The sequence below is a fragment of the bacterium genome, from assembly GCA_035691305.1.
Lineage (GTDB): Bacteria > Sysuimicrobiota > Sysuimicrobiia > Sysuimicrobiales > Segetimicrobiaceae > DASSJF01.
Genome location: DASSJF010000035.1, coordinates 1 through 55,210 on the forward strand (window position 1 = coordinate 1; position 55,210 = coordinate 55,210).

Genomic DNA, 55,210 nt, shown 5'->3' on the forward strand with positions numbered 1-55,210 from the left:
TCTTGCCTTTCGAAGTGGACACTTGTTCGGCAGGCGATATGAGGCAACGCTGGAATACACCCATGCAAACATCCCACCGGGAAGGAGGCTGGTTTCATGCACTATGTCTTGCTGGCAACCCATGGGCCTGAAATCTGCCCCACGTCAAATGCTAAGACCCGTGAAATGATGCAAAGCCGCGCGGCGGAAATCCCAGCATTAGCAAAGAGGCTAGGGGTCAATTTAGTCGCGGGTCCATTTGTAAGCCACGAACATCTTAGCGTGGTCGTCGTGGAATCAGCGAAGGCCGAATCTGTTAATCAGTTCGTCTTGGAAAGCGGGTTGGCGCAATGGAATAGCGTCAGAATTGTACCCTCGATGACGATGGAAGAGGGCATGAAGGATATGAACGCGTTAAAGCCGATTTTCTAGACCCCACAATTTTCCTGATGGGAGGGTACGCAGTCGTGCCCTCCCTCTCTGGCTAGTAGTTACTACGTTGCCGGCCCGGCCTTCGATGGGTCAGATGCGGCGGGTGCCGTTCGCTTGCGCACCTTTTGCTGGCCCTTGGCCACCGCCGAAGAGAAGATCTACTCGGATTTGGCCGCGAGGCGGGCGTCTATTTTCCGAGAGTGAAACTGAGCCGCGTCCAATGGCATCCAACGACAGTTGCGGTCTCAATAGCGCATAGTCCGGTGAGTCTGGATCTTCGGCTGCTCTTAATGCCGTTTCAATTGCTCGATGAGTCGGTTAGCGGCCTCATAGGTCAGCCAGACTCCCGTTTGCCTGTGAACGAGGGTCCGATAGTATCCGACGATGGACATGTATTGGGTGTCTGCGGTGTATGGGTGAAGGTTCGCGACATTGAGTGAGATGACAATCACAGCCGCTTGCGCATTCGCTGCTGAATGCCACGCTGACAGAAGAACGCTGGAGACGATGAACACGGTAAGAAATAGCCGCATCGGGACGCCTCCCATTGCCAGAACCGTCTATCTAACATTCTAGACCTCAGGACAGCGAACGCTTATGGCCTACTCCCTTTCAACACCGCGTGCCTCAGCCGTCCTTGGGCCGGCGCTTAGAGTGTGCGCCATGTGTCGTCCGCGGGTTTTTACGCGGGCCGCCGGCTCATTAGCGAAGCGAAGGCGAGTTGTGCGATTGCGCGGGTGACGTGTCCTGAGCATATGCCGTGCGCCGCGCATCACGGTCCTTCTTGGTGAGCGTCAAAGCACATGGCGGCGATCGTTCCGACCTTTCGCCGCATATTCGACGCAACGAGACATGAAGCCTCAGAGCCTTCGACGGCAAACGCCGGCCCGGACTCCGGGCCGGCGCTATCTGCAATTCAAACAAGAAAACGCAGTGGTGCCGGACCGAACGGTCAGGAAGGCTTCTGCGTCCCCAGCCCCGCCCCAAACGACCGGCGAAGTTCCCTGTTGGTCGGCTTTCTGACATTCGGCATGGACAAGTCCCAGGGCAATGGCCCCGGCTGCACCCGTCCGCGTGTCGCCCAAACGGACTCCATCTTGGTTGGCTTTGCACTACGGGCACTACCAGTTTGGCGCTGGTCTCGGCGGCGCATCGCATGACTCCTCTCGTTTATGAACCGCTAACGATGCATCAACCCTGCGGTTCGTCTTGGTTGGCGGTTGTCGAGCGTCAGAGCCCCGCTTCCCGGGAGCGTGTGGTGTAGGTCCGGACATGATCAAGAAGCCCCCGTTCGTCCCGCTGACTAAAGCGCAATTCAGCGCGAGGGGGTCGGCACGTCACCACCCCGGGGGCGATCCGCCAACCACGGTAGATCATCGCGTTGATGCCCGCGAGGACGGCCTCTGTTCCATAGAGCACGAGGCGATGTGACCGTGACCGTGGGACACCGGGTGTAGTCCAATTGCCGTCAAGGTATCCCCGGAGGAAGGGGGCGATGAATTCCACCGGCAGATCGTTTAAGACCGTGGGATCGTCGCCATGGACCTCCGAGGAAATGCCCCAGCGCAGGAGGACCTCACAGAGGTATCGGTCCCGAACATAGAATTGCCACCCAACCAGGTTGCTGCGGCACAGTTCGTGTCGAACCTGCGGCGTTGCGAGGTCCGACATGAAGGTTTGCATGTATTCTCGAACCCGATGACCGAGCGTTACGATGAGCGCGGAGGACGCGCCAATCCCACAGATCCGCCCCGCAGCGCTGAGGAATCCCACCCAATACAGCTGAATATCGGTGGGGGGCAACCCCGGCGCTACGCTGACGTGGTTGAGCAGGTGGGCGGGGTCTGACAACCGCGCATCGGCAACGGGAGCGAGCATCTGCTCCACCATTTTCAGCGGGGCGCCGCAAATCTCCGCGATTTCCGCCGGAGTCTTGCCTTTGCGGGCTGCGGAGCGAATCTGGACGGTGCGCTGTTGGACTTCGAGCAGGACGGGGGTCAGCCGCCTGTGGGGACCCATGGAGTCCCCCCTACGCCCTTAGGGGGTTCAACTGGCTACGGTCCGGTTGATGATTGACGGGGAGCACGGTCGCTTCGGCGATCGTTTCAACCGACATGCGGAAGTACGGTCGGAAGGAAGCATTACTGCTCTGCGCCATGATGCCGCTCCGGTGGTGGATGACGTGGACTAGAGCCACGTCTCCTTCTCCGCCAGGGACGGCTGTGTTGCTGGAAGAGCCGCCTACGTAAGAGAGGGGAAGGTTTTCAACAATACTACGGTTTATCTCGCCGTCTGTCAAATACTGAGGCGGTTCGTTCATGAAAGACATTGATCTTCGGGTGTGACTCCGGCTACGCTATGATGCGAAGCACCTCGTCGCGAGTCGGCCCGGACGGCACGGCGACCGGATGGGCAGCGACCACGTCCATGATCCGGTCGGATACGCCGGCGCGGGCCAGGACGTGCTGTGGCAAGGCAAGCAAGGAAAAGATTTCAGCGCCGGCGCGGAAGAGTTCAGCGTCGTGCATCATCGCGAACGGCAGCAGATCAGCGGGATCGTTCGTCGGCGGGGCAGTCCGACCTTCGATCACCATTCTGATTTGCGCAGTTCGCTTTCGATCGAATTCCACCGTGTTGCGGTACCAGGGCGTCACCCGCGCTTCGGTCATATCGTCGTGTGCCAGGGCGAGTGCGAGCGGATCGCTCAGATGTTCTTGGACCACCTCAACCGTGCCGGCCGCGTGCATCAAGCCCATGCTGATCCCTCGGCCACCGACAGGATTGGTGCATGCCCAAGAGTCGCCCACGCTTACGATACCGGTCGCCACCGGCCGGCCATCAACGATAAATCGCCGGTACCGGTCCGCGACTCCGCCCATTGGAAGTACGCTGCTAATCGGCTCCCCGTCCAGCCAGTGGGCGTGCAGCGGGCAGGCGGCGACGAGTGCCGTCCAGCGGTCCGCATCGCGCAGCGTTTTCATGACGGGGTCGCCGGAGAAGACAAAGACTGTCGTCGACCATGTGTGCGAATCGCCGGGTAGCGTGAGCAACGAAAACGAATGAAAATGGGTCAGCAGTCCCGACCGGCACTGCGGCAACGCTCCGGTCTCCGAACGAAAAAAGCGAGTGTAGTAGAGGAATCCAGATTCTTCCGCTTCGTCAATCGGGCGCCGGCCGCCGATGGCTTCAACCCAATCGGGGAGCTTCGAACGCCGCCCCATCGCGTCAATGACCAGATCGGCAGCAATCGTTTCTCCGTTTGTGGTCCGAACCCCGGTGATGTGGGGAACACCGTTCGCCGCTGAAGGCCCCCTCAGCAACTCCGCCACGGTGACGCCGCGCCTGATTGATATCACTCGTTCTGCGGCACGCGCAACGGCGAACTCAATCGTGACCCGACGGCCGGTAACCGTCACGAAACGCTCGTCGCCATCCCGCCGGGCGCGATCGGGTATCGACGGCGGCAGAAGCGCGCTCACATCGAACATGATACAGCCGGCGTCCAACAGTTCTTGCTTGACATCAGGCAAATGGCGATCGAGAAGGTGGCGTCCGGCGGCCTGGAGGAAATGCGGTTGCCGGAACTGGGCAACCCCTCGGCGCTCCCAGCTTTGCCACGCTTCGTTCGGTGAGTTCGGAAGCGGATCATCGTCGCGTTCCAAAACGATGACATCGTGGCCCTGTTCGGCGAGCATCATTGCGGTCGAAAGACCGATGACGCCGCCACCGAGGACAAGTATCCGCGCCATCCCGCCACCACCCTTTAACAGACGAGTGTGGGATTCTCCATGAACCGTGGCGCGCAAGTTTCGCGGAACACTTCGACGAGTCCTGGCATGAGGAAAAGGGAAAGAAGTTGTGGGGCATGAAAGGGGGTCACGTCTCGGGAGCCCGGGCATGACGTGCATCGGGACGAACTCGTCGTGATAAGAGGAACCATAGCGCGGCTCTCCACTCGATTCGCAGGGGGGATTGAATAGTGGAGAAACTCCGGACACCGCTCCAGATCACAGCCATCTACGTCTTGCTGATCGGCCTCTCCACGCTGTCACCCGGACTCGTCCGGGCCATTTTCGGTTACGATGTTAAAGACGCGGGAGTGCTCCTCGTCCAGTCGGCCTCATTCCTCGGCTTTGGGATCGTGCTGTGGGGTATCGCCGGTAATCCGGAAAAGTACGCAGGCTTGGCAACGCCCATTGTCATCGCGCTCGCCCTCTTCATCGTCTTTCTGCTGTGGGGCTGGATCGGAGGGCTGTTCACCGTCAGAAACGTTGTCGTGCCCGTGATCATTAACATTATCTTGGCGGCCTGGATCTGGTCCGCGAGGCGAACCTGATCCGACCTCCAGCGAGGTCGCCGGCTGTCCGCTGCTGCACGTATTGCGCGGGCGGGTCCCGAGGCCGCGCGAGAATAGTGGGTGGGCCGGATAATTCCGGCCCACCGTCGTTTCGGTCTGAATGCAAGGGCTTGTCGGCTCTAGAAGGTGACCACGCTCGACTCAGAAGCCATCGTCGCAAACTTGATGGGATCTATGAACGACGCGTTCAGTGTCTTGAGATCGTCTTCTGTCACCCCACGGGCGACTGAGCACGCGCCTCAGACGTATACCGGGACTTTTCCTTTTACCACCTTGTCAATCAGTTCGGGGAGCGCCGGGAATCCTACGCCGTGTATCGTCTTGGCGACCGCGGCTTTTGCGACATACACCGCTTCCCCGAGGAGCGCGATCGTGACTTCTTTTCCGCCGCCCATGGCACCGATCGCGACGATGAACGCCAGGGTGCACTTGGTCGGGTCGTCGGTCGCGTGCGTTGTAACGGATAGGATCTTGGCCATCACGACCTCCCCATCCTTAAATTTCTAGGCCTTTTGAATGATCACCCGAAAGACAGCCTGATCCACGTCTTTGAGTTCGCAAGGGTACCCCAGCTCCTGCATCAACGCTGGAATGGTTTGCTTGGCAGGATAGTAGTCTGTGACCACCTCAAGAATCTCCCCCGCCGCCATCTCATTGAGGGTCATACGGGTATCGTAGGTCGGACCGGGACAGACGGAGCCTCGAAGATCGAGGCGTCGAGTAGGCCTCTCAGTGCTCATCGCATCCCCCCCGCGCCGGGAGTCGTTGTCCGCGGACTTCGTGGCCGACATTCCTTCCCGTTGTTCCTGAACCCTTCCTGTCCATGCGCTCGCGATACGGGTGTGGTGGGCGAAATGGTCTGAGCCGCTGCCGGCTGCGACGAGCGGATACCGTGAATCGACGGCAACGCCTCGAGTCGTCACGTCATAGTTTCGAGGCTGCCGTGAGGAACAAAAAGATGCACAAGCCGGCCGCGACACCCAGATCAATCCCGAACCCCAGCGCGTCGCCCCCGTTGAAGGCCAGCACAGCCGACAAGGCCGCGATAGCAAGCAGGACACCGCTCACGATTTTTGCCTGCTCCACCTTGCCTTGCCTTAGCCCCTGAAACCCCGCGGCGTAGAGGACGACCGCGAGCCCGACATTGAACAAAAACCCCACGAAGCCGTATGGGTTGCCCTTTGAGACTTGAGAGAGTTCAACGAGGGCGGCAAAGCCGAACATGATCAGCGGTCCCACGAGGTAATTCGCGACCTTGGTAAGAGCCGCCGACCGGTTCTGCGCATCCGCTGGTGTCGGGCTCGCCGTCGCCGGGCGCGTGAGGGGCTGAGCGGCGACGGACTCGTTCGGCGCTGGGGGCGTGGCGCCCACGTCCGCGACAGGTGCGCCGCAGGCAGGGCAAAACTTGGCACCGGCCGGCATTCGCTTCCCGCATTGAGCACAGAACACGCGGTACCCCCCCTGATGGAGCGCATGTTCGTCTTAGGAAAGGAATCCAAGGGCGACCGACGAGCCATTGCACGCGCGACACGCGAATCCTCCAGGCGAGCCCCGGCCGGGGGAAGCGAAGAGCTGCAACCTGCGATTACGGCGACCGCACCTGATTGCGCTTGTCGGCAGGGAGGGTTCCCCGGAAGGGCATGACAAGCAGGGTTACCCGGTTCGCTTCTTGCCGGAGGCCGGTGTCCGCGGACTGGATGACGCTCGCGGTACCGATGAATTTTACGAGGTCGTGGAACTCGATCTGTTGGGTCCTGCCGAGTTCAATAACGGTGTCCGGCGTCACGTAGAATTCCTGCGTGCCCGCCTTCCCGGCGATCGTGACCGCCCCGGTGTCCGAGTCCACGGACACCAGTATCCCCTCCGCCTCGACGGTCTGGCCTCTGGGAAACGCCGCGGGTTCCTTGACCGGGGCCAACCAGGCGGCGGCCAGGATGATCACGACGATCACGACGCCGCCTGCTATTGAACTCGCGCGAACCATTCGCGGCTCTCTTTGTGGCAGCGAGTCTCGCTAGAACCCGAGGCTGCGCTTGGCATGACGGAACAAGATGAGATGCGCGGTGAGGGCCAGGCCTCCTCCGATGATCACGAGGAGTGTTCGAGTCATGCTGGCAGAGCGCCGCGGCCTGTTCACCGTACCGGTCACGCGACGTAGCGCTCGATCGAAAGGACCCAGCTCTTGCGACGCAATTCCTGCGGCAGCAGCGAATGCGCCACAGCCAGTTCGCCCACGTGCGCCTGCAGGACGGCGGCGGTTTCCCTCTTGTCCTCCGCGTCCATGTAAGCGGCATTCAGTCGTCGGATCCGGCTGCGGATCTGTGTGACGCTCGGGATCATGTTGTGAATCGCCGACTTCGGCATCGAAGGCCCTCCGTAACGCGTTCGTCGTGGTTGTGCCTTAATACGTAGACCACGGCCGTGCCGAGTGAAAGAGTGGGGACACCGAACGCCGGGTGTCAGCCCCTTTGAACTCCGGCGCGAGGTGCCATCTCTTTGCGGTGAAACTGCCCGCAAACTTTGGTTGTAGTACCGAACCCTCAGGAGTTCGTGCGGCCCAATTTATCGGAGGTTGGCGTCGCGCCAGGCCGGGCGATGCCGGAAGAATCCCGTTTCCCCGACCCGATACACGTGCTCGTCCTGGTAGGCCGGCAGGTGCTCGGCTTCCGGCGCCGAGATGCGCAAGGTGATCGCCTTCTCTGTGATGCGGGCGACCATCGACGCCCGCGCCATTCGGTTCGCGGTCCACAGGTGGTGGCGGAAGCCCACGCCGTCGAAGATGTCGAGCGCAGGATCACCGAGTACGTGGGTGACACGTCCCACCGGCGTTCCATCCGCCGCCAGCACGGCAACCCCCGGCTGGATGAGCCGCCACGACACCTCCTCGCCACCGTCGTCGCGCGGCCGGGCGTCTTCGCGTGGATCGTCCATGCGTGGCTCCTTATGACGCTTCCGCAGCGGCGCCGGTCACGTAGTGACAAGCGACGCTGTGGCCGTCTTCGATGTCGCGGGCCGGCGGATCGATGTCCCGGCACGGGCCGAACGCATGCGGGCAGCGCTCCCGAAAGGGGCAGCCCTTGGCGGGAAGCGAGGTGGCGAGATCGGCGTCGCGCTCGCGGCCCTGCGACAGCCATCCCGGCTCCAGCCGGGATCTCGACTCCAGGAGCGCTTGCGTATAGGGGTGCCGGGCCTGCTCGAGCGGCACACCGGGCGGCAGCACCTCGACGATCCGCCCGCCGAACATCACCGCGATCTTCGGCGCAATATACCGTACGACGTAGAGGTCGTGGCTGATGAAGATCATGCTCAGCGCGAGCTGCGCGCGCAGATCCGCGAGCAGGTTGAGGATCTGGGCCTGGATCGACACGTCCAGCGCGCTGACCGGTTCGTCCGCAATCAATACCTGGGGTTCGGCCGCCAGCGCGCGCGCGATGCAGATCCGCTGGCGCTGGCCGCCTGAGAAATCGGACGGATACCGATCCGCGGCGCGGGCCGGCATGCCCACCTGATCCAGTAGCGTGGCCACCCGCCGCACGACCCCTTCGCGTGAAACCAGACGGTGAACCAGCAGCACCTCGCTCAGCGCCGACCCGACCGTGAGCCGAGGGTTGAGGGACGAGTATGGATCCTGAAAGACGACCTGAATGCGCCGTCGCGACCGGCGAAGAGGAGTCGCGCGCAACCGCGTGAGGTCGACTCCCTCGAGCAACACCCGGCCGGCATCCGGCCGCTCCAGCAGCGCGACGCAGCGGGCGAACGTCGATTTCCCGGACCCGCTCTCGCCGACGATCCCGATCGACTCGCCTCGGTCCAGGGAGAGCGATGCGTCCGTGAGGGCTGGACGCACCGCGTCGCGTCCATCGCGGTTGTCGCGGCCGCCCGGGGCGGCCCAGCCGCGCCGGTGCGCGTAGGTTTTCGTCAGGCCCTCGGCGGCGAGCAGCATCTAGGAGCCCGGACTCCTTGCCGCCGCGAGACCGTCGTGGAGTTTGTCGACGTCGTCGGTCCGGATGCAGCGCGACGCGTGCCCGGCCGATGTCTCCGTCAGCGCGATCGGTGCGGCGCGACAGGCGTCGATCGCGAGCGCGCAGCGCGGGGCAAAGGCACAGCCTCTCGGCAGATGATTGGGGTCGGGCGGAGCTCCGGGAATCGCCCGCAACCGCTCGCCGGCCACCGCCTCGGGCAGGCTGTTCATCAGGCCGACGGTATAGGGATGCCCCGGCCGCCGGAGGACGGTACGCGTGGAGCCGACTTCGACGAGTTCGCCGGCGTACATTACCCCGATCCGGTCGCACAGGCCCGCGACGACGCGGAAGTCGTGGGAGACCAACAGGAGGCTCATCCCCTGCTCGCGGCGGAGGCCGTCGAGCAGGCGCAGGATCTCGGCCTGCACCACCACGTCGAGCGCGGTCGTAGGCTCGTCGGCGAGCAGCAGGGTGGGGCGCGCCGCGAGGGCCATGGCGATGTGGATGCGCTGGCGCATGCCGCCGCTGAACTCGTGAGGATAGGCGGCCGCGCGTCGGGCCGCGTCGCGGATTCCGACCCGCTCCATCATCTCGAGCGCGCGGGTGCGGGCCGCGCGCGTCCCCGCGCCTTCGTGCGATGAGATCACTTGGGCGATCGCATCTCCGACGCGCAACACCGGGTTGAGCGCGGTCATCGGGTCCTGGAAGATCATCGCGATCGTCGACCCGCGCAGCGCCTGCATCGTCGCGTCGTCGAGGTCGAGGAGCGGGCGGCCCCCGTAGACGACCCGGCCGCCCGCCGCCGCACCGCGCGGCAGCAACCTTAGGATCGCGCGACAGGTGAGACTCTTGCCCGATCCACTCTCCCCGACCAGGCCGAACGCCTCGCCGGGCCCGATTTCGAACGACACGCCCCGCACGACCGGGCGGCCCCCATCCCCAAAGGCGACCGTGAGATCCTCGACGCGAAGCGCGTCTTTAGGCACGGACGCGGCGTACGATGTCGGAGACGCTGTCGCCGACGAGGCTGACGAAAAAGCTCGTGACGATGATCGCCACGCCGGGGAAGATGACGACCCACGGCGCGGTGATGATGAAGTTCCGTCCCTCGGCGATCATCACGCCCCACTCGGGCGTCGGCGGCTGCACGCCCAGGCCGAAGAACCCGAGCGACGCGCCCGCGAGGATGTCGAGCACGAAGTCGCTCATCCCAAAGACGAGCGCCGGGACGATGACGTTGGGCAGCAGGTGGCGGAACATGATGCGCAGGTCGCTGTAGCCGAGGCTTTTCGCGGCGAGGATGTAGCCGCGTCCTCGAGTGCCGAGCGATTCCCCGCGCACGATGCGCGCGTAGGCGACCCAGCTGACCAGCGAGATCGCGATGTAGAAATTGCGCAGCCCGGGGCCCAGCATGGCCACGATCGCGAGGACGAGCACGAGGAACGGGAAGGCGGTGACGACATCGATCACCCGTCCGAGGACCGCGTCGGGCCAGCCCGCATAGTAGCCGGCGAACAACCCGATCACGACGCCCATGATGAGCGGAATGATCACGCCGATCGTCCCGATCTGCAGGTCGATCCGCCCGGCGTAGAGCACCCGCGTTAGGATGTCGCGGCCGAGCTGGTCCGTGCCGAACCAGTGCGCCGTGTTCGGGGGCGTGAGGGCCGCCGAGAGTCCGAGCGCCGTCGGATCGTACGGGGCGATGAGCGGCGCAAGCCACGCCAGCGCGCCGATCGCGGAGATCCCGACCAGCCCGATGCGGAGCGACCAGCTGCCCGGCGCGCGCCACCGGCGCCGCGGGGGAGCGGCCGGCGCGGCCGCGGAGACGGCGTTCATCGCTGGAACGACACCCGCGGGTCGAGGGCGGCGTACGCGAGGTCGGTCAGCAGGTTTACGAGGACGACCAGGAACGCGAGCACCAGCGTCACAAACTGGACGATCGAGTAGTCTCGGGTCAAGATCGACGTGATCAGGAGCGATCCCACGCCCGGAATGCCGAAGACCTGCTCGATGATGATCGTGCCGCCGATCAGCCAGCCGATGTTCAGGCCCAGCACGGAGATGAACGGCGTCAGCGCGTTGCGCAACAGGTAGCTGACCAGGAGCGTGACCGGACGCAGGCCCATCGCGAGTCCGGTCGTCACGTAGTCGGAATCCATCACTCCGATCAGGCTGCTCCTGAGCGCCCGGACGAGGATGGGCGAGATGTGCAGCGCGATCGTCAGCGCGGGCAGCGTCAGGTGCCACAGCGTGTCGAACCCGCCCGCCCCGGCCCCGCCGAGGGCGAACAGCCGCACCTTCACGCTGAGGAGCAGCGCCAGCACGATGCCGAGCCAGAACGACGGGATTCCAATCGTCGCCGTGAACGCGAGCCGGATGACGTGATCGACCGGGGTCTCCCGCCGCACGGCCGCGAGCGTGGCGAACGGGACGGCGATGATCAACCCGAGCAGGGCGGCGTAGCCGATCAGCGTCAGCGTGATCGGGATCCGTTCAAACGTCAGCGTGGAGGCGTTCTGGCCGTAGAAAAACGACAGGCCAAAGTCCCCGTGCCACGCGTTGCCGAGGAAATGCAGGTACTGACGCCAGAACGGGAGGTTGAGCCCGAGCTGGTTCTCGACGCGCGCGACCAGCTCCGGGGTCGCGCGCTCCCCCAGGATCGCCACCGCGGGGTTGCCGGGGATCAGGCGGATCAGCATGAACGCGACGATGCTGACGCCGAACAGCACGGGCAGGATCAGCAGCAGCCGACCCGCGATGTAGCGAATCATCCTGCGATCGCGGTCCCCGGGCCCCCGGCCCGCGGCTACACGTCGGCCTCCCGGCCGGGCGCGGCGCGGCTCACCGCTTGCTCACGTTCTCGAACGAGTACTTGCCCTGGGAATTGGGCTGGAACCCGATCACACTCGGCGAGCTGGCGTAGAGGCGCGGTACGTCCACAACGTAAATCTGCGGCGCGTCGCGGCTCTCGATCCGCTGCAGCTGAGTGTAGAGCGCCTGTCGCTTCTTGGGGTCCAGTTCCCGGCGGGCCATGGCGACGAGCCGCTGCGCCTCCGGGTTGTTGTAGAACGTGTGCGCGGCGTGCTGCGACTTGAAGTCCATGGCGACGCCCATCAGCTCGTCGGGATCCGGCGTGTCGTTCGTCCAGGCCGCGTTGTAGATGGTATAGTGTTCGGCGTTCCGCATTTGGATCAGCGTCGTCGTCTCGAGCCGGTCGATCTTCAAGGTGACGCCGATCTGCTTGAGGCCGCTGGCCCAGATGGTGGCGGCGTCGAGGTACGTCTGGTTGCCCGCGGGCAGCTGAACCGTGATGGTGGCGCCGTTGGGCACGGACGACTTGGCGAGAAATGCCTTCGCCTTGGCCAGGTCGAACGTCATCGGGCCGGCGTTCGGATCGTAGTACAGCGTCGTCTCGGGCAGCAGCGACCTGGCCACGGTGGCCAGGCCGAAGAACACGTTCTTCGCGACGGCCGCACGGTCGATCGCGTGCCCGAGCGCGGCGCGGAAGTTGACTTCGTCGAACGGCTTGATGGTTTCATTCAGCGTGTACCGCAGCACCGCCGTCCCGTTCACGGCGTAGACTTTGAGACCCGCGCCGCGGACCTGCTGCACTTGGTTAGGCGGCACGAAGTCGATGAGATCGACCTGGCCCGACTGCAGCTGCAAGACCCGCGTGTTGTCGTCGCCGACGACCCGCATGATGATCCGGTCGACCTTGGGCTTCCCGGACTGCCAGTAGTTCTGGTTCCTCACGAGCGTGAGCTGCGACCCTTTCTGCCAGCTGTCGAGCATGTACGCGCCGGTTCCGATCGGGTGCTGGCCCATATCGGGGCCGTACTTGTCGAACTGCGCCTTGGGGTAGATGTTCGCGGCGAACGTCGAGAGCGCCGCGAGGAGCGGCGCGAACGGCTCCGACATGTGCACGGCGACCGTCTTGTCGTCGACTTTGCTCACGGATTTCACGGGAGAGAAGAGGAAGCCCCAGTCTCCCTTCTGGTCGATCGCCCGCGTCAGGGAAAGCACGACGTCGTCCGCCGTCAGCGGCGATCCGTCCGAAAACTTCACGCCCGGCCGCAGCGTGAACGTGGCGGTCAGCCCGTCCGGCGACATCTTCCAGGACGTCGCCAATTCGGGCTCGACGTCCTTGTTCGAAGGGGCCAGCTTCACGAGGCGGTCGTAGACCGCCATCTGAGTGAAGATCGAGGGGTCATCCCCCGTGTGGTACGGGTCCCACGTCAGCATGTCCGCGTTCCGCGCCATCGTGAGCGTGACGGCGCCGGCGCCGGCGGACGGACGCGGCGCGATCACGGCTATCGGAACTGCCAGTGCCATCACGGCGAAGCAGCTGACCGCGCGGGACACCGTTTCGCGAATCCGCATCTTGCCGGGCCCCCTCTCGTGGGCGGCCGCGGGGCGCGGCCGCCGGCCTCTAACGGTTCCCCCCTACTTAGGGTGCTCTACGGCAAGTCCTGCTGCGATCGGCGGCCGAAGCGCGAGTCCTTCGAGGTCGATCTCGGGCGTGCGCTCGAGGACGAGGTCCGCCACGACGCGTCCCGAGCCGCACGCCATCGTCCACCCCATGTGTCCGTGCCCGGTGTTGAAGAACAGGTTGTCGTGGCGGCCCGCACCCAGGATCGGCGGGCCGGCCGGCGTCATCGGGCGAAGGCACGCTTTGTACTCGCCGCGGCTGAAGTCTACCGCGTCGGGGAAGAGGTCCCCCGCGAGCTGACGGATGTCCGCGAAGTTCTGCGGGGTCCAGTTCCAGTCGTACCCCGTGAACTCGGCCGTCGAGGTGAGGCGCAGCCGGTCGCCCATGCGCGACCACGCGACCAGCCACCGCTCGTCGACGCACGGGACCGTCGGCGCCGTCGCCCCGGGCCGCAGCGGAAACGTCGACGAGTATCCCTTGGCCGGATACACCGGGATGCTCACTCCAATCGTGCGCGCGACGATCGGGCTCTGCACGCCGAGCGCGAGCACGTAGCGGTCCGCGGTCAATTCGCCGCGGTCGGTCACGGCCGCGGTCACGCGGCCGCCCTCCGCGCGGAGCGCGCGTATCCGGACGCCGGTCCGCACGGCGGCGCCGTACTTCTCGCGGCAGATCCGGGCCAGTTCTTCCGTAAACAGCCGCGAGTCCCCGCTGAAGTCGCCGAGGTCGAGCACGCCGCCCGCGATCTTGTGTTTGACCGGCTCGAAGACCGGATCGAGCTTCGCGACGCCGTCCGGATCGAGGATCTCCTGGCGCTGTCCGTGCTCGGCGAGCAGCCGCATCTTCTTCACGCCGAGCTCCAGCTCCGCCGGATCGCGGTAGAGATACAGCGCGCCGCGCGTGCTCGCGTGGTAGGCGATGTTCTCGCCGCGCACGAGATCCGCCATCACCGCGAGGCTGTACTGGGAGAGGCGCAGCTTGACGAGGGTGTTCCGGCGCGCGCGGTCGGCCGTGCACTCGCGGAGAAACCGCAGTCCCCACGCGTAAAGGCGCGGGTCCGGCCGCAGCCGCAGCCGGATCGCGGTCTGCCGGCCGAGGAGCGACCTGAACAGCATCAGCGGCGCCCGCGGCGAGGCCCACGCGAACGCGTGTCCCGCGGCGAGTATGCCGGCATTGCTGCCGCTGGCTTCGCGGCCGACTCCGTCCGCCTGCTCGAGCAGCGTTACCTCGCAGCCGTCGCGCGCCAGGTAGTAGGCGGTCGTGACGCCGATGACGCCGCCGCCGAGGACGAGCACCTTCATGGGCCCTCCGATCTTCGCGCCCGCCACGCTATCGGATCGTCCACATCTCCTTGGGCGCGCGCGGGGTCAGGAGTTCGCATCCACCGGGCGTGATGACGACGTCTTCCTCGTGGACGATCATTTTCCCGGGCGCGTATTCCATCCCCGGCTCGATCGTCAGGACCATGCCGGGGTGCAGCACCGTCCGGTCGCCCGGCATGTTGGAGGGCGGCTCGGTCAACTGGAGGCCGAGGCCGTGCCCCAGCCGGCCGACGTTGTTTCCGATCGATCCGCCCGCGGACAGCACGGCGGCCATGCTGCGCCACACGTCCTCCGCCGTCGCCCCGGGCCGCGCGGCCCGAATGCCGGCCTCGGTCGCGTCCCACACCGTTTCGTGCGCCTTCACGGCGCGCGCCGAAATCTTCCCGACGGCGTAGTTGCGATCGAAGTCGCAGAAGTACCCGTCGCACGTCGCGCCGATATCGATGAACAGCACGTCGCCGTTCCGCAGGCGCCGATCGGTCGGGGCGCCGATGATCTCCGGGACGCCGCCCGGGCCGGACACGCCCGCGATGTACGGGATCGCGTCCGCGCCGCGCCCGACGAGATCCGCGCGCAGGCGCCGGCAGGCGTCGCGCTCCGAGTCGCCCGCGCGGCCGGCGGCCGGCAGCGCCGCGTAGGCCTCGCCGGCCATCCCGCAGATGCGCCGGATCCGCTCGACCTCCGCCTCCGTCTTGACCATGCGGCTCTCCCAGAGGCACGGCGACCCGTCGGCGAGTTCCACCGGGACACGCTCGCGCAGATCCAGGAACTGCGTCACCGGCATCCGCAGGGACATCTCACGGCCGAGTTCGGCGCCGGCCCGGCCGAACCGCCGTGTGAGCCCGGCGAGCGCCGCGGCGAGGAGCGTCGTGCCGTCGTCGTCCGGACGGGGCGCGGGCCACGTACGAATGTCCCGCGCCCACGTGCGCGCCATTACGGACGCGCCGACCTCGGGAACGACGGCGATTAGGTCCTCCACGAGCGGGACCACGACGAACCATGGACGCGTGGGACTCTCCCAGAACCGCGTGTCGAAGCCCGTGAAGTACCGGATGTTGGCCGGCGCGGTGCACAACAGCGCGTCGAACCGGTGCCGGATCATGAGTGCCCGCGCCCGCTCGAGCCGCCGCTCGAACTCGGCCCGCTCGAACGGTTCCGCGCCTGCCGCGCCTCGGTCCACTGTGGCCTCCTTCGGCGACTTACCGGTCGACGATCTCCAGCTGCAGCGGCGTGATGCGGTACCCGTTGCAGGCGTTCTGGTCCTGCGGGCAGGCGGTCATCGCGACGAGGCAGTCCACGTCCGCTTCGAACTCGATGTAGTCGCCCGGCTTCGACAACGGCGCGCGCACCTCGATGCGCCCGTCCGCCGAGATTTCCGTGTTCATGAATACGTTGAAGGGATCCGGAATCAAGTATTCCGGGACGCCGTGCGGCTCGAGGACGTCCGAGAGAATGGCCAGACAGCTGGGGTGATCCGTGACGCCGAAGCGGATCGGATAGTCGTAGGGGCTGCAGGCGGATGACTGCAGGTCGTGGCGCCCGACGGTGTCGGCCACGATCGTGAGCAGCGGGCGGCACTTGGTGCTGTAGAGCCGGTGGCCGGTCGTGAGCAGCCACGTGTTGTTGAGCTTCCGGGTGTTGCCCTGGGACAGGCGCTCGGTCGGATCGTCTTTCGAGAAGACGACGAGGTCGCTGACCTGCCGGCCTTCGAGGTCGGTGATGCGGAACCGCCCGCCGCGCCGCACGAAGAACGCCGCGCCGCCGCGCGGCGGAACCACCTGCCGGCTCTCCGCGCGCCGCTCCGTCACGACACCCCGGCGGCGGCCTCCACGTCCGCGTACAGCACGGCGTCCGGGTGGCGGCGCAGCACCGACGCCGGGCACCCCGGCGAGATCGGGCCGCGCAGCATCTCTCTGACGGCCGCGCGTTTGGACGGCCCCGGCACGACGCAGGCGATCGCCGCGGCCCGCATGATCGCCGGCACGGTCAGGGTGAGCGCCTGCGCCGGGACCGCGTCCGGCGTTTCGAAGCAGCCGTCGGTCACCTGCTGCCGCCGCGACCGGTCGTTCAGCGCCACGACGCGCAGGAGACGGGGGTCGTCGAAGTCGGTGTCGCCGGGCTCGTTGAACGCGATGTGGCCGTTCTCGCCGACGCCGATGCAGGCGAGGTCGATCGGGCCGGCTCGCAGCAGACCGGTGTAGCGCGCGGCCTCCGCCGGCGGGTCGGGGGCGTTTCCGTCGATGAAATGCACGGCGCCGGGATGCACGCGGTCGAAGATCCGCTCGCGCAGAAACTGCCCGAACGCCTGCGGCGCCCGGGCCGGGAAGCCCAGGTATTCGTCGACGTGGAACGCCGTGACCCGACCCCAGTCGATGCCCGGCGTTTCGGAGAGCGCGCGCAGAAATTCGATCTGCGACGGGGCGGACGCGAAGAGGGCGCGCGCCCCGCCGCGTTCGTCGAGCGCGGCGCGCAGCCGGGCCGCGGCGCGGGCGGCGGCCGCCCGTCCCATCTCGCCGCGCGTCGCGTGCACTTCCACAGCCAGCCGGTCCACGCGCAGGGTGCGCACGGCGGTCACGGCGCGGTCGCGCCGCGGAGTCCTTCGAGAACATCCACGGCGGCGTTCAGGGTCGCATCGATGTCACGGACACAAGAGTCGCCTCCTCCGCCGCGTTGCGGCTTCGGCGATGTCGAACTCGTTCCTCCGCCGAACGGCGCGCCACAGGGTTTTGGCCGGTCGGTGGAACAAGAGGGAGGCATGAGCCCAGCTTGCGCCGGCCCCGTCCGCGGCCCGGACTGGCTGCCGATCGTCCTCGTCCCCGGCCTGCTCTGTACGCCGCGGCTGTACGCCGATCAGCTGACGGCGCTCTGGCGCTTCGGCCAGGTGACCGTCGCCGACCATGCGCGCGACGACAGTGTTGCCGGCATCGCGCGCCGGCTCCTCGCCGCCGCGCCCCCGCGGTTCGCGCTCGTGGGCCTGTCCATGGGCGGCTACACGGCGTTCGAGGTGATGCGGCAGGAGCCGGACCGCGTCGTGCGGCTGGCGCTCCTCGACACGGCGGCCCGCGCGGACACGCCGGAGCAGAGCGAACGCCGCCGCGGCCTGATGGCGCTGGCCCGGGACGGGCGCTTCGCCGAAGTGCTGGAGCCGCTGTTCCTCTCGTGGGTCCACCGGGATCACCGCGCCGACGACGGCCTCCGCCGGATCGTGCGCCGGATGGCGGAGGACACCGGTCCCGACGCTTTCATCCGGCAGCAGACGGCGATCATGTCGCGTCCCGACTCACGCCCCGGCCTCGGCGCGATTCGCTGTCCGACCCTGGTGCTCGTCGGCGACGGAGATGAGTCGACGCCGCCTGACCGCGCGGTCGAGATCGCCGAGGGGATACCGGGCTCCCGGCTCGTGACGATCCCGGAGGCCGGTCATTTGACTACGCTGGAGCAGCCCGGGCGCGTCAACCAGGCGCTGCTCGGCTGGCTGCAATCCTGACGGGAGGCCAAGACTCAATGACCGGGATCGAACGGATCAGCCTCGAGGGGGTGCTGCCGCCGCCCGTCAGCCACTACTGCGACGCCGTGCGCGCGGGCGACATCGTTTACATCTCCGGGATGGTGGCGATGGATCGGGACGCCCGCGTGGTCGGCGCGGGCGACGCGGCCCGGCAGACGGAACAGATCTTCGAGAACATCGCGAAGGTGCTGGCGCGCGTCGGGGCCGACGCGTCGCGGATCACGAGCGTGCTGATCCATCTCACCAACATGGCGGACCGGACCCGGATCAACCCGGTGCGGATCCGGTTCTTCGGCGAGCACCGGCCGGCCAGCACGCTGGTTCAGGTTGGGGCGCTGATTCATCCCGACCTGCTGGTCGAGGTCACCTGCACGGCCTACCTTGGTCCGTAGGCCGAGGGAACCCCGCGCGCGCCCCGGCGCGTACCAACTCCCCGGACGGCAGGACGATGCTGTTGATCGCCGTGGACGGCCGCCAGCGACACCTCAGCGTCGGGCTGACGCAGCCGCAACTCGCCGGCTACATGCGGTGGCTGGGAGCGTACCAGGCGATGGAGTTCGACAGCGGGGGGTCGGTGACGATGGCTCTGCGCCTGCCGTGGCGTTCCGCGCCGGCCGTCGTGAATTCGCCGTCGGACGGCCACGAGCGTCCGGTGGCAAACGCCCTGCTGATCTTCAGCATGCCGGCGGCGAACTCGCGCTAGGGCTACCTCGACCGCACCGTCCGCCGCCCCGCGCCGCCTCCCGCGCCGCGCGCGGGCAGGCGCCGTTTGGCAGCCTTCGGCGGGATCGAGCGCGCGTAGTCGAGCGACCGCCGGATCCAGGGCGCAAGGGATTTGGGCCGCGTCAACAGGGCGGGAGGGGCGGTCACGTACTCGCGCATCGCGCGGCCGGGCATGGGCTCGAAGTGCGACGCTCCGTCGAGTTTCAGAAACACGGCGCGATCCTCGTCCCCGAGACGCAGCACCAGCGACTCTTGGAACAGCGACATGAACAGGTTCCCCGCGACGAACGCCGCAGGATAGCCGAACATCTTCCGGCGCTCGACGTCCGGGTCGCCCGGCACCATCGTGTTGAACGTTCGCACCAACGCCTCCGGCGATTTCTTCCATTTCATCGCCACCGCCGCCACCTCCGTTCTGTCCGTGCCGCGCCTTCCACTATAATGAACCTATCTCAACGGACAGGGAGGTCGCCGGGATGCCCGCGGTTCGACGCGCCGATGTGGTGTGGCAGGGGGATCTGTTCTCCGGATCCGGTGCAGTGTCCGCCGGATCGAGCGGAGTCTTCAAGGAGCTGCCGGTGAGCTGGGCCTCGCGGACCGAGGCGCCGGGCGGCCGCACCAGCCCCGAAGAGTTGCTCGCGGCGGCCCACGCCGGCTGCTTTGCGATGGCCCTGTCGTTTGGGCTGGCGAACGCGAAGACCCCGCCCACCCGGCTCGAAGTGAGCGCGTCGGTCACGTTCGACCGGGTCGGCGAGGGCTTCAAGGTCGTCTCGAGCGCGCTCACCGTGCGGGGACGAGTGTCCGGTCTGGATCAGGAGGGCTTTCGCAAGGCGGCGGAGGCGGCCAAGGACGGCTGCCCGATCTCGCAGGCGCTCAAGGGTAACGTGCAGTTGAGCGTCCAGGCCACGCTCGAGAAGTAGGAGCCGCCCTGGACCTGCCCGCGCGGGTCGGGATTGCGGGCTTCGGCGCGATCGGCCGCGCCGTCGCGGGGGGTCTCGACCGCGGCGTGCCGGGCGCGACCCTCGCCGCGGTCACGAGCCGCGATCTCGAGAAAACGCGCGACGCGGCGCAGGCGTTCTTGCGGCGCGTTCCGCCTGTGGTGCCGCTCGACGAGCTCGTCCGGCGTTCAGGCGTGATCGTGGAGGCGGCGCCGGCCGCGGCGTTCGACGAGATCGCCACCGCCGCGCTCGGCGCGGGGAAGGTCCTGCTCGTCGCGAGCGTCGGCGCCCTCGTGGCGGACCACGAACGTTACGCCGGCCTGGCGCGCCGCGGCGGCGGCACGCTCCACGTGGTGTCCGGCGCGATCGGCGGGCTCGACGCGATCTCGGCCGCGGCGGTGGGCTCCGTCGAGTCGGTCACGATGACGACCCGGAAGCCGCCCCGGGGCCTCGCCGGGGCGCCGTATCTCGAGGCGCACGGCATCGACGTCGCCGCGCTGACCGAGCCGCGGGTCGTCTTCGAGGGGAGCGCGCGCGAGGCGTGCCGTGGCTTTCCGGCCAACGTCAACGTGTCCGCCGCGGTGAGCCTGGCCGGCATCGGACCGGACAGGACGCGGGTGCGGATTATCGCGGATCCGTCGCTCGATCGCAACACGCACGACGTGGAGGTCGCGGGCGACTTCGGGCGCTTCACCGTCCATATCGAGAACCGCCCGAGCGCGAACCCGCGCACGGGCGTGCTGACCGCGATGTCGATCCTGGCGACGATCCGCAAGCTCACGTCTCCGTTCCGGGTCGGATCGTAACGCGGCGTGCACGTCGCGCCGGTGGCAGCAGGCCGTGACGCGGTGCTAAGGGGCGATGAGGATGCCGGTATTGGGAGACAGAGACCGCCAGGCACTGTCGGAGCTCTTCGCGAAGCAGCTGACGGGTTCGATCACGGTCGATCTATTTACGCAGCGTACCTCCCCGATTGTCCTGCCGTCCTCCGTACAGCCGTCTTACGACTGCCAGACTTGCCGTGAGACCGAGGAACTGATGCGCGAGGTGGCGGCCCTCTCGGACCGCGTCACCCTCCAAGTGCACGATTTCGTGGCCGAGGGGGAGACGGCGCGGCGCGCCGGCGTGGACCGGATTCCTGCGCTCGTGTTCCGCGGGAAGAACAAGGGGACGATGCGGTATTTCGGGGCGCCGGCCGGCTACGAGTTCGCCGTGCTGGTGGCGGGCCTGCTCGAGGCGGCCAGCGGCGCCACGTCGCTCGCGCAGGCGACCCGCGAACAGGCCGCCGCTCTATCGTCGCCGGTCCACATCAAGGTGCTCGTCACGCCGACCTGACCGCACTGTCCGGGTGCGGCCAGGCTGGCCCACGAGCTCGCGATCGAAAGCCCGCACGTGACCGCCGACGTGATCGAGGTTGCCGAATTTCCGGACGTGGCCCAGCGATACCAGGTGTACGGTGTTCCCAAGACGATCATCAACGAACAGGTGAACATCGAAGGCGCCGTGCCCGAGGCGCGGTTCCTGAGCCTCGTGCTCGATGCCGTCGGCCCGGGCACCCCGCCGGCCGCCCCGCGCCCGTAGCGGCGGGCTAGCACGCGATCGTCAGTACCGCGGTGCCCTTGACGCGACCGTGCCGCAGCGCGTCGAGCGCTTCGTTGGCGTCCTCGAGCGAAAACGTGTGAATATCGGCGCGGACCGGCACCCGCGGGGCGAGGTCGAGGAACTCGAGGCCGTCCTGCCGCGTCAGGTTCGCGACGGAGCGCACGACGCGCTCCTCCCACAGGAGGTCGTACGGAAACGCCGGGATGTCGCTCATGTGAATTCCGGCGCACACGACGCTCCCGCCCTTCGCGACGGCGCGCAGCGCCGCGGGCACGAGCGGCCCCACCGGCGCGAAGATGATCGCCGCGTCGAGCGGCTCCGGCGGCGCCTCCAGCGAGCCGCCGGCCCACGTGGCGCCGAGGCTCCGCGCGAACTGCTGCGCCGCCGCATCACCGGGGCTCGTGAACGCGTACACCCGCCGGTTCTGCCACCGGGCCACCTGGATGATCATGTGCGCGGCCGATCCGAAGCCGTAGAGGCCGAGGCGCTTCGCCCCGTCCGTCATCCGCAGCGCCCGGTACCCGATCAGCCCTCCGCACAGAAGCGGCGCCGCCGCGAGGTCGGGGTATCCGGCGGGGATAGGGAAGCAGTAACGGTGGTCGGCGGCCGTGTACTCCGCGTATCCCCCGTCGATCTGGTAGCCGGTGAACCGGGCGTTGTCGCAGAGATTCTCGCGGCCGCCGCGGCAGTAGGCACAGGTGCCGTCCGTCCATCCCAGCCACGGCACGCCAACGCGGTCGCCGGCCCTGAAAGGCGCGGCCTCGGCGCCGGCGCTGACGACCGTGCCGACGATTTGATGGCCGAGGATCAGCGGCAGCTTGGGGCGGGGGAGTTCGCCGTCGAGGATGTGCAGGTCGGTTCGGCACACGGCGCAGGCATGGACGCGGAGCAGTACCTGCGAGGCGGATGGCTCCGGCGGCGGGACGTCTGCCGGCCGCAGCCGAGTCTTCGGGGCATCGAGCAGCATGGCGCGCATCGGCCTGCCTCTATCGTGCGTGGGCGCTGGGCGGAAACACGGGGGGCAAAAACTCCGGGCGCTTCGGCCGCGCCGTGGATCCCGGCGGACCAAAACGCCCGGATAACTGCGGGTGCTTAGCGGCCCGCGCGCTTCGCCTTGACCGCTGTCAGCGAGACGATACGGCCGCGGCCGGTCGTCCCGTAGGACCGTCCGCTCGCGGTCCGTCCGGTGCTGCTTCCGTAATGCTGCCGAGCGCACTCGGTCGAGCAAAACTCATCGCGGTGCTGGATCGCGACGGGTGGAAGCGGCATTCCGCAGGCTTTGCAGCGATTCGACATAAGGTCACGCTCCATGTGCTGGTTCAAATTGGGAGAGCAACCGGTTGTCCGGCTGCTCTCCCGTGATTCTTGTCGGCGTCTGAAGACAGCGTTCTCGGTTAGTTAGCCGATGACGCGGACGTTGCTCGCTTGGGGGCCCTTCTGCCCCTGCGTGGCCTCGTACTCGACCTTTTGACCCTCGGTGAGGGTCTTGTAGCCGTCGGCCTGGATCGCGCTGAAATGCACGAACAGATCCTTGGCGCCGTTCTCGGGGGTAATAAATCCATACCCCTTCTCAGCATTGAACCATTTGACCGTGCCCGTTGCCATCCTGCACCTGCCTTGTACATCGTGCTACCAACCGACTTTGCAGTCTGCTGATGCGTCCATCATTATGACAGGTTTGAGGCCGCTTCGCAACGCGGATTCCGGCCTCCACACGCTCTCCACATCGCCTCCATGCGCGCTCCATGGCCCCGCCGCAGAGTGAAGACGAAGACAAACGACATGGAGGGTCGATCGATGCGAATCGTCGTTGGTGTGCTGCTCGTCCTCGCCGTCGCGGCGGCCGTGTTCGGGATCTACGGCTACTCGTACCACCTCGGTTTCGCGCAGGGCGCGGCCCAGAGCGGCCAGACGCCGGCACCGGGCGCGCCGTATCCGATGCATCCATACGGGTACGGCTGGTACGGACCGTACGGCTACGGTTTTCACCCGTTCGGTTTCTTCGGGTTCCTGTTCCCGCTGCTCTGGATCGCGCTCCTCGTGGTGCTGTTCCGCGCGCTCTGGCGGCGCGGGAGGTGTGGGCGCGGTCCGTGGGGCCCCGGTTCGAGCGGCGAAGGGGGCCCTCGCTGGCTCGAAGAATGGCACCGGCGTCAGCACGAGCCGAAGAGCCAGTCGAGCACGGTGTGAGCCCGCGCGGGCGGGCGCGCTAGCCAACCGGCGCCGCGTCCGCCCGCGTGTCCGCTTCCCGACTCCGATGCCAAAGATCCTCGTCGTCGACGATGAGCCGAAGATCGTCAAGATCGCGCGGGACTACCTCGAGCGCGCGGGTTTTCGCGTGGTGACCGCCTCCGACGGGCCCGCGGTGCTCCCGGCGGTCCGCGCCGAGAAGCCCGACCTCGTCGTCCTCGATCTCGCGCTGCCCGGGCAGGACGGACTCGACGTGACGCGGGCGCTCCGCCGCGAGTCGGACGTGCCGGTGATCATGCTGACCGCGCGCGCCGACGAAGCGGACCGGCTCATCGGACTCGAGCTCGGCGCCGACGACTACATCGTCAAGCCGTTCAGCCCGAAGGAGCTGGTCGCGCGGGTGCGCGCCGTGCTCCGCCGGTGGGACGGCGCCCGCGGCGGGCCCGCGGCGATCCGCGCCGGCGATCTCGTGCTCGACGTCGCGAAGATGGAGGCGACGCTCGCCGGCCGTGTGCTCGCGCTGACCCCCACGGAGTTTCAGCTCCTCGCGTACCTCGCGCGTCAGCCCGGCCGCGTTTTCACCCGCGGTCAGATGCTGGAAGCTGTCCGGGGCTTTGCGGTCGAGTCGTACGAGCGGGCGATCGACTCGCACGTCAAGAACATCCGCCGCAAAGTCGAAGCCGATCCGCACCGTCCCCGGTACGTCCTGACCGTTCCGGGCATCGGATACAAGTTCGCGGACCTGTGATGCGGCGCGGCTGTCCCGACCCGTCGTTCGGCTGGAGGCGCCCCTACCACGGCGGCCGGCCGCCGTGGTGGCCGGAAGGAGAGCCCTGGCCGCCAAGCGGCCGTCCCGCGACCGAGGCGTGGCGGCGGATGCGGGCGCGATTCCTCCGCCGCGCCGTCCTGTTCATCGCCGCGGTCGTCGTGTTTGCGACGGCCCTTTCGTTCTTCGTCCAGTGGACGATGCACGCCGCGTTGCATCTCGGGCCCGCGATGCCGGGAGGTCCGCCCGGGTGGATGTTTGTCCGCCCGCTGTTCGTCGCGCTCGTCATCTTCGTCCTCGCGGTGGCCTTCGGGGGACCCCGCGCCGTGCGCCGCATGGCGGGTCCGATCGAGGACGTGCTGGCGGCGTTCGGCCGCGCGGCGGACGGCGACTTCGCGGCCCGCGTGGCGGAGCAGGGTCCGCCCGAAGCCCGGATCCTCGCGCATGCTTTTAATTCAATGGCGGAGCGTCTGCAGCGGGAGGACGAACAGCGCCGCGACCTGCTGACCGACATCTCGCACGAGCTGCGCACGCCGCTCGCGGTCCTGCAGGGGACCCTCGAGGGCATGCTCGACGGCGTCTACCCGCGCGACAACGAACACCTCGCGATGAGCCTCGAGGAGACGCGGACGCTGGCGCGCCTCATCGAGGACCTGCGCGCCCTCGCCACCGCGGAGCGCGCGGCGCTTCAATTGACCAGGGCCCCTCTCGATCTCCGGGACCCCGCCCGGGACGCGGTCGCGTCGTTCGGCGACCAGGCGGCCGCGGACGGCGTGGCGCTGGCGCTCGCGGACGAAGCGGGACCGCCGCCGGTTGTCGACGCGGATGCCGAGCGCATCCGGCAGGTCTTGAACAACCTCATCGGCAACGCGCTGCGCTACACGCCGCGCGGAGGAGCCGTCACCGTTCGGGCCCGCGCGGCCGGCGACCGGGTGGAGCTGATCGTCGAGGACACCGGCACCGGGATCTCCCCCGAGGACCTGCCCCACGTGTTCGACCGCTTCTACAAGGCGAAGGATTCGCGCGGCAGCGGGCTCGGGCTCGCGATCGTCAAAAGCCTTGTCGACGCGCACGGCGGCACGGCCTCGGCGGAGCGCCGGCCCGGCGGGGGGACGTCGATCAAGATCGTCCTGCCGCGGCGCGGCGCGGCCTGATGGCGGCGGTCGGGTCCGCGGGGCCGTCCGGATTCGAGGGTCCGTCCGGCGCGGCCGAGAACAGACAGTTGTTGATGGCCGCGCTCCGCACCGACGGTCAACCGCCCCTCGCCGCCGACGTCGTCGTCGCCGGCGGCGGCAACGCCGCGCTCTGCGCCGCGATCGAGGCCTCGCTGCGCGGCGCCCGCGTGCTGCTGCTTGAGCGCGCGCCGGAGTACCTGCGCGGCGGCAACAGCCGGCACACCCGCAACATCCGCTACCTCCACGACGAGCGCACGGCGTACGTGACGGGCCCGTACCCGCGGGAGGAGTTCCTCGACGACCTGCTGCGGGTCGGCGGCAGCGCGACCAACACGCCGTTCGCCGAGACGACGATCGAGGAGTCGCGCCGCGTCCCGGAGTGGATGGCCCGCCAGGGTGTGCGCTGGCAGCAGCCGCTGCGCGGGACGCTGCACCTGTCGCGGACCAATCTGTTTTTTTTGGGCGGCGGGAAGGCGCTCGTCAACACCTATTACGACCGGGTGCTGCGGCTCGGCGTCCGCGTCTGCTACAACGCCGCGGTCACCGGTGTCGAGGACCGCGGCGGGGCGGGATGCGCGGCGCTCGCGGAGATCGCCGGCGTCCGGCGCACGATTCCGTGCCGGGCGCTGATCGCCGCGGCCGGCGGGTTCGAGGCCAACATCGGCTGGCTGACCCGCTACTGGGGCGAGGCGGCCCGCCGGTTTTTGATCCGCGGCACACCGTACAACGACGGCACGCTCCTCGCCGCGCTGCTCGAGCGCGGGGCGCAACCGGTGGGCGATCCGAAGGGGTTTCACGCGCTCGCGATCGACGCGCGGTCCCCGCAGTTCGACGGCGGCATCGTCACGCGGGTCGACTCGCTGCCGTTCGGCATCGTCGTGAACCGTGAGGGCCGGCGCTTCTACGACGAGGGCGAAGACATCTGGCCGAAACGCTACGCGATCTGGGGCGGGCTCGTCGCCGCGCAGCCGGACCAGACCGCCTACTCCGTGTTCGACGCGAAGGCGTGGGGCCGGTTCATCCCTCCCGCCTACCCGCCGTACCGCGCGGAAACGATCCCGGCCCTCGCCGCGCAGCTCGACCTCAACCGGGACCAGTTCCTAGCGACGGTGGAGGACTTCAACCGCGGCGCGCCGGCGGTGCGGCGGATTGACATGAGCAGGCTGGACGGCTCGGCCACGTCCGGCGTCGCGCCGCCGAAGACCAACTGGGCGTCGCGCCTCGACACGCCGCCGTTCTTCGCGTTTCCGGTGCGGCCGGGGATCACCTTTACCTACCTTGGTGTGACGGTGGACGCGCGGACGCGCGTCCTCACCGCGTCCGGCGCGGCGATGCCGCACGTCTACGCCGCCGGCGAGTGCATGTCCGGCAACATTCTGCTCCGCGGATACCTCGGCGGCTTCGGCCTGACGATCGGCACCGTGTCGGGGCGGATCGCCGGCCGCGAGGCCGCGGCGCACGCGATGGGCCGCGACGCCGGGGCGGCCGCGGGCGCGGTGGACCGTGTACGAGCCTGAGTTTCTGCGCGAGGCGCAGCGCCAGCTCGGTGTCTGCAACGCGTGCCGCTACTGCGAGGGCTTCTGCGCGGTGTTTCCGGCGCTCGAGCTGCGCGCGGAGGTCGCCGCGGGCGACCTGACGTATCTCGCCAACCTCTGTCACGACTGCCGGGACTGCTACACCGCGTGCATGTTCACGCCGCCGCACGAGTTCGCCGTCAACATTCCGAAGGTGCTGGCGGACGCGCGCGTGCGGACATACGAGCACTACAGCCGGCCCCGCGGGGCGGCGGGGTTGTTCCGGCGGAGCGTCGCGGGCACGGCCGCGTTCTCCCTCGGCGGGATCGCCGCGGTGTGGCTGCTCGTCGCCGCGTTCATGGGCCCGGGCGTTCTCACCGCGGCCCACCGCGGGCCGGGCGCGTTCTACGCGGTGGCGCCGTGGCTCGCCATCACCGTGCCGGCCCTCGCGGTCGGGCTCTACGGCGCGTGGGTCGCGCTTGCCGGCGCGGCGGAGTTTGCCCGCGATATTCGGGCCAGGCCGGGGCCGCCGGGTGCGGCACCGAACGCGGCGGCCGCCGTCTGGCGGGCGACGCTGGACGCGGTGACGCTGCGGTTTCTCAAAGGCGGCGGCGCGGGCTGCTACTATCCGCGGGAGCGAGGGTCATCGCGGCGGCGCCTCCTGCACCACTGCGTCGCCGGCGGATTCGGGCTGGCGTTCGTCTCGACGACGATCGCGGCGATCGAGCAGGACATCGTCGGCCGCATGCCGCCCTATCCGCTGCTGAGCCTGCCGGTGGTGTTCGGCACGGCGGGCGGCGTGCTGCTGATCGCCGGGACCACCGGGTTGCTGGTCCTGAAGGCGCGCAGCGAGGCGGAGCCGGCGTCGGCGGTAATGACGGCGATGGACTACGCGTTCCTGGTGCTCCTCGACCTCGTCGCGATCACCGGGATGCTGCTGCTCGTGCTGCGCGACACACGCCTCATGCCGCCGCTGCTGGTGGTGCACCTCGGTCTGCTGGCGGGATTGTTCATCACGGCGCCGTACGGCAAGTTCATCCACTTCGTCTACCGGTACCTCGCGCTCGCCCGGCACGCGTCCGAAGAGATGCTCGACGCGGCGCAGGCGACCGGGACCGGCGCCTGAAGGCGGGATCAGGGGGGACGCGCATGCGCTGGATTGCCACGGCAACGGGTGCCGTCGTCTTTATCGCGGTGATCTCGGGTGCGGCGGTCGGCCAGCAGCCGATCCGCGGCGGGACGGCCGTCTTCGCGGTGGACACCGATCCGCCGACGCTCAACACCGCGCTCACGACCGGGGCGACGGACGACCAGATCGGCACCCCGATCGAAGGCCAGCTGCTGCTCCTCAACGCCGACGGCAGCGTCCACCCGGCGCTGGCCGAGTCGTGGCTCGTCACGGCGGACGGCAAGACGATCACGTTCCGGATCCGCCGCGGCGTCACGTTTCAGGACGGAACGCCGCTCACGTCCGCGGACGTGAAGTACACGTTCGAGAGCGTGCTCGGCAGGTACCATCCGCAGGCGTCCAAGGCCTTCGCGTTCGTCGCGTCGGTCGAGACGCTGGATCCCTACACGGTCGTCGTCCGCTTCAAAGAACCGTACGGCCCGTTCCTGCACCTGGTCGCCGGGGCGCCGGTGCTGTCGCGGAAGCTGTACGAAGGGACCGACGTCGTGACCAACCCCTACAACCTGAAGCCGAACGGCGCGGGACCCTTCAAGCTGCAGGAATGGGTGCGCGGCGACCATATCACGCTCGTCCGAAACGACGGCTATTACGAGCGCGGGCTCCCGTACCTCGACCGGATCGTGTTCAAGATGATCCCAAACCCGCACGCGCGGACCGTCGCGATCCAGACCGGCGACATCGATTACATCCACGACTATTACTTCAACCGGGCGGATTACAATCTCGTCGCCCACCGGCGGGACATCGTCACGAAGCTCGACCCGGGCTTTCCGGAGGACGATCTGATGATCTTCAACATTCGCAAGGCGCCGCTTTCGGACCGGCGCGTGCGGCAGGCGATCGCCCGCGCGATCGACCGGCAGGCGCTGATCGACCGGGTATATCGCGGGCTCGGCGGCGTGAGCCGCAGCGCGATCGACGCCCGCATCGGCTGGGCCTACAACCCGCAGGTCGACCTGCAAAAACTCTACGCCTACAACCCGAAAGCCGCGGAGGCGCTCCTCGACGAGGCCGGGCTCCCGCGCAAGGGGGGCGGGGCCAGATTCCAGATGCGCCTCGTGTTCGACCCCGGCCACTCGGGATTTCTCGACATGGGGCAGGTGATCCGCGAGCAGTTGCGGCAGGTCGGCATCGACGTGCAGCTCGAGGCGGTCGAGCGCAACGTGATGATCGACAAGGTGTTCCGGAATTGGGACTTCGACGCCACCCTGCAGAACTACGCGACGGGCGGCGATCCCGCGGTCGGCGTGCAGCGTCTCTACATCTGCTCGGACGTGCGCCGGGCGCCGTTCGTGAACGCCTCCGGCTACTGCAGCAAGGACGTCGACGCGCTGTTTGCGCAGGGCGCGGGGCAGGCGGTGGAGTCGCAGCGCGTGGCGCCCTACCGGAAGGTGCAGGAGCTGCTCGCGCCCGAGATCCCGAGCCTTCCGCTCGTGCAGCTTGCGGAAATAGACGTCGCGCGCAGCACCGTGCACGGTCTGTGGGGTGACGGTTCGGCCTCGTACTACTACGGCCGCGTCTGGCTGAGCAAGTGAGCGGCGGCGGCGGGGCCCGGAGGCGCAGCCTCCGGGCCCGCCGCGGGCGCCTGCGCTGAGCCGCTACATCCTGCACCGGGCCGTCCAGACGGTCCCGCTTCTCCTTGGGGTCATCGTCGTCAACTTTCTGCTGATCCATCTCGCCCCGGGCGATCCCGTCCAGGCGCTGGTCGGCGACTTCCCGGCGCCGGCGGCCTACGTCCAGGCGGTGCGCCACGAGTTCGGGCTCGACCGGCCGCTCGGGGTCCAGCTCGTGCGGTATCTCGAGCACGCGGGTGCCGGCGATTTCGGCTATTCGTTCGCGCAGCGCCGGCCGGTCCTCCGCGTGATCCTCGAGCGCGCGCCGGCCACGGCGCTGCTCGTGCTGACCGCGTGGGCCGCGGCGGCGGTCCTCGGGCCGCTCCTCGGCATCGCGGCCGCGCTGCGGCGCAATTCCGTGTTGGACCACCTCGTCATGACGTCGGCCCTCGCCGGTTACTCGATCCCGGTCTTCTGGCTCGGCCAGCTGCTCGTGCTGGCGTTCGCGCTCTGGCTCGGCTGGCTGCCGGCGGAGGGGATGCAGGTGGTGCGGCGGCAGCTCACCGGCGGCGCGCACCTGGCCGACGTCGGCCGGCACCTGATCCTGCCCGCGATCGCGCTGTGTCCCCGGTACCTGGCCGTCAACGCGCGGTTGATGCGCACGAGCCTGATCGACGCGCTGCACCGGGACTACGTGACGACGGCCCGGGCGAAAGGGTTGCCGGCGTCGCGCGTCGTGACGCGGCACGCCGTCCGCAACGCGGTGCTGCCCGTGGTGACGATCATGGGGTTCGATCTCGGGTTCCTGCTCACGGGCTCCGCCCTCGTCGAGACCGTGTTCGCCTGGCCGGGGGTGGGGCTGCTGCTCTTTACGTCCCTCTCGACGCGCGACTATCCGGTCTTGCTCGGCATCTTCTCCCTCGCCGCGGCCGTCGCGGTCGCGGCGAACCTCGTCACCGACATCGTGTATGGCTACCTCGATCCCAGAATCCGCTACACCTAGCGCACCGGCCCGGCGCGGCGCCGCGGTGTCAGGCGGCGCCCGGCGCTGGCGCCGGTTTGCGCGGCATCGGGGCGCGGTCGCGGGCGGGGCCGCGCTGGCGCTGGTGGCGGCGGCCGCCGTGCTCGCGCCGTGGATCGCGCCGCACGACCCGCGGTCGCTGGCGGGGGCGCCGTTCGTCTCCCCGGGCGCGCGGTTCTGGCTCGGCACCGACAACCTCGGGCGCGACGTGCTGAGCGAGATCCTGCACGGTGCCCGCATCTCCCTCGCCGTCGGCGTGCTCGCGGCCGCGTCGTCGACGCTGATCGGCGTGGCGGTGGGCGCGGTCGCGGGGTTCTTCGGCGGCGGGACCGACGCGGCGCTGATGCGGACGGCCGAGTTCTTCCAGATCGTGCCGCGCTTCTTTCTCGCGCTCGTCATCATCGCGCTGTCGGGGCCCGGGCTCGCCAAGATCATCGTCGTCATCGCCGTTCTCGGCTGGCCGGCGGTGGCGCGCCTCGTGCGGGGGGAGTTTCTTCGGCTGCGCACGTATGAGTTCGTCGAGGCCGCCCGCGCGGTGGGGGCGTCCCCGTTCCTGATCATCGTGCGCGAGATCCTGCCGAACGCGATCGCCCCGGCGGTCGTCGCGGGATCGCTCGACGTCGCGCAGGCGATCCTGCTCGAGGCGGGGCTCAGCTTCTTCGGCCTGGGCGACCCCAATCACGTGAGCTGGGGCACGATGATCAACACGGCGCAGGCGTTCTTGGGCGAAGCCTGGTGGCTCTCCACCTTTCCCGGCCTCGCCATTCTTGTGAGCGTGTTGAGCGTCAACCTCGTCGGCGACGGATTGAACGACGCGCTGAATCCGCGCGCGGCGCAGCGGTGACCGCGAGGGGAGGCGATGACGATGCAGGTCCGTGAGCGCGTGACGCTGACCGGGCGCCTCGGGGCGTTCGTCGCCGGTCTGCGGTACGAGGATCTGCCGGCCGACGTGGCCGGCCGCGCCAAGTCGGCGGTGCTGGACACGCTCGGCGCCGCGCTCGCGGGGGCGGGCACCGAGGAAGGCGACCGCGCGCTCGCGGCCCTCGCGATCTGCGCGCCGGGGGACCTGTGCACCGTGTGGGGCACCCGGGCGCGCAGCGGCGTCACGGGCGCGGCGCTCGCGAACGGCACGCGCGCGCACGCGCGGGAACTGGACGACTACGGCGGCTGCGGCCACTCCGGCGCGGTCGTCGTGCCGGCCGCGGTCGCGGCCGGCGAGCACCGGCGGATTTCCGGGAGGGCGCTGCTCGCCGCGGTCGTCGCCGGCTACGACGTCGCCGCGCGGGTGATGAACGCCGCGGGAACGTACAAGCCCCACAACGCGCGGGGCTGGCACTCGACCGGCACGGTGGGCAGTTTCGGCGCCGCGGCCGCCGCGGCCAAGGCGCTGGGGCTGGACGGCGCCGCGACGGCCCAGGCGATGGGCATCGCGGGCTCGTTCACCGGCGGCGTGTGGGCCTTCATCCGCGACGGCGCGATGACGAAGCGGCTGCATCCCGGCAAGGCGGCCGAAAACGGCGTGCTCGCGGCGTATCTGGCGGAGCAGCGGTTCACCGGGCCGTCGGAGATTCTCGAGGCGCCGTGGGGGGGATTCCTGTCCACCTACGGCGCGGGGACGCCGGACCCCGGGGCCGTCACCGCGGACCTCGGCCGGGACTTTCTCATCATGCGCTCGGGCATCAAGCCGTTCGCGTGCTGCGCGGCGATCCACGCGCCGCTCGGCGCCCTGCAGGACCTCCTGGCGCGGCACGGGCTGTCCGCCGGCCAAGTGGCCAAGGTCACGGTGCGCGGCACCGCCTACGCCGTGCGCCAGCTCGGCAAGCACGACGTCGGCACGACCCTCGACGCGCAAATGAGCCTGCCCTACAGCTTCGCCGTGGCGCTGCGCACCGGACGCGCCGGACGAGAGGAGTACGGCGAGCCCCTGCTGAGCGATCCGGCGGTGCGCGCGCTGGCGTCCCGCGTCGACGTGGTCGAGGATCCGGCCTTCACCGAAGAGACGCCGAAGGCGGTGGAGATCGAGACGACGGACGGACGGCGCCTCGCGGGCGCCCAGGAATTCCCGCGCGGCCACGCGCGCAACCCGCTGAGCGCCGCCGACGTCGAGGCAAAGTTCGTCACGCTCGCGACACCGGTGCTGGGCGCGTCCGGCGCCGAGCGCGTCCGCGACATCGTCGCCGGACTCGAGGCGCAGCCCGCGCTGGCCCCGCTGTTGGAGGCCGTCACGCCGGCGCAGACACGGTCAAGGGGGTAAGGCATGCGCAAGCAGCGTTCGTCCGAATACCGCGGCTTTCGCACCGCGGGCATCCGTCTCGACGAAGACGTTCTACCCGACGTCGAGGAGCACCGCAGCGACCGCGTGCTCAAGACCCTATACTCGGTGCACGCCTTCGACAAGGCTCATCTCGTGATGCTCGTCGAGGAGGGCCTGATTCCGAAGGCCGACGCCGCGGCGATGCTCTCCGTCCTCCGCGAGTCCGAGCAGGAAGGAACGGAGAAGGTCCGCCTCCGCGTCGGCGGCGGCAACCACTCCGGCGAGCAGATGCTGATCCGCCGGCTCGGCGAGGAGGTCGGCGGGCGCATCCACCTCGGGCGGAGTTCCGGCGACCTCGGCGCGATCTCCCGGCGCATTCCCCAGCGCGACCGCGTGCTCGAGGTGCTCGGGGAGATCAACCGGCTGCGCGAGACGTTCCTCGGGATGGCGGCGGGGCACGTCGAGACGATCATGCCGGGGTACACGTTCGGGCAGCACGGCCAGCCGATCACGCTGGCCCACTACCTGATCGCTTCGGCCGAGGTGCTGGGACGGGACTTCGAGCGCGGCCTCGCGCTTTACCGGCGGACGAACCGGAGCCCGGCCGGGGCGGCGATCATGACGGGATCCGACTTTCCGCTAAACCGCCACCGGACGTCCGAACTGCTCGGCTTCGACGAGCCGATCCGCAACACGTTCGACGCGATCCAGACCGGCGACGTCTCGCTGGAAGCGTTCTGCGTTCTCGCCGTCCTCAACAACAGCATCGGCCGCTGGGCCGACGACCTCGTGCTGTGGAGCACATCGGAGTTCGGCATGGTCGACATCCCCGACCGGTTCTGCGGCACCAGCAGCATCATGATGCAGAAGAAGAACCCGTACGGGCCGCAGTACGTGAAGGGCATGGCCTCGCTGAGCCTCGGCGCGCTCGTCGTCGGCTTCCACGTCGACAAGGGGCCCACGGGGGTGCCGGCGCTCGAGCGGCAGTATGCGGGCGAGCTGCTGTGGCGGCTGTTCGACGACACGGTGCGGGACCTCAAATGGTGGCGGCAGCTGATGCCGGAGGTGCGGTGGAATACAAAGCTGATGCGCCGCCGGGCCGGCGAGTTCTGGGCGCAGGCCACGGACATCGCCGGGGCGCTGGTCCGCGACAAGAACCTGCCCTGGCGCACCGCGCACCAGATCGTCGGCATCCTCGTCCGGTACGGATACGAGCGCGGCTTCGGGCCGGACGGCGTCACGCCGGCGCTGCTTGACGAGGCCGCGGTCGAGTACATGGGCGAGCCCGTGCACCTGAGCAAGGAGAGTCTCCGCCGCGCGCTCGACCCGGAGCACTTCGTCAAGAGCCGGACGCTCTACGGCGGTCCGGCGCCGGAGGAAGCCCGCGGCCAGATCGAGGAATCGCGCGCCCGGCTCGCGCGTGACGACGCCGAGGTCGCCGCGGCCCAGCGTCATCTCGAAGAGGCGCGCGCCAAACTCGAAGCCGCGGTGGACGCGGTGCTGGCTTCGGCGTAACCCCGCCGCCAGGAACGCGGCGCCGTCCGGGACCCGGGAACCTTCGCCCGGGTCCCGGCGCTTTGATGTCTTGGTCGCAGGAAACGTCGGCGCCGCGGGAGGTTTGATCGACATGGTGAGACGGATCGCAGCCTTCGCCCTTCTCGTCGCGATCGGAAGCGGGGGGCTCGTCATGAGCACTCCGGCTCCGGGGCGCGCCGAGGTGGAGGTCAATTTTGTGTTCGCACCCATCGCGCCGCCCGTTGCGCCGGTTGAGGTCATCGGCATCGCGCCGCGACCGGGCTACATCTGGATCGGCGGGCACTATGTGTGGCGCGGCCGTTGGGTGTGGGTCCCCGGGTACTGGGGCCGGCCCCCGGTCGGGTACGCGGTGTGGGTGCCGGGCCATTGGGATCGCCGTCCGGGCGGATGGATCTGGGTGGAAGGCCACTGGCGGCGGTAAGCGGCGACACAGAAACGCCGCCAATCGAAGAAGGCGAGGCGGTGCCGCCTCGCCTTCTTATCGAGTCCGGCGCCTGGGGGAATCACTGGGGCCGGGTCGAACCGACTCTCCGATAGCCCTCGCTCAACCCTGCTCCAATCATAAGGCGACCGGCGCCGATCGGCCGGCAGAGGTGTCCGCGTGAAACTGCGCGACGAATGGATCACCTTCGATTCCGGCGGCAGCGGTGTGCGCGCGTATCAGGCGTGGCCCGATCACGGGAGCGAGTTCCTTCCCGCCATCATCGTGATCATGGAGATCTGGGGCGTCGAGGACCATATCGAAGATCTCGTCCGCCGCTTCGCGACCGCGGGCTACCTCGCGTGCGCGCCGGAGCTGTACTCGCAGAGCGGCACCATCCCGGAGGCGCTCTCCCAAGAGCGCATCCAGGCGGTGAAGGCGTTTCTGGACACGGTGCCGCCGTCGGTCTGGCAGAATCCCGCCGAGCGCGACGCCGCCGTCGCCGGGCTGCCGGAGAAGCAGGGCGGGCCGCTCCGGGCGACGATGGGCCTGCTGTTCAACCCGAACCGGCCCATGGACCGCTACGTCGGCCACCTGCGCGCGGCGGTCCGCCACGTGCAGGCGCACCCGCGCGCGCGCGGCATGAAAGTCGGAGCGACAGGCTACTGCATGGGCGGCGCGCTCTCGGGCCGCCTCGCCTGCGCGGAGCCGCATCTGGCCGCCGCGGCGATCTACTACGGCGCCGCGCCGCCCGCCGAGCAGATTGGGAACATCCGCTGCCCGGTCATCGGCTTCTACGGCGGCGACGACCCGAGGATCACGGAGGGCGTCCCGGCGTTTGCGGAGGTCATGAGGGCGGCCGGCAAACCGTTCGAGCACCACGTCTACCTGGGCGCGCCGCACGCGTTTTTCAACGACACGCGCCGCTCGTTCCGGCTCGGCGCCTCCCGCGACGCGTGGGCCCGTACGCTGGCCTTCTTCGCGCACCACCTGGCGGCGGCGTGATGGTGCGCGTCGACGTCGTCTCCGACGTGGTATGCCCGTGGTGTTTCGTCGGCAAGCGGCGCCTCGAGCAGGCGCTCGGGGCGCTGCGCGCCGCGCGTCCCGGCCGCGACCTCGGCGTCCGGGTGACCTTCAAGCCGTTCGAGCTCAATCCCGGGCTGCCGCGCGAGGGAATCGACCGCGCCGCCTACCGCCGGGCGAAGTTCGGCAGCGCGGAGCGGATCCAGCTCATGGACGCGCGGCTCGCCGCCGTGGGGGACAGCGCCGGCATCCACTTCGCGTTCGACAAGATCCGGCGCACGCCCAACACGTTCGACGCCCACCGGCTCCTGTGGCTCGCGGAGTCTCTCGGCCGGCAGGATGCGCTCGCCGAGGCCCTGTTCCGCGCGTACTTCCTCGAGGGCCTCGACGTGGGCGATCACGGCGTGCTCGCCGATCTGGCCGCGGCGTCCGGTGTCCCGCGCGCGCGGGCGGCGGCGCTGCTCGCCGGCCGCGACGGCGAAGCCGAGGTCCGCACGGAGGAAGACCGCGCCTACCGGTCCGGCATCCAGGGCGTGCCGCATTTCTCCATCGACGGCGTGCACGAGATCTCGGGCGCGCAGGACTCCGCGCTCATCGCGGCGGCGATCGAAGACCGGCTCGGCTTGGCCGCCGAGGCGTAACGCTGGCGCACGTCCGGCCGTCGCTCGCCGAGATCTTCTGGGCGTTCCTGCTCGTGGGCTGCACCGCCTTCGGCGGCGCGCTGTACTGGGCGCAGCGGATGCTCGTCCGGCGGCGGCGCTGGCTCAGCCCCGAGGAGTTCGCCGACCTGCTCGCGCTGTGCCAATTTCTCCCCGGCCCAAACATCGTCAATCTCGCGACGGTGCTCGGCGAGGGCTACCGCGGCATCGCGGGCGCCGCGGCGGCGCTCGCCGGCCTGCTCGTCCTTCCGATGCTCATCGTCACCGCGATCGCGGCGCTCTACGCGCGGTTCGGAGGCCTCGCGCTCGTGCACGGGATCTTTTCCGGCGTCGCGGCGTCGGCGGCCGGGCTGGCGCTCGCGCTGGCCGGCCACGTCGCGCGGCCCGTGGTCTCCCGGCGTCCGGGGATCTCGCTGCCGATCATCGCCGCGGCGTTTGCCGCCGCCGGCCTGCTGCGCTGGCCGGTCGTCTGGACGCTGTTCGCGCTCGCGCCGGTCAGCATCATTCTCGCGTGGCGGCGGATGGCATGACGGCGGCCGGGACGCTCGCCGCGCTCGCCCGCGTGTTCGCCGGCGTCTCGCTGCTCGGGTTCGGCGGCATCAACTCCGTGCTGCCGGAAGTCCACCGCGAGGCGGTCGACGTCGCGCGCTGGATCACCGACCGGCAGTTCGCGGATCTCTACGCGCTCAGCCAGGCGGAGCCGGGACCCAACTCGTTTATCGCAACGCTGATCGGGTTCCAGGCGGCCGGCGCGGCCGGGGCCGCCGTCTCGACCGCGGCGATCTGCCTGCCGCCGGCGGTGCTCGCGTATCTGGTGGCGCGCGTGTGGGGCCGGATCCGCGGCTCCGCCTGGCAGCTCGCGATCCAATCCGGCCTGACGCCGGTGATGGTCGGGTTGATCCTGGCGAGCGCCTACATCCTGATCCGCGCGGCGGACCGCAGCGCCGCGGCGTTCGCGGTGACCGCCGCGACCGTGTGGCTCGCGTACGCGACGAACATCAATCCGCTCTGGGCGTTTGCGGCGGCCGGGCTCCTCGGCGCGGCCGGGGTGATCTAGGCGCCTCAGCCGCCGACACCTCGACGTCGGTTCCCGCGTCGTCCCGGACGAAGTCCCCCTTAGATCGCCGCGGTCCCCGGTGTCAGCGCGCCGGCCCGGTCGAGCAGACCGAGCGCGGCTAGGCCCTCATCGAATCCGCCGCGGAGAATGATTTCGGCCACCGCCTCGCCGGTGAGCGGCCCGAGCAGAATACCGTTTCGGTAGTGGGCGGTCGCGGCGATGAGGCCGCGGGACTCCGGAACAGGCCCGACGATCGGCACGAACGCCGGCGAGGCGGGCCGCAGGCCGGCGCGGGTTTCGAGCAGCGCGAGGGACGCGGCGCCGGGCACGAGGCGGTCCGCGCCCCTGATGCGCCCGGCGATCTCGCCGAGCGTCGGCCGCGTGTCGAACCCCGCGTCCTCCAGCGTGGCGCCGATGTAGACCTGCCCGCCGCGGCGCGGCACGAGCGAGGCGGCGGTGCCGTAGACCACGTGGCGCACGAACCCGGCCGGCGCCGCCGCGAGGAGCGACTGTCCTTTGACCGGGCGCACCAGCACCGGGCGCGGCAGCGCGCTCGAGAGCGGCCCCGACCACGCGCCGGCCGCGAGCACGACGTATCCGGCCGCGAGCGTGCCTTCGGGGGTGCGCACGCCTGTGACCTCGTCCCCGCGACGCTCGAAGCCGAGGACGGCGGTGTTCTCCCGGACGTCGGCGCCGCGAAGGGCGGCCGCGCGCCCCAACGCCGCGGCCATCAGATCGCCGCGCACCTGTCCCGCGGACGGAAGCCACAGCGCCCCGGCGAGGTCCGGCGCCAGGCCGGGTTCCAGCCGGCGCGCTTCGCCGATCTCGAGCCACGCGGCGTCGACGCCGGCGGCGCGCATCCACTCGCTCTTGGCGCGCAACTCATCGCGCTCCGCCGGTCCGTCGGCGACCCGCAGCGCTCCGCCCACACTGAACTCCACGTCCGTGCCCGTTTCTGCGCGGAGCCGCACCGCCACGCCGGCGTAGGCGGTCGAGGCCGCGAGGCAGAGATCGAACCACGCGTCGCGGGTCGCCGTCCGCAGCGACGGCCACACCATCCCCGCCGCGGCCCGCGGCGCTCCCTCGCCGATGCGGCCGCGCTCGAGCACCGTGACGGCCGCCCCGCGGCGCGCGAGGGTCTCCGCGACGGAGCAGCCGATCATGCCTCCGCCGATCACGACGACGTCCGGCGACCGCGGCATGGAGTCACATCTTACAGGACAATGCCGCGCTTCCTCCGTAGTGGCCGGTATGCACTTCGAACTCACCGTCGACCAGCGGCAGATCGTCGACGCGGTTCGCGCGCTCTGCCGGCAGTATCCTGACGCCTACTGGCGCGAGCTGGACCGTACCGGCGGCTATCCCGACGCCTTCGTCAAGGCGTTGACGCAGGGCGGCTGGCTGGCGGCGCTGATCCCGGAAGCCTACGGCGGCACCGGCCTCGGCATTACCGAAGCGTCCCTCGTCCTGGAAGAGGTCAACCGGTCCGGCGGCAACTCCGGCGCCTGCCACGCGCAGATGTACATCATGGGGACGCTCCTGCGGCACGGCGGCGAAGCCCAGAAGCAACGCTGGCTGCCGCGGATCGCGTCGGGGGAACTGCGCCTGCAGGCGTTTGGGGTGACGGAGCCCGCGGCTGGTTCCGAGACGACGAAGATTCAGACGACGGCGGTGCGCCGCGGCGACCGCTACGTCGTGAACGGGCAGAAAGTGTTCATCTCGCGCACCGAGCATTCGGATCTCATGCTGCTGCTCGCGCGAACGACGCCCTACGAGGAGCTGACCGATAAGACCCGGGGACTGTCCGTCTTCGTCGTCGATCTCAAGGAGGCGGTCGAGCGGGGGACGGTCCAGGTCAAGCCGATCCGCCTCATGATCAACCATCATTCGACCGAGCTCTTCATCAACGACCTCGAGGTGCCGGCGGAGAACCTGATCGGCGAAGAGGGGCTCGGTTTCCGCTACATCATCGACGGCTGGAACGCCGAACGCATCCTGATCGCCGCGGAGTCGATCGGCGACGGCCGGTGGTTCGTCGACCGCGCGGCGAAGTACGCGAAGGAGCGCGTCGTATTCGGCCGGCCGCTCGGCGCCAACCAAGGTGTGCAGTTTCCGCTCGCGCTCGCGCATGCCCACATCGAGGCGGCGAGCCTGGTGCGGTTCCAGGCGGCGTGGCTGTTCGACCACGGGCGGCGGTGCGGGGCCGAGGCGAACACGGCGAAACTGCTCGCCGCGAACGCGGCGTGGGAGGCGGCGAACGCGTGCCTGGACACGCACGGGGGGTTCGGGTTCGCCGCCGACTACGACATCGAGCGGAAGTTCCGGGAGACCCGCCTCTACACCACGGCGCCCGTCGCGAACAACCTTGTGCTCGCCTATCTCGGGCAGCACGTGCTCGGGCTGCCGAAGTCGTACTGAGCGCGATACACCACGGGGGCTCTGATGACCCGCACCACCGGCGAAGGGCGTTTCTTCGAAGACTTCGAGCCGGGCCAGATCTTCGAACACCCGTACGGGCGCACGATCACGGACACCGACAACGTATGGTTCACCAACCTGACGATGAACACGAACCCGGTGCACTTCGACTACCACTACGCGTCGAAGACCGAGTTCGGGAAGCCGCTCGTCAACAGCGCCTTCACGCTGGCGCTCGTGACCGGCCAGTCCGTCATCGACCTCAGCGAGAACGCCTTCGCAAACCTCGGTTGGGACAAGGTGACGTTGCCCGCGCCGGTGTTCGTCGGCGACACGCTGTACGCGGAGACCGAGGTGCTCGAGAAGCGCGAGTCGCGCTCGCGGCCGAACGTCGGCATCCTGAAATTCAAGACGCGCGGCTACAAGCAGGACGGGACGGTGGTGATCGAGTTTGAACGCACGATCCTGATCTACAAGCGCGGGAAGTCGCCTCGGCGCGAGCGGCCCCGCCCCAAGACGGCCACGTGACGGGCCCCCACGCCCCCCTGCCCGGCGGCGTGCTGCGGGGTATCCGCGTCCTCGACCTGACCCGCAATATCGCCGGGCCGTACTGCGCGATGATCCTCGGCGACCTCGGGGCCGAGGTGATCAAGATCGAGCGGCCCGGGGCGGGCGACGACACCCGCGAGTGGCGCCCGCCGGCCTGGAACGGCATCGCCACCACGTTTCTCGCCTTCAACCGGAACAAGAAGAGCGTGGCCGTCGATCTCGACCGCGACGAGGGGCGCGACGTGATCTTGCGGATGGCCCGGCGGAGCGACGTGCTGCTCGAGAGCTTCCGCCGCGGCAGCCTCGAACGGCGCGGGCTCGACTACGCGCGCGTCAGCGCCGAGAACCCGCGCATCGTCTACTGCACGATCACCGGCTTCGGCACCGTGGGGCCGCACCGGGACCGCCCGGGCTACGACCCGGTGGTCCAGGCGTACTCCGGCATCATGAGCATCACGGGGGAGCCCGGCGGGCGGCCGGTCCGCACGGGCCCGTCGATCGTCGACAACGGGACCGGCATGTGGGCGGCGCTCGGCGTCGTCTGTTCGCTGCTGTCGCGCGAGCATACCGGCCGCGGGGCGCACGTGGAGACGAGTTTGCTCGACACGGGCGTCACGTGGATCGGCTACTATCTGCTCGGATACCTCGCTACCGGGAAAGTGCCGAAGCCGGTCGGCACCACCGCGACGATGATCGCGCCGTACGAGAGCTTCGCGACCAAAGACAGTTATCTGCAGCTCGCGGCCGGCAACAACCGGATCTGGCTGAAGTTGTGCGACGTGCTCAACCTGCCGGAACTGCCGGCGGACCCGCGCTTCCGGACGAACGCGGACCGCGTGGCGCACCGCGACGCGCTGCACGAGATTCTGGAAGCGCGCTTTCGGACCGAAGGCGCGGCGCACTGGGAAGACGTGCTGCTCGCCCAGGGCGTACCGTGCAGCCGCGTGCGCAATCTCGCCGACGTTGCCGCCGATCCACAGGTTGCGGCGCTCGAACTGCTCGCCCCGGTGGCGCACTCGAAGATCCCGAACCTCCGGATGGTCGACTTCCCGGTGAAGATCGACGGCCGGCGCGCCGCCGCGCAGCTGCCCCCGCCGGCGGTCGGCGAACACACGGACGAGGTGCTCGGCGGGCTCGGCTATACCGCCGCGGAGATCGCCGCGCTGAGGGCGGCCGGGGTGGTCGGCTAGCGGGAAGCGCCGTCGGATCCTACATCCTGTCGCTGGCTTTGAAGTACCTCCTCGCGTAGGCGACCATCTCTCGGTCGGTTAGATGGTCGACCGTCTCGACGCCGGCCACCTTTGCGCGCAGGGGCTTGTCGCGGGTTTCGAGATACTGCACAAACTCCGTCTTGGCCGACGCCGGCCCCGCGATCAAGAGGCTGTCGGCGTCCGCGACGGAACGCGCGATCTGCTGAAAGAAGTGGGTCGCGTCCTGCGGGTGCTCGCGGGCCTCGCCCTGACCCTTGGAATGCCGGTGAATGACGTGTCGCGGAGAGAGGATCGTCGTCTCGTCGACGGGCTCCGGTTGCGGATGGCCGGGCGTCTCCGGCCGTACGTGGAAGACACGGGCCTCGGTGTGATCGAGCCAGACCGCGATGTGCGTTCGCATCACGTCGCCTCCGTCAGCCGGTCGCCCGGGCCGGGCGTCACGGCGCCGCCTTCCGCTTCTCGCGAACGGCCTGCCAGCAGTACCACGCCGCGACGGTCCGGTAGGGCCGGAACCGCTCGCCCCGCTCGTACAGCTGCTTCGGCGTGAGGAGCCCGCGCAGGCCGTAGGCGATCGAATAGCCCTGGCGCACGCCGTAATCGTCGACCGGCCACACGTCGAGCCGGCGCAGCTGGAAGATCAGAAACATCTCCGCGGTCCACCGCCCGATGCCCCGCACGACCGATAGGCGCGTGATGACTTCCTCGTCGGGGAGCCGGCCGATGCGGCGCAGCGGGACGGTCCCGTCGGCGGCCTTCCTTGCGAGGTCTCGAATGGATAACACCTTGCCGCGCGAGAGCCCGACCGATCGAAGCTTCCTCGGCGTGAGCGCCAGGACCGCCGCCGGGGAGGGGCCGCCGTCGAACAGGGCGACGAACCGGCTGTGGATCGCGCGCGCGGCCGCGCCGGCCAGTTGTTGGTGGAAGATGCTCTCCGCGAGCGCCCCGAAGTGGTCGGTGCCGGGCCTCGGCAGGCGGAACGGGCCGGTCCGCTTCATGAGCGCGCCCATCACCTTGTCGCGGCGCGCCACCGCCGCCGCGGCGGCGCCAAAGCGCGTTCGGGGTGGATCGGTGTTCATACGGTACCATCCATGATACGCCGAACGAGGGCGGCGCGACGCGGAATTCCTTCGACCGCCCGGTCGTACTATTTCTTGCCCCGGCCGCGCGGCACGCCGGGGACACGGGGCACGGGAGGGACGCGAACATGAATTCGGGCGGCGGGCTCGGCGGCATCCATCACGTCACCGCGATCGCGGGCGACCCGCAGCAGAACGTGGACTTCTACGCGGGGCTGCTCGGGCTGCGTCTCATCAAGCGGACCGTGAATTTCGACGACCCCGGCACCTATCATCTGTACTTCGGCGACGAAGCCGGCCACCCGGGCACGATCCTCACGTTCTTCCCGTGGCCGGGCGCACCGCGAGGCCGCCACGGCGCCGGGCAGGTGACCGCGGTGTCGTTCTCCGTCCCGCCCGGATCGCTCGCCTATTGGGAGGAGCGGCTCCGCGGCCGCGATGTCGCCTTCGAGGCCAAGGAGTCTCCGTTCGGCGAATCGATCCTCGAACTGCCGGATCCGGACGGGCTGCCGCTGGAACTGGTGGCGGATCCGCGCGCGGGACTCGGCCGCCCGTGGCCGGGTGCCGCGGTCCCGGCCGCGCAGGCGATCCGCGGATTTCACAGCGTTTCGTTGCTCGAGCACGAGCACACCGGCACCGAACGCATGCTGACCGAAGTCATGGGCCTGCAGTGCGCGCAGATCGTGGGCCATCGCCGGCGGTATGTTTTTGGAAACGGCGGAGCGGCGGCCTACGTGGACATCGTCGGCGCCCCGGACGCCTCGCCCGCGGTGGTGGCGGTCGGCACGGTGCACCACGTCGCGTGGCGGGTTGCGTCCGACGACGCCCAGGCGGCGTGGCGGCGACGCCTCCTGGAGGCGCGCGTCAACGTGACGCCGGTCCGCGACCGGCAGTATTTCCATTCGATCTACTACCACGAGCCGGGCGGGGTGCTGTTCGAGATCGCGACCGACCCGCCGGGGTTCGCGATCGACGAAACGCCGGGCACGCTCGGCACCACGCTGCGGCTGCCGCCGTGGCTCGAGCCTCGCCGCGCCGCCCTCGAGGAGCGTCTTCCGGTTCTACGTCTCCCCTCCGGCCGCGGGTAGCCGTCCTTCCGGTCCTCGACGTTCGTTCACCGCTTTATGCCGGGCCCGGCTCACCCGAGGTACAGCGCCTCCAGGCCGACGAGCCGCTCCGTGATCAGCACGACCAGCACCGCCATCGCGATGCTGATCGTGCCGGCGACGGCGAGCGTCGGATCGAATGAAAACCGGAGATAGTCGAACAGCTCGATCGGCAGCGGCACCGTGCCGACGCCGTGCAGCAACAGCGAGATGTTGAACTCGTCGTAGCTCGTCACGAACGCAAAGATCGCGCCCGAGATGACCGCCCCCTTGATCAGCGGGAGCGTGATCCGGCGGAACGTCACGAACGGTCCCGCGCCGAGATTGCGCGCCGCCTCTTCGAGGCTGCGGTCGAACCGGACGAGGACGGCGCTCACGATCAGCACGACGTACGGGATGCAGATGAGCGTGTGGCCGGCGACGAGCTGCCACAGCCCGCCCGACTTTCCCCATCCGACCGCGTAGAAGTAGATCAGCAGCGCGATTCCGGTGAGGATGCCCGGCACCGCGATCGGCGCGATCATCAAGAGGCGCATCGCCGTCCGGAACCGGCCGGAGAAGCGCACCAGCCACAGGCTCGCGGTGGTGCCGATCACTGTCGCGATCGCCGTGACGATCGCGGCCAGCTCGACGCTGAACTTGAACGACCGTACCATCGTGCGGCTGTGGGCGAACGCCTGGAACCAGCGCAGCGAAATCCCTTCCGGCGGAAAGCGCAGATACGTGCCCGCGTTGAGCGCGGCGATCACGACGATCACCACCGGGGCGAGCAGAAAGACGTAGAGCAGGATCGCCGCGAGAGCGAGCCAGCGCCGTTCGCCGGTCTTGACCACGGTCAGGCCGCCGGGTGGGCCGCGCGGCCGAGCACGCGGAGATAGGCCCACAGCACCGCGATCGTGATCGCGAAAAACAGGATCGCGAACGCGCTGCCGCCCGGCCAGTTGAACAGCTCCGTGATCGTGCGGATCACGAGGATCGGCACCGTCAGGACCTTGAAGCCGCCGAGCAGCGACGGGATGACGTAGGAGCTGATCGTCAGCACGAAGACGAGGATCGTGCCCGCGATCACGCCCGGCATGCTCAGCGGGAACGTGACCCGCCAGAAGGTGCGCCAGAAGCCCGCCCCGAGCGAGCGCGCCGCGAGCTCGACTTCCGGGTCGACCGCGCGGATCGGCCCGGCGATCGCGAGGACCATGAACGGGATGAAGACGTGGACCAGGCCGATCTCGACGCCGAGGTCGTTGTACATCAGCGGCAGCGCGTGCAGCCCGAGCGCCTGCAGCGCCTGGTTGATGAGGCCGGTGTCCTGGAGCAGGATCATCCAGCCGTACGTGCGGATCAGCACCCCGACGAGCAGCGGGGAAATGACGAGCGCCATGAGGAGGCTCTTGTAGGCGCGGCCGGCGCGGGCGAGATGGTAGGCGAGCGGGTATGAAACCGCGAGCGCAACGAGGGTCGTCAGGACGCCGATCTGCAGCGTGTGGAGGATCACCCCCCACGTGAACGCGTCGCCCGCGATGCGGCCGTAGTTGGCGAGCGTGAACACCCTCAAGTACGCGGCCGTCGGGCTCGGCGTCATCGTGCTGATCACCACAAGATTCAGGTAGGGGAGCACGAAGAACCCGAGGAGCAGCAGCGCGACCGGCGCCACCAGCAGGTGCCGGGAGGGGGTGCTCACGGAGACGCGGCCGCCTGGGCCGGCAGGGGCGTGTCGCCGGCGGGAACGGCCCAGGCGTCGGCCTCGGCAAACGAGACCGCGACGCGATCCCCGGGCCGAAGCCTCGAGGCGGCCCGTCCCTGCACGCGGAGGGTCACACCTCCGCCGAGGTCGATCCGGAAGTCGGTGATGGCTCCGAGAAACGTCCGTTCGGCCACGCGCCCCCGCAACCGGTTCGGCCCGTCCGGTTGGAGGCCGGCCGGTGCCGCCACCGCCTGTTCGAGCTCGATATGCTCCGGCCGCACGCTCAGCGCCGCGCGGGCCCCGGGCGCGAGTTCCGGCAGCCCGCGCCCCCGGATCCGGCCGGCCGGCGTCTCGACGTCCACCGTATCTCCGGTGCGAGCCGCGACCCGGCCGGGCAGCAGATTGGTGAGGCCGATGAACGCGGCGACGGCCGCGGATTTCGGCCGGTGATAGATCTCCTCCGGCGCGTCGAACTGCCGCAGCACGCCGTCCATCATCACCGCAACGCGGTCGGCGAGCACGAGCGCCTCGGCCTGATCGTGGGTGACGTACAGCGTCGTGATCCCGAACTCGCGCTGGAGCGACCGGATATAGAAGCGCATCTCTTCGCGCAGCTTCGCGTCCAGGTTGGCGAGCGGTTCGTCGAGCAGCAGGACGCTTGGATTGATCACGAGGGCCCGGGCGAGGGCGGTGCGCTGCTGTTGCCCGCCGGAGAGCTGGCGGGGGAAGCGGCCCCCGAGGCCGCCGAGCCCGACGCGGTCGAGGATCTCGGCCGCGCGCCGCGCGATCTCCGCCCGCGGCACCTGCCGCATCTCGAGGCCGAACGCGACGTTCTGCGCGACGGTGAGGTGCGGGAAGAGCGCGTAGTGTTGGAACACCATGCCGCAGTTCCGGCGCTCCGGCGCGACGCCGGTGACATCCCGGTCGTCGAGCAGAATCTGCCCCGCGGTCGGGGTTTCGAAGCCGGCGACCATCCGCAGGGTCGTCGTCTTGCCGCAGCCGGACGGTCCGAGCAGCGCGACGAGCTCGCCCGACGCCGCGTCGAGGGTCAGGCCGTCGACCGCGACGACGTCGCCGAAGCGCTTCGTCAGGCCGCGGAGGCGGATCTCAGCCAACGCCGGTGCCGACGAAGGGCCGCGTCGGCATGCGACGCGGCCCCCGTGATTTCGCGTTCGGCCGGCCGGTGCGCGCGCGGCTCAGCAGCTTTTCACCTGCCGGTTCCAGGCGTCCGTCATCTGATCGCGGGCGCCGGACGTGTTCAGCCACACGTAGTCCCACCGCGGGATCTTGCCGAGCTGGTCCTGAGTCACCGGGATCAGCGGCGCGACGCTCGCCGAGATCTTGACGTGGGGGTTGGCCGGCGTCCAGTAGAACTTCTCCGCCCATTTCTGCTGGATCGGCGGGCTGAGCCAGTAGTTGATGAAGGCGTAGCCGAGGTCCTTGGCCTTGCTGCCGGCGGTGACGTTCATGTCCTGCTCGAACATGCCGCAGTAGCCTTCCTTCGGCAGGACCCACGCCACCGGCAGACCCTTCGCCTTCATGAGCGCCCAGTCCGGCGAATCGATCAGGCCGACGTTGACCTCGCCCTGGGTCATCATGTTGAGCTCGGTGCCGCTGAAGTCCACCTGCCGCGCGGCGCACATGTTCTTGGCGACCCAGTCGACCGCGGGCTTCCAGTTCTTGTAGTCGCGGGTGAGGACTTGCGCCAGCTTCATGATGTGCTGCGGTTCGCCGGAGTTGCCGATCTGGAAGAAGCAGGTCTTGCTGCCGTACTTGCCGAGGTCGAGCCATGAGGAGGGCGGATTCTTCACCTGGTCCGTCCGGTAGGCGATGCCGAGCGGGCCGACGAGGCCGAGCACGCCGACGTCCTTCGGCTGGCGCAGTTCTTTGGGCACGAATTGAAGGTTCGGGACCTTGTCCGCCGGCAGAGGGGCGAAGTAGCCTTCCAACCGCAGCTGTGCGAGGTAGGTCTCGTTGGTGACGAAGACGTCGTACGGCGGATTCTTCGTGCCGGCGGCCCGCATCTTCGCGAACCAGTCCTTCGCGAGGCCGATCGCCAGCTCGACTTTCGCGCCGGTCAGCGCCTCGAACGCGGGGATGTGCTCGTCTTCCATGAACTGCTGCCACGTACCGCCGTAGCTCGTCACCACGAGCGTCTGGCCCTTGAAGGACTGCTGCGCGGCCACCCTGCCGGACTCGCCGAAGGCGCCGATCACCGCCGAGGCGGCGGCCGCGCCGATGCCGAGGGTGCCCAGTCCGCGGAATAGTTCGCGCCTCGTCAGAGTGCCGTCCAGCCAGCGCCCAACCGTCGCGCGCACGGCGGGATCGCGCAGCAGCTTGCCGGTGCTCATCCGTGGCCCCCTGGATGTGACCTCCCGGTAGGTACGACGCGGGCAAGGCCAAGGGTTCCACCCGCCCGGAACGCCCTCCTCTACGCGGGCCCCGGCCGCGTCGCGTGATCCCGCGCAGGTCTCCTCCGCGCCGCGGAGGTAGTCAATACTCATCCAGGCTGCGGAGGTGGGGATCGTGGCACCGCTCTTTCAGCGTATCGATCACATCGGCGTGATCGTCGCCGATCTGGGCGAGCAGAAGAAGTGGCTCGGTGAGATCTTCGGACTGCCCGTGATGCGCGAGATCAACCTCAGTAACAACACGCTGCATGCCGCGTTCTACGGCGTGTCCGGCGTCGACATCGAGGTGATCCAGCTCGACGATCCCGAGGTGCGCCGCAAGCGGCTCGGCGAGGGCGGGCACCGCGCCCGGATCGAGCACATCGCGGTCGAGGTGCGGAGCATTCCGGAGGTGCTGACGACGCTCGCGCCGCTCGGGGTCCGCACGACCGAGCCGGAGCCGCGGAAAATCGGCGACCGCCTGAACATCTGGACCGTGGCCGAGACGACGGGCGGCGTCTCCTATCAGTTCATTCAGCGGGTCTAGGAGCGGGCGATGGAAGATCTCGACGCGCTCAAGGACCGTGTCTGCGGGGAGATCGACGCCGCGCGCGACGAGTTCGTCGGCCTCAGCCGCCGGATCCACCAGAATCCCGAGCTCGGTCTACAAGAGCGGCAGGCGGCGGACTGGCTCGGGGCGCTCCTGCGCGAGGCCGGCTTCTCGGTCGAGCGCCCGATCGCGGGCATGGAGACCGCGTTTCGGGCCGAGGTGCGGGGGCGCGGCGCCCGGCCGCGCGTCGCGCTGATCGCGGAGTACGACGCCCTGGCAGGGCTCGGCCACGCGTGCGGCCACAACCTGATCTGTATGGCCAGCGTGGGCGCCGCCGTCGCGCTGCGCCGCGCGGTGCCGGCGTTGCCGGGCACCCTGACCGTCCTCGGGACGCCGGCCGAGGAGACCATGGGCGGCAAGATCCCCATGGTCGAGCAGGGGGCGTTCGAGGGCGTCGACGCGGCGATGATGTTTCACCCGTCGAGGAACAACTGGTGGACGCGCGGCGCGCTCGCGGCCCAGTCGCTCCTCGTGAAGTTCCACGGCAAGCCCGCGCACGCGGCGGCGATGCCGGAGAAAGGCATCAACGCGCTCAACGCCCTGCTCCTCACGTACCACGCGATCGACTCGCTCCGCCAGCACGTGCCGAGCGATGTCCGCATCCACGGGATCATCACGAAGGGCGGCGATGCGCCGAACGTCGTGCCCGCCTACGCCGAAGGCGACTTCCTCGTCCGCGCGGCCGCCCGCTCGACGATGGCCGACGTGCTGGCGAAGGTGAAGCGGTGCGCCGAGGGGGCCGCGGCGCAGACGGGCGCCAAGGTGGAGTTCGAGCAGGGCCTGGTCTACGCCGAGCGCTACAACAATCAGGCGCTCGCGGCGCTGTTCGCCGGCAACATGGGCCGGATCGGGATCGCGGGGGAGCAGCCACCGAGCGAAGGCGGCGTCGGCTCGTCGGATATCGGGAACGTCAGCATGGCGTGCCCGACGATCCACCCGTACCTCAAGATCGCCGACGGCGTCTCCGGGCACACGGTCGAATTCCGGGAAGCCGCGGCGTCCCCGCGGGGCTACGAGGCGATGCTGGCCGCGGCGAAGGGCCTCGCCATGACCTCGCTCGACGTGTTGTACCGGCCCGAGGCGGTCAAGGCGATGTGGGATGAGTTCAAGGCGACGGTCCCCCCCGGCGGGGACCGGCCCGCGTAGGAGGGAGCCGATGCGATATCCCTGGCCCGAGGGTTGCGACTGCGCGGTCGCGCTGAGCTTCGACGTCGACGCCGAGTCGGCCCTGATCTTTCGCGAGCCGGAGCGCGCCGCGCGCTCGCTCGCGGCGAACGAGGAGCGCCGGTTCGGCGTCCGAACGGGCGTGGCGCGGATTCTGCGCCTCCTCGAGCGCTACGGGATGCGCGGGACCTTCTACGTTCCGGGCTGGACGATCGCGCACCACGCGGAGGCGATCCGGCCGATCCGCGACGCCGGGCACGAGCTCGCCGCCCACGGCAACGTGCACGAGTCGCTCGATACGCTGAGCGCCGGCGAAGAGGCGGGGGTCCTCGAGGCCCAGCTCGACATCTGGAAGTCGTACCTCGACCTCCGGCCCACGGGCTACCGGTCGCCGTCGTGGGAGCTCAACGCGGGCACCCCGGCGCTGCTCAAGTCGCGCGGCTTCGTCTACGACAGCTCGCTCATGGGTGACGACGTCCCGTACGGGCTGACGACGCCGTCCGGGCCGCTCGTCGAGGTGCCGGTGCAGTGGCTCCTCGACGACGCGCCGATGTACCGGCACGTCTACGGGGCGAGCAATCAGATCTCCGACCCGGACCGCGTGATCCGGATGTGGGCGCAGGAGTTCGACGGGATGCGCCGGGAGAACGGCTGCTTCGTGCTCACGATGCACCCGTGGATCTCGGGCCGCGCCGGGCGGCTGCTCGGGCTCGAGCAGCTGATCCAGCACATGCGGCGTGTCCCGGGCGTCTGGTTCGCGACGGTCGCCGAGATCGCCGCGTGGGCCGCCAAACAGGAGTCGCGGGTGATCGATCCCGAGAGAGGCACGACGCGACCCTAGCGTCGTGACAGCAGCGGCGCCGCGCGCCGACCGTCATCCCGAGCACGATCGTCTCGTGCCGGAGGTCCGAAGCTGGTATAGGACCTCGGATCCGCGCACCGGATACCACGTGGAACGCCGCCGGTACGGCTTCTACGGCCGGGCCGGCCGTGAGCGGTTCGACCGGGTCACCGTCACCGATCTGGCGGCCGCGGACGCCGCGCGGTTCGTGCGAGACCTCCGCGAGTACTTCGACGGCGCGCCGGTCCGCATCGTCGTGGACGATCCCGCCGCCGGCCGCGAGATCGGGAGCGCGCTCCTCGCCGCCGGCTGCACCGCGGACCACGCGCTCGCCTACCTGGCCCACGTCGGCGCCGTGCCCGCGCCTCCGGACGTTCCGGGCATGAGCGTCGAGGCGGTCACCGAGGAAACGCTCCGCGAATTCGTGACTGCCCGGATCAAGGGCTTCGCCGACAGCGAGGACGAGCCACCGGCCGCGCAGGTGGATGCGGAAGCCGCCCGCCGGCGCGTGGTGCTCGGCGCGGGCTCGCATTTCTTCATCGCTCGGATCGGGGGCACGGCCGCGAGCGTCGTGGGCTGGCGGGAGGGCCGAGACCGTTTCGTCTTTCAGCTGGCTACGCGTGTGCCTTTCCGCGGACGCGGGATCGCGACCGCGCTCCTGTGTGGAATCCTGACGGATGCCTATGCGGGCGGGTGCGCGTCCGTGGTCATCAACGCCGACCCCGAGGATCTAGCGATCCATCTCTACCGGCGGCTCGGTTTTGTCGATGAAGTCTATCGTCAGCAGCGCTATACGTTCCGAGGCTGAATCAGCCGATCTCCACCACCATTTCGATCTCGACCGCGATGCTGAAGGGCAGGGAGCCCATGCCGACCGCGGAGCGCGCGTGGCGGCCCCGCTCGCCGAAGATCGCGACCAGCAGGTCGGAGGCGCCGTCGATCACCTGCGGCTGCTCCGTGAACTCCGGGGTGCCGTTCACCATGCCGAGCAGCTTGACGACGCGCCGCACCCGGTCGAGGCTCCCGATCGCCGCCTTGAGCGACGCGAGGCAGTTGAGCATGACGAGCCGCGCGGCGTCCCGGCCTTGGGCGGTCGTGAACTCGCGCCCCAGTTTCCCGCGGTAGATCAGCTCGCCGTCCTGGACCGGGCCGTGCCCGGAGACAAAGACGAGGTTGCCGGCGACGACCGCGCCCACGTAGTTCGCCACCGCGCGCGGCGCGGGGGGCAGGGCGAGGTCCATCCCGGCGAGCGCCCGTTCCACCCGACCGGCGGTGGCTTTCGCGGCGGACGCCGAGCGTGCTCGCGACGCGCGCTTGCGTGCCCGGGGCATGATGAACCTCCGATGCGTTTGGACGTCAGACCTCGAGCGCGAGATGGCTCGCGATGTAGGGCGCGACGATCTCGGCCCGCTCTTCGGCGAACATGTGCGAGCCCCCCGGGACGACGATCAGCGTCGACCGCGGGAGCAGGCCGGCGAGGTACTCGCCGGCGGCGACCGGGCTGATCGGATCGTTGTCTCCCCACAAGAGCAGCGTGGGGGCCGTGATCGTCCGGATGCGCTCGCTGAAATCGTCCCCGTGCTTCAGCAGCGACGCCGCGGCGGCCTGCGGGTGCTCCCGCCGGTAGGGCGGCCGCCAGTCTTCGGCGCCGAAGCGCGACAGGTCGATCCCGCCCGACGTCGCGGTCAGGACCAGACGGCGGACCATCGCCGGACGGTCGAGCGCGGCGCGGATCGCGACGGCGCCGCCCATCGACTGCGCGACAAGGTCGGCCGGCCGGTCCATGCGATCGAGCACGAGCGCGACGAGATCGTCGAACGACGACACGCGCGGGTCCGGCGGCACCGTCCCATGGCCGGGCCATTCCAGGAAGACCCGCTCGTAGTGCGCGGGGAGGAGGTCCGCGACCGGGCGCCAGAACGTCCGCTTCCCGCCCGCTCCCGGCAGAAACAGGATCCGGCGCGCCACCTCAGTGCGCGAGGTAGCCTCCGTCTACCGGGAGGGTCACGCCCGTGATCCCCGAGGCGGCCGGGGACGCCAGGTACAGCACCGTCCTGGCGACCTCGTCGACGTCGAGCACGCGCCCGAGCGGAATGCGGCCGATGATCTGCGAGCGGATGTCCGGATTGCGCAGCACCTCGGCCGTCATGTCCGTCTCGACGAACGTCGGCGCCACGGCGTTCACGCGGATGCCCCGCGGCGCCCACTCCACCGCGAGCTGTTTGGTGAGGGTCGCGACCCCGCCCTTGCTCGCGCAGTAGGTGGCGCGGTTCGGCAGCGCGACGAAGCTCATCGTCGAGCCGACGTTCACGATCGCGCCGCCGCCGGCCGCCGGCATGGCGCGCGCGGCCGCCTGGGCGCAGAAGAACACGGCCTTCAGGTTGGTGTCGAGGACCTCGTCCCACTCGGCCTCGCTCACGTCGAGCGCCGGGGTCCGGTGATTGATGCCGGCGTTGTTCACCAGCACGTCGAGGCGGCCGTAGGCGGAGACCGCGCGGTCGACGATCCGCCGGCACGCCTGCGCCTCGCGCACGTCCGCGGCCACCGTGACGCACCGGCGGCCCAGCCGCTCGATCGCCGCGTGCGCCGCGTCGAGCGCCTTCGCGTCGCGTCCCGCGAGCACGAGGTCCGCGCCGGCGCGCGCGAAGCGCTCCGCGATGCCGCGCCCGATGCCTTTGCCGCCGCCGGTCACGACCGCCGCCTTCCCGTCAAGACGAATCTCGTCCATGACGCCCCCCCCCAATGAATCGGCCCCGCCGGGCTACCGGTAGAGCCGCGGATCGAGCGCGTCCCGAAGGCCGTCCCCGAGAAAGTTGAAGCCGAGAATCGTCACGAAGATCGCCGCGATCGGGAAAAACGCCTGGTGCGGCGCGATGTCCAGGTAGTTGCGCGCGGCGAGGACCATCGCACCCCATTCCGGCGTGGGCGGCTGCGCGCCGAGGCCGAGGAACGACAGCGCCGCCGCGAACAGGATCGCCGACGCCATGCCGAGCGTCGCCGTGACGATGATCTCCGACGAGACGTTCGGCAGGACGTACCGCACGAGCAGCCGGGCGTCGCGCACGCCGACCGCGCGCGCCGCGTCGACGTATTCGTTGGAGCCGACGCGCAGCACCGCGCTGCGCACGATCCGCACGAAGCCGGGGATCGTCGCGATGCCGACGGCGATCATCGCGTTCTCGAGGCTGGGGCCGAGCGCGCCGACGATCGCGATCGCCAGCAGCAGGCCGGGAAACGCCAGCAGCACGTCGATCACGCGCATGATCGGATTGTCGAGCCGGCGGTAGAAGCCGGCGAGCAGCCCGAGCGTGATGCCGAAGGCCGCGGCGATGCCGACGGAGATCAGGCCGATGCTGAGCGAGATGCGGCTGCCGTAGACGATCTGGCTGAAGATGTCGCGGCCGAGATTGTCCGTCCCGAACGGGTGGGCGTGCGATGGGCGGCCGAAGCGCGCCAGGATGTCCGGCTGCGTCGGATCGGCGACCGCAAGAAATGGGGCGGCGGCGACGGTGAACAGGAGCACCGCGACGATGGCGCCGCCGATGCGCACCTGCCACGATTTGCCGAGGCGCCGCCGGAGCGTGGCCCGCCGCGAGCGCGGCGCCGGAACGCCCGCGCGGCCGTCGGCCGGGGCCGCGCCCAGACCCGTTTCGCGCGCCGTCGCCACTAGCCGTACCTGATCCGCGGGTCGGCCGCGGCGTAGCCGATATCGACCAGGATGTTCGTCAGGACGAACGTCACGGCGAACAACAGCACGCCGCCCTGCACGATCGGGAAATCGCGCCCGAGAATCGCCTGCACGACCAGCCGTCCCATCCCCGGCAGCGAAAAGATCGACTCCGTGATGAACGCGCCGGTCAGGAGGCCCCCGAACTGCAGCCCGATGATCGTGATGACCGGCAGCAGCGCGTTGCGGAAGGCGTGGCGGACGACGACCGCCGCCTCGCGCACGCCCTTCGCGCGGGCGCTCCGGACGTAGTCTTGATGAAGCACTTCGAGCATGGAGGACCGCGTGAGGCGCGTCAGCAGCGGAATCACCCCGCTGCTCACCGTGATCGCGGGGAGCGCGATGTGCCGCCACCCCTCCAGGGTCCGCAGCGATTCGTAGCCCGTCAACGGGAGCCACCGGAGGTGAACCGCGAACACGTAGAGCAGGACGAGGCCGATCGCGAACACCGGCATCGCGTTGCCGGCCAGCACGACGAAGATCGTCGAGATGTCGAGCAGCGAGTTGCGGCGGTACGCGGCCAGGATGCCCATCGGTACGCTGACGAGGGTGGTCCACACGACACCGACCGTCGCCAGGCCGAGCGTGACCGGGAACGTGTCCAGCAGCCGTTCCAGCACGGGTTCGCGGGATCGGATCGACCGGCCGAAGTCTCCCCGGGCCATCCGCCCGACGTAGCGGCCGTACTGCACGTAGAGCGGTTGGTCGAGGCCGAGCGTACGCTCGATGTCGCGCACGACCGACGGCGGCGCGTCGGGCCCCGCCACGACGAGCGCGGGATTGCCGGGCGTGAGGTGCAGGATCAGGAAGACCAGCACCGACACGCC

The 55,210-nt window shown here is 69.3% G+C and carries 63 protein-coding genes and 1 pseudogene (1 of these 64 cut by a window edge); 32 read left to right on the forward strand and 32 right to left on the reverse strand.

The annotated features are described in order from the left end of the window. The first annotated feature begins 96 nt into the window (after positions 1-96). Positions 97-411 carry a hypothetical protein gene (locus VFL28_05905; protein HET7264185.1) on the forward strand — a complete coding sequence of 105 codons (315 nt, stop codon included), beginning with the start codon at positions 97-99 and terminating at the stop codon, positions 409-411. Between the two features lie 1,230 nt (positions 412-1,641). On the opposite strand, the gene VFL28_05910 is transcribed toward VFL28_05905, so the two are convergent. Continuing rightward, complete coding sequence (locus VFL28_05910; GenBank protein ID HET7264186.1) at positions 1,642-2,430, reverse strand: hypothetical protein; 789 nt, start codon at positions 2,428-2,430, stop codon at positions 1,642-1,644. A 332-nt stretch (positions 2,431-2,762) separates the two neighbouring features. Next, complete coding sequence (locus VFL28_05915) at positions 2,763-4,160, reverse strand: FAD-dependent oxidoreductase (GenBank protein HET7264187.1); 1,398 nt, start codon at positions 4,158-4,160, stop codon at positions 2,763-2,765. 230 nt (positions 4,161-4,390) lie between these two features. On the opposite strand from VFL28_05915, the gene VFL28_05920 reads away from it, so the two are divergent. After that, complete coding sequence (locus VFL28_05920; GenBank protein ID HET7264188.1) at positions 4,391-4,747, forward strand: hypothetical protein; 357 nt, start codon at positions 4,391-4,393, stop codon at positions 4,745-4,747. A gap of 260 nt (positions 4,748-5,007) precedes the next feature. Here the strand turns inward: VFL28_05920 and VFL28_05925 are convergent, their stop codons facing one another. The 15 genes from VFL28_05925 to VFL28_05995 all read right to left on the reverse strand — a co-directional run bounded on the left by VFL28_05925 (position 5,008) and on the right by VFL28_05995 (position 17,059). Then, the gene (locus VFL28_05925; protein ID HET7264189.1) at positions 5,008-5,250 is read right to left on the reverse strand and encodes a hypothetical protein; all 243 of its coding nucleotides are present in this window, start codon (positions 5,248-5,250) and stop codon (positions 5,008-5,010) included. Between the two features lie 21 nt (positions 5,251-5,271). Continuing rightward, a complete protein-coding gene (locus tag VFL28_05930; protein HET7264190.1) occupies positions 5,272-5,559 on the reverse strand; it encodes a sulfurtransferase TusA family protein in 288 nt (95 codons plus the stop codon). A 133-nt stretch (positions 5,560-5,692) separates the two neighbouring features. Beyond that, the gene (locus VFL28_05935) at positions 5,693-6,007 is read right to left on the reverse strand and encodes a hypothetical protein (protein HET7264191.1); all 315 of its coding nucleotides are present in this window, start codon (positions 6,005-6,007) and stop codon (positions 5,693-5,695) included. 346 nt (positions 6,008-6,353) lie between these two features. Then, positions 6,354-6,752 (reverse strand): hypothetical protein, encoded by a 399-nt coding sequence (locus VFL28_05940; protein ID HET7264192.1) that lies wholly within the window; start codon positions 6,750-6,752, stop codon positions 6,354-6,356. A 161-nt stretch (positions 6,753-6,913) separates the two neighbouring features. Further along, positions 6,914-7,132, reverse strand: coding sequence for a hypothetical protein (locus VFL28_05945; GenBank protein ID HET7264193.1), 219 nt, complete (start codon positions 7,130-7,132; stop codon positions 6,914-6,916). Positions 7,133-7,330: 198 nt separating this feature from the next. Further along, positions 7,331-7,699, reverse strand: coding sequence for a hypothetical protein (locus tag VFL28_05950; GenBank protein HET7264194.1), 369 nt, complete (start codon positions 7,697-7,699; stop codon positions 7,331-7,333). Positions 7,700-7,709: 10 nt separating this feature from the next. Beyond that, a complete protein-coding gene (locus VFL28_05955; GenBank protein HET7264195.1) occupies positions 7,710-8,711 on the reverse strand; it encodes an oligopeptide/dipeptide ABC transporter ATP-binding protein in 1,002 nt (333 codons plus the stop codon). Then, a complete protein-coding gene (locus VFL28_05960; protein ID HET7264196.1) occupies positions 8,712-9,716 on the reverse strand; it encodes an ABC transporter ATP-binding protein in 1,005 nt (334 codons plus the stop codon). Continuing rightward, positions 9,709-10,569 (reverse strand): ABC transporter permease, encoded by an 861-nt coding sequence (locus tag VFL28_05965; protein HET7264197.1) that lies wholly within the window; start codon positions 10,567-10,569, stop codon positions 9,709-9,711. The genes VFL28_05960 and VFL28_05965 overlap by 8 nt, the downstream gene beginning before the upstream one ends. Continuing rightward, positions 10,566-11,504: an ABC transporter permease gene (locus VFL28_05970; protein HET7264198.1), complete on the reverse strand. Its 939-nt coding sequence runs from the start codon at positions 11,502-11,504 to the stop codon at positions 10,566-10,568. The genes VFL28_05965 and VFL28_05970 overlap by 4 nt, the downstream gene beginning before the upstream one ends. A 70-nt stretch (positions 11,505-11,574) precedes the next feature. Then, complete coding sequence (locus VFL28_05975; protein HET7264199.1) at positions 11,575-13,113, reverse strand: ABC transporter substrate-binding protein; 1,539 nt, start codon at positions 13,111-13,113, stop codon at positions 11,575-11,577. 63 nt (positions 13,114-13,176) lie between these two features. Then, complete coding sequence (locus VFL28_05980) at positions 13,177-14,463, reverse strand: D-amino acid dehydrogenase (protein HET7264200.1); 1,287 nt, start codon at positions 14,461-14,463, stop codon at positions 13,177-13,179. Positions 14,464-14,491: 28 nt separating this feature from the next. Then, a complete protein-coding gene (locus tag VFL28_05985) occupies positions 14,492-15,664 on the reverse strand; it encodes a Xaa-Pro peptidase family protein (protein HET7264201.1) in 1,173 nt (390 codons plus the stop codon). A 19-nt stretch (positions 15,665-15,683) separates the two neighbouring features. After that, positions 15,684-16,262, reverse strand: a complete 579-nt coding sequence (locus tag VFL28_05990) for an urea carboxylase-associated family protein (GenBank protein HET7264202.1) — start codon at positions 16,260-16,262, stop codon at positions 15,684-15,686. 26 nt (positions 16,263-16,288) lie between these two features. After that, entirely contained in the window at positions 16,289-17,059 is a 771-nt protein-coding gene (locus tag VFL28_05995) for a glucosamine-6-phosphate deaminase (protein HET7264203.1), read from the reverse strand. Between the two features lie 180 nt (positions 17,060-17,239). On the opposite strand from VFL28_05995, the gene VFL28_06000 reads away from it, so the two are divergent. The 3 genes from VFL28_06000 to VFL28_06010 are packed head-to-tail and all read left to right on the forward strand — an operon-like array spanning position 17,240 to position 18,695. After that, complete coding sequence (locus VFL28_06000) at positions 17,240-17,971, forward strand: alpha/beta fold hydrolase (protein HET7264204.1); 732 nt, start codon at positions 17,240-17,242, stop codon at positions 17,969-17,971. A 17-nt stretch (positions 17,972-17,988) separates the two neighbouring features. Then, complete coding sequence (locus tag VFL28_06005; protein HET7264205.1) at positions 17,989-18,384, forward strand: RidA family protein; 396 nt, start codon at positions 17,989-17,991, stop codon at positions 18,382-18,384. Beyond that, on the forward strand, positions 18,360-18,695 hold the full coding sequence (locus VFL28_06010) for a phosphodiester glycosidase family protein (GenBank protein HET7264206.1): 336 nt from the start codon (positions 18,360-18,362) through the stop codon (positions 18,693-18,695). Before VFL28_06005 ends, VFL28_06010 begins: the two co-directional genes overlap by 25 nt. A 2-nt stretch (positions 18,696-18,697) precedes the next feature. Here the strand turns inward: VFL28_06010 and VFL28_06015 are convergent, their stop codons facing one another. Then, positions 18,698-19,108, reverse strand: coding sequence for a TfoX/Sxy family protein (locus VFL28_06015; GenBank protein ID HET7264207.1), 411 nt, complete (start codon positions 19,106-19,108; stop codon positions 18,698-18,700). Positions 19,109-19,191: 83 nt separating this feature from the next. Between VFL28_06015 and VFL28_06020 the strand changes: the two genes are divergently transcribed. The 4 genes and pseudogenes from VFL28_06020 (at position 19,192) to VFL28_06035 (ending at position 21,234) form a co-directional block, all read left to right on the forward strand. Next, positions 19,192-19,635, forward strand: a complete 444-nt coding sequence (locus VFL28_06020) for an OsmC family protein (protein ID HET7264208.1) — start codon at positions 19,192-19,194, stop codon at positions 19,633-19,635. A 14-nt stretch (positions 19,636-19,649) separates the two neighbouring features. After that, positions 19,650-20,459 (forward strand): aspartate dehydrogenase, encoded by an 810-nt coding sequence (locus tag VFL28_06025; protein ID HET7264209.1) that lies wholly within the window; start codon positions 19,650-19,652, stop codon positions 20,457-20,459. A gap of 70 nt (positions 20,460-20,529) precedes the next feature. Continuing rightward, positions 20,530-20,988, forward strand: a complete 459-nt coding sequence (locus VFL28_06030; GenBank protein ID HET7264210.1) for a hypothetical protein — start codon at positions 20,530-20,532, stop codon at positions 20,986-20,988. 12 nt (positions 20,989-21,000) lie between these two features. Continuing rightward, a pseudogene (locus tag VFL28_06035) lies at positions 21,001-21,234 on the forward strand (thioredoxin family protein). Positions 21,235-21,241: 7 nt separating this feature from the next. Here VFL28_06035 and VFL28_06040 read toward each other — a convergent pair. Together VFL28_06040 and VFL28_06045 are read right to left on the reverse strand one after the other, a co-directional pair. Next, positions 21,242-22,231 (reverse strand): zinc-dependent alcohol dehydrogenase family protein, encoded by a 990-nt coding sequence (locus VFL28_06040; GenBank protein ID HET7264211.1) that lies wholly within the window; start codon positions 22,229-22,231, stop codon positions 21,242-21,244. A gap of 422 nt (positions 22,232-22,653) precedes the next feature. Beyond that, the gene (locus tag VFL28_06045; GenBank protein HET7264212.1) at positions 22,654-22,860 is read right to left on the reverse strand and encodes a cold-shock protein; all 207 of its coding nucleotides are present in this window, start codon (positions 22,858-22,860) and stop codon (positions 22,654-22,656) included. A 192-nt stretch (positions 22,861-23,052) separates the two neighbouring features. Between VFL28_06045 and VFL28_06050 the strand changes: the two genes are divergently transcribed. The 15 genes from VFL28_06050 (at position 23,053) to VFL28_06120 (ending at position 37,610) form a co-directional block, all read left to right on the forward strand. Beyond that, a complete protein-coding gene (locus VFL28_06050; protein ID HET7264213.1) occupies positions 23,053-23,442 on the forward strand; it encodes a hypothetical protein in 390 nt (129 codons plus the stop codon). A 67-nt stretch (positions 23,443-23,509) separates the two neighbouring features. Next, positions 23,510-24,190, forward strand: coding sequence for a response regulator transcription factor (locus tag VFL28_06055; protein ID HET7264214.1), 681 nt, complete (start codon positions 23,510-23,512; stop codon positions 24,188-24,190). 128 nt (positions 24,191-24,318) lie between these two features. Continuing rightward, positions 24,319-25,362, forward strand: a complete 1,044-nt coding sequence (locus tag VFL28_06060; GenBank protein ID HET7264215.1) for an ATP-binding protein — start codon at positions 24,319-24,321, stop codon at positions 25,360-25,362. A gap of 74 nt (positions 25,363-25,436) precedes the next feature. Next, the gene (tcuA, locus tag VFL28_06065; GenBank protein ID HET7264216.1) at positions 25,437-26,900 is read left to right on the forward strand and encodes an FAD-dependent tricarballylate dehydrogenase TcuA; all 1,464 of its coding nucleotides are present in this window, start codon (positions 25,437-25,439) and stop codon (positions 26,898-26,900) included. Further along, positions 26,887-28,023: a tricarballylate utilization 4Fe-4S protein TcuB gene (tcuB, locus tag VFL28_06070; protein HET7264217.1), complete on the forward strand. Its 1,137-nt coding sequence runs from the start codon at positions 26,887-26,889 to the stop codon at positions 28,021-28,023. The genes tcuA and tcuB overlap by 14 nt, the downstream gene beginning before the upstream one ends. A 23-nt stretch (positions 28,024-28,046) precedes the next feature. Beyond that, positions 28,047-29,621 carry an ABC transporter substrate-binding protein gene (locus VFL28_06075; protein ID HET7264218.1) on the forward strand — a complete coding sequence of 525 codons (1,575 nt, stop codon included), beginning with the start codon at positions 28,047-28,049 and terminating at the stop codon, positions 29,619-29,621. A 70-nt stretch (positions 29,622-29,691) separates the two neighbouring features. Next, positions 29,692-30,642, forward strand: a complete 951-nt coding sequence (locus tag VFL28_06080; protein HET7264219.1) for an ABC transporter permease — start codon at positions 29,692-29,694, stop codon at positions 30,640-30,642. A 25-nt stretch (positions 30,643-30,667) separates the two neighbouring features. Further along, positions 30,668-31,504 (forward strand): ABC transporter permease, encoded by an 837-nt coding sequence (locus VFL28_06085; GenBank protein HET7264220.1) that lies wholly within the window; start codon positions 30,668-30,670, stop codon positions 31,502-31,504. Between the two features lie 15 nt (positions 31,505-31,519). Next, a complete protein-coding gene (locus VFL28_06090; GenBank protein HET7264221.1) occupies positions 31,520-32,914 on the forward strand; it encodes an MmgE/PrpD family protein in 1,395 nt (464 codons plus the stop codon). 3 nt (positions 32,915-32,917) lie between these two features. Then, the gene (argH, locus tag VFL28_06095; protein ID HET7264222.1) at positions 32,918-34,429 is read left to right on the forward strand and encodes an argininosuccinate lyase; all 1,512 of its coding nucleotides are present in this window, start codon (positions 32,918-32,920) and stop codon (positions 34,427-34,429) included. A gap of 112 nt (positions 34,430-34,541) precedes the next feature. After that, positions 34,542-34,871, forward strand: coding sequence for a hypothetical protein (locus VFL28_06100; protein ID HET7264223.1), 330 nt, complete (start codon positions 34,542-34,544; stop codon positions 34,869-34,871). Between the two features lie 180 nt (positions 34,872-35,051). Further along, the gene (locus tag VFL28_06105) at positions 35,052-35,876 is read left to right on the forward strand and encodes a dienelactone hydrolase family protein (GenBank protein HET7264224.1); all 825 of its coding nucleotides are present in this window, start codon (positions 35,052-35,054) and stop codon (positions 35,874-35,876) included. Then, the gene (locus VFL28_06110; protein HET7264225.1) at positions 35,876-36,535 is read left to right on the forward strand and encodes a DsbA family oxidoreductase; all 660 of its coding nucleotides are present in this window, start codon (positions 35,876-35,878) and stop codon (positions 36,533-36,535) included. The genes VFL28_06105 and VFL28_06110 overlap by 1 nt, the downstream gene beginning before the upstream one ends. 32 nt (positions 36,536-36,567) lie before the next feature. Continuing rightward, positions 36,568-37,083: a chromate transporter gene (locus VFL28_06115; protein HET7264226.1), complete on the forward strand. Its 516-nt coding sequence runs from the start codon at positions 36,568-36,570 to the stop codon at positions 37,081-37,083. Further along, positions 37,080-37,610 carry a chromate transporter gene (locus tag VFL28_06120; GenBank protein ID HET7264227.1) on the forward strand — a complete coding sequence of 177 codons (531 nt, stop codon included), beginning with the start codon at positions 37,080-37,082 and terminating at the stop codon, positions 37,608-37,610. Before VFL28_06115 ends, VFL28_06120 begins: the two co-directional genes overlap by 4 nt. 59 nt (positions 37,611-37,669) lie before the next feature. Here the strand turns inward: VFL28_06120 and thiO are convergent, their stop codons facing one another. Then, entirely contained in the window at positions 37,670-38,812 is a 1,143-nt protein-coding gene (gene thiO / locus VFL28_06125; protein HET7264228.1) for a glycine oxidase ThiO, read from the reverse strand. Between the two features lie 49 nt (positions 38,813-38,861). Here thiO and VFL28_06130 point away from each other — a divergent pair, with 49 nt between their 5' ends. Genes VFL28_06130 through VFL28_06140 form a run of 3 tightly spaced genes read left to right on the forward strand, consistent with a single transcriptional unit; the run spans position 38,862 to position 41,767 of the window. Continuing rightward, the gene (locus tag VFL28_06130; GenBank protein HET7264229.1) at positions 38,862-40,028 is read left to right on the forward strand and encodes an acyl-CoA dehydrogenase family protein; all 1,167 of its coding nucleotides are present in this window, start codon (positions 38,862-38,864) and stop codon (positions 40,026-40,028) included. Between the two features lie 24 nt (positions 40,029-40,052). Then, positions 40,053-40,556 carry a MaoC family dehydratase gene (locus VFL28_06135; GenBank protein HET7264230.1) on the forward strand — a complete coding sequence of 168 codons (504 nt, stop codon included), beginning with the start codon at positions 40,053-40,055 and terminating at the stop codon, positions 40,554-40,556. Continuing rightward, on the forward strand, positions 40,553-41,767 hold the full coding sequence (locus VFL28_06140) for a CoA transferase (protein HET7264231.1): 1,215 nt from the start codon (positions 40,553-40,555) through the stop codon (positions 41,765-41,767). The genes VFL28_06135 and VFL28_06140 overlap by 4 nt, the downstream gene beginning before the upstream one ends. Positions 41,768-41,786: 19 nt before the next feature. On the opposite strand, the gene VFL28_06145 is transcribed toward VFL28_06140, so the two are convergent. Together VFL28_06145 and VFL28_06150 are read right to left on the reverse strand one after the other, a co-directional pair. Beyond that, positions 41,787-42,188, reverse strand: a complete 402-nt coding sequence (locus VFL28_06145) for a translational machinery protein (GenBank protein ID HET7264232.1) — start codon at positions 42,186-42,188, stop codon at positions 41,787-41,789. Between the two features lie 37 nt (positions 42,189-42,225). Next, positions 42,226-42,864, reverse strand: coding sequence for a DNA-3-methyladenine glycosylase 2 family protein (locus tag VFL28_06150; protein HET7264233.1), 639 nt, complete (start codon positions 42,862-42,864; stop codon positions 42,226-42,228). A gap of 128 nt (positions 42,865-42,992) precedes the next feature. On the opposite strand from VFL28_06150, the gene VFL28_06155 reads away from it, so the two are divergent. Further along, positions 42,993-43,952, forward strand: a complete 960-nt coding sequence (locus VFL28_06155) for a ring-cleaving dioxygenase (protein ID HET7264234.1) — start codon at positions 42,993-42,995, stop codon at positions 43,950-43,952. A gap of 50 nt (positions 43,953-44,002) precedes the next feature. On the opposite strand, the gene VFL28_06160 is transcribed toward VFL28_06155, so the two are convergent. The 4 genes from VFL28_06160 to VFL28_06175 form a co-directional block, all read right to left on the reverse strand. Beyond that, complete coding sequence (locus VFL28_06160) at positions 44,003-44,803, reverse strand: ABC transporter permease (protein HET7264235.1); 801 nt, start codon at positions 44,801-44,803, stop codon at positions 44,003-44,005. A 2-nt stretch (positions 44,804-44,805) separates the two neighbouring features. Continuing rightward, on the reverse strand, positions 44,806-45,648 hold the full coding sequence (locus VFL28_06165) for an ABC transporter permease (protein HET7264236.1): 843 nt from the start codon (positions 45,646-45,648) through the stop codon (positions 44,806-44,808). Continuing rightward, positions 45,645-46,766 carry an ABC transporter ATP-binding protein gene (locus tag VFL28_06170; GenBank protein ID HET7264237.1) on the reverse strand — a complete coding sequence of 374 codons (1,122 nt, stop codon included), beginning with the start codon at positions 46,764-46,766 and terminating at the stop codon, positions 45,645-45,647. Before VFL28_06170 ends, VFL28_06165 begins: the two co-directional genes overlap by 4 nt. Positions 46,767-46,847: 81 nt before the next feature. Next, the gene (locus tag VFL28_06175; protein ID HET7264238.1) at positions 46,848-48,002 is read right to left on the reverse strand and encodes an extracellular solute-binding protein; all 1,155 of its coding nucleotides are present in this window, start codon (positions 48,000-48,002) and stop codon (positions 46,848-46,850) included. A gap of 175 nt (positions 48,003-48,177) precedes the next feature. Here VFL28_06175 and VFL28_06180 point away from each other — a divergent pair, with 175 nt between their 5' ends. The 4 genes from VFL28_06180 to VFL28_06195 all read left to right on the forward strand — a co-directional run bounded on the left by VFL28_06180 (position 48,178) and on the right by VFL28_06195 (position 51,464). Further along, a complete protein-coding gene (locus tag VFL28_06180) occupies positions 48,178-48,588 on the forward strand; it encodes a VOC family protein (GenBank protein ID HET7264239.1) in 411 nt (136 codons plus the stop codon). Between the two features lie 9 nt (positions 48,589-48,597). Then, the gene (locus tag VFL28_06185) at positions 48,598-49,797 is read left to right on the forward strand and encodes a M20 family metallopeptidase (GenBank protein ID HET7264240.1); all 1,200 of its coding nucleotides are present in this window, start codon (positions 48,598-48,600) and stop codon (positions 49,795-49,797) included. A 10-nt stretch (positions 49,798-49,807) separates the two neighbouring features. After that, positions 49,808-50,656 (forward strand): polysaccharide deacetylase, encoded by an 849-nt coding sequence (locus tag VFL28_06190; protein ID HET7264241.1) that lies wholly within the window; start codon positions 49,808-49,810, stop codon positions 50,654-50,656. Positions 50,657-50,765: 109 nt separating this feature from the next. After that, the gene (locus VFL28_06195; GenBank protein HET7264242.1) at positions 50,766-51,464 is read left to right on the forward strand and encodes a GNAT family N-acetyltransferase; all 699 of its coding nucleotides are present in this window, start codon (positions 50,766-50,768) and stop codon (positions 51,462-51,464) included. A 1-nt stretch (position 51,465) separates the two neighbouring features. Here VFL28_06195 and VFL28_06200 read toward each other — a convergent pair whose 3' ends face one another. The 5 genes in view from VFL28_06200 to VFL28_06220 are tightly spaced (at most 33 nt apart) and all read right to left on the reverse strand, a layout consistent with a single transcriptional unit that may run on beyond the window. Then, entirely contained in the window at positions 51,466-51,987 is a 522-nt protein-coding gene (locus VFL28_06200) for a RidA family protein (protein HET7264243.1), read from the reverse strand. Between the two features lie 25 nt (positions 51,988-52,012). Beyond that, complete coding sequence (locus VFL28_06205) at positions 52,013-52,624, reverse strand: alpha/beta fold hydrolase (GenBank protein HET7264244.1); 612 nt, start codon at positions 52,622-52,624, stop codon at positions 52,013-52,015. Between the two features lies 1 nt (position 52,625). Then, positions 52,626-53,384 carry a glucose 1-dehydrogenase gene (locus tag VFL28_06210; GenBank protein ID HET7264245.1) on the reverse strand — a complete coding sequence of 253 codons (759 nt, stop codon included), beginning with the start codon at positions 53,382-53,384 and terminating at the stop codon, positions 52,626-52,628. A gap of 33 nt (positions 53,385-53,417) precedes the next feature. Then, the gene (locus tag VFL28_06215; protein ID HET7264246.1) at positions 53,418-54,323 is read right to left on the reverse strand and encodes an ABC transporter permease; all 906 of its coding nucleotides are present in this window, start codon (positions 54,321-54,323) and stop codon (positions 53,418-53,420) included. Continuing rightward, positions 54,323-55,210 carry the 3' portion of an ABC transporter permease gene (locus VFL28_06220; GenBank protein ID HET7264247.1) on the reverse strand. 51 nt of this gene lie beyond the right edge of the window, so only the last 888 of its 939 coding nucleotides appear in the window; the start codon falls outside the window, past its right edge — the gene reads right to left on this strand; the stop codon is at positions 54,323-54,325. Before VFL28_06220 ends, VFL28_06215 begins: the two co-directional genes overlap by 1 nt.

Excerpts from the sequence above, each read along its gene's own strand:
- VFL28_06015 (HET7264207.1), bottom strand. The coding sequence starts at position 19,108 with ATGAAATGGAAGAAATCGCCGGAGGCGTTGGTGCGAACGTTCAACACG.
- VFL28_06210 (HET7264245.1), bottom strand. The coding sequence starts at position 53,384 with ATGGACGAGATTCGTCTTGACGGGAAGGCGGCGGTCGTGACCGGCGGC.
- VFL28_06185 (HET7264240.1), top strand. The coding sequence starts at position 48,598 with ATGGAAGATCTCGACGCGCTCAAGGACCGTGTCTGCGGGGAGATCGAC.
- VFL28_05940 (HET7264192.1), bottom strand. The coding sequence starts at position 6,752 with ATGGTTCGCGCGAGTTCAATAGCAGGCGGCGTCGTGATCGTCGTGATC.
- VFL28_05955 (HET7264195.1), bottom strand. The coding sequence starts at position 8,711 with ATGCTGCTCGCCGCCGAGGGCCTGACGAAAACCTACGCGCACCGGCGC.
- VFL28_06135 (HET7264230.1), top strand. The coding sequence starts at position 40,053 with ATGACCCGCACCACCGGCGAAGGGCGTTTCTTCGAAGACTTCGAGCCG.
- VFL28_06100 (HET7264223.1), top strand. The coding sequence starts at position 34,542 with ATGGTGAGACGGATCGCAGCCTTCGCCCTTCTCGTCGCGATCGGAAGC.
- VFL28_06120 (HET7264227.1), top strand. The coding sequence starts at position 37,080 with ATGACGGCGGCCGGGACGCTCGCCGCGCTCGCCCGCGTGTTCGCCGGC.
- VFL28_06020 (HET7264208.1), top strand. The coding sequence starts at position 19,192 with ATGCCCGCGGTTCGACGCGCCGATGTGGTGTGGCAGGGGGATCTGTTC.
- VFL28_05905 (HET7264185.1), top strand. The coding sequence starts at position 97 with ATGCACTATGTCTTGCTGGCAACCCATGGGCCTGAAATCTGCCCCACG.
- VFL28_06090 (HET7264221.1), top strand. The coding sequence starts at position 31,520 with ATGACGATGCAGGTCCGTGAGCGCGTGACGCTGACCGGGCGCCTCGGG.
- VFL28_05930 (HET7264190.1), bottom strand. The coding sequence starts at position 5,559 with ATGTCGGCCACGAAGTCCGCGGACAACGACTCCCGGCGCGGGGGGGAT.
- VFL28_05980 (HET7264200.1), bottom strand. The coding sequence starts at position 14,463 with ATGAAGGTGCTCGTCCTCGGCGGCGGCGTCATCGGCGTCACGACCGCC.
- VFL28_06150 (HET7264233.1), bottom strand. The coding sequence starts at position 42,864 with ATGAACACCGATCCACCCCGAACGCGCTTTGGCGCCGCCGCGGCGGCG.
- VFL28_06040 (HET7264211.1), bottom strand. The coding sequence starts at position 22,231 with ATGCGCGCCATGCTGCTCGATGCCCCGAAGACTCGGCTGCGGCCGGCA.
- VFL28_05965 (HET7264197.1), bottom strand. The coding sequence starts at position 10,569 with ATGAACGCCGTCTCCGCGGCCGCGCCGGCCGCTCCCCCGCGGCGCCGG.
- VFL28_05915 (HET7264187.1), bottom strand. The coding sequence starts at position 4,160 with ATGGCGCGGATACTTGTCCTCGGTGGCGGCGTCATCGGTCTTTCGACC.
- argH (HET7264222.1), top strand. The coding sequence starts at position 32,918 with ATGCGCAAGCAGCGTTCGTCCGAATACCGCGGCTTTCGCACCGCGGGC.
- VFL28_06005 (HET7264205.1), top strand. The coding sequence starts at position 17,989 with ATGACCGGGATCGAACGGATCAGCCTCGAGGGGGTGCTGCCGCCGCCC.
- VFL28_06200 (HET7264243.1), bottom strand. The coding sequence starts at position 51,987 with ATGCCCCGGGCACGCAAGCGCGCGTCGCGAGCACGCTCGGCGTCCGCC.
- VFL28_06075 (HET7264218.1), top strand. The coding sequence starts at position 28,047 with ATGCGCTGGATTGCCACGGCAACGGGTGCCGTCGTCTTTATCGCGGTG.
- VFL28_06060 (HET7264215.1), top strand. The coding sequence starts at position 24,319 with ATGCGGGCGCGATTCCTCCGCCGCGCCGTCCTGTTCATCGCCGCGGTC.
- VFL28_05975 (HET7264199.1), bottom strand. The coding sequence starts at position 13,113 with ATGCGGATTCGCGAAACGGTGTCCCGCGCGGTCAGCTGCTTCGCCGTG.
- VFL28_06130 (HET7264229.1), top strand. The coding sequence starts at position 38,862 with ATGCACTTCGAACTCACCGTCGACCAGCGGCAGATCGTCGACGCGGTT.
- tcuA (HET7264216.1), top strand. The coding sequence starts at position 25,437 with ATGGCCGCGCTCCGCACCGACGGTCAACCGCCCCTCGCCGCCGACGTC.
- VFL28_05945 (HET7264193.1), bottom strand. The coding sequence starts at position 7,132 with ATGCCGAAGTCGGCGATTCACAACATGATCCCGAGCGTCACACAGATC.
- VFL28_06145 (HET7264232.1), bottom strand. The coding sequence starts at position 42,188 with ATGCGAACGCACATCGCGGTCTGGCTCGATCACACCGAGGCCCGTGTC.
- thiO (HET7264228.1), bottom strand. The coding sequence starts at position 38,812 with ATGCCGCGGTCGCCGGACGTCGTCGTGATCGGCGGAGGCATGATCGGC.
- VFL28_06190 (HET7264241.1), top strand. The coding sequence starts at position 49,808 with ATGCGATATCCCTGGCCCGAGGGTTGCGACTGCGCGGTCGCGCTGAGC.
- VFL28_05950 (HET7264194.1), bottom strand. The coding sequence starts at position 7,699 with ATGGACGATCCACGCGAAGACGCCCGGCCGCGCGACGACGGTGGCGAG.
- VFL28_06110 (HET7264225.1), top strand. The coding sequence starts at position 35,876 with ATGGTGCGCGTCGACGTCGTCTCCGACGTGGTATGCCCGTGGTGTTTC.
- VFL28_06055 (HET7264214.1), top strand. The coding sequence starts at position 23,510 with ATGCCAAAGATCCTCGTCGTCGACGATGAGCCGAAGATCGTCAAGATC.
- VFL28_05910 (HET7264186.1), bottom strand. The coding sequence starts at position 2,430 with ATGGGTCCCCACAGGCGGCTGACCCCCGTCCTGCTCGAAGTCCAACAG.
- VFL28_06050 (HET7264213.1), top strand. The coding sequence starts at position 23,053 with ATGCGAATCGTCGTTGGTGTGCTGCTCGTCCTCGCCGTCGCGGCGGCC.
- VFL28_06000 (HET7264204.1), top strand. The coding sequence starts at position 17,240 with ATGAGCCCAGCTTGCGCCGGCCCCGTCCGCGGCCCGGACTGGCTGCCG.
- VFL28_06175 (HET7264238.1), bottom strand. The coding sequence starts at position 48,002 with ATGAGCACCGGCAAGCTGCTGCGCGATCCCGCCGTGCGCGCGACGGTT.
- VFL28_06045 (HET7264212.1), bottom strand. The coding sequence starts at position 22,860 with ATGGCAACGGGCACGGTCAAATGGTTCAATGCTGAGAAGGGGTATGGA.
- VFL28_05970 (HET7264198.1), bottom strand. The coding sequence starts at position 11,504 with ATGATTCGCTACATCGCGGGTCGGCTGCTGCTGATCCTGCCCGTGCTG.
- VFL28_06155 (HET7264234.1), top strand. The coding sequence starts at position 42,993 with ATGAATTCGGGCGGCGGGCTCGGCGGCATCCATCACGTCACCGCGATC.